The sequence below is a fragment of the uncultured Thioclava sp. genome, assembly GCF_913064665.1.
GTDB lineage: Bacteria > Pseudomonadota > Alphaproteobacteria > Rhodobacterales > Rhodobacteraceae > Thioclava > Thioclava arctica.
On sequence record NZ_CAJYBT010000005.1, the window covers coordinates 1 to 57671 of the forward strand.

The 57671-nt window shown below is 62.2% G+C and carries 46 protein-coding genes and 1 tRNA gene (1 of these 47 running past the window's edge); 24 read left to right on the plus strand and 23 right to left on the minus strand.

Annotated elements, in window-relative coordinates:
- Positions 1-625: nitrilase-related carbon-nitrogen hydrolase (locus QZ571_RS02970; RefSeq protein ID WP_295531525.1), on the minus strand; the 625-nt coding region annotated here is incomplete at its 3' end.
- Between the two features lie 224 nt (positions 626-849).
- On the opposite strand from QZ571_RS02970, the gene QZ571_RS02975 reads away from it, so the two are divergent.
- Entirely contained in the window at positions 850-2331 is a 1482-nt protein-coding gene (locus QZ571_RS02975; protein ID WP_295531832.1) for a 2-isopropylmalate synthase, read from the plus strand.
- Positions 2332-2417: 86 nt separating this feature from the next.
- On the opposite strand, the gene QZ571_RS02980 is transcribed toward QZ571_RS02975, so the two are convergent.
- The 3 genes from QZ571_RS02980 to QZ571_RS02990 are packed head-to-tail and all read right to left on the minus strand — an operon-like array spanning position 2418 to position 5297.
- Complete coding sequence (locus QZ571_RS02980; protein WP_295531529.1) at positions 2418-3944, minus strand: cryptochrome/photolyase family protein; 1527 nt, start codon at positions 3942-3944, stop codon at positions 2418-2420.
- Complete coding sequence (locus QZ571_RS02985) at positions 3937-4653, minus strand: SDR family oxidoreductase (protein ID WP_295531531.1); 717 nt, start codon at positions 4651-4653, stop codon at positions 3937-3939. Before QZ571_RS02985 ends, QZ571_RS02980 begins: the two co-directional genes overlap by 8 nt.
- Complete coding sequence (locus QZ571_RS02990; protein WP_295531534.1) at positions 4647-5297, minus strand: SDR family NAD(P)-dependent oxidoreductase; 651 nt, start codon at positions 5295-5297, stop codon at positions 4647-4649. The genes QZ571_RS02985 and QZ571_RS02990 overlap by 7 nt, the downstream gene beginning before the upstream one ends.
- Before the next feature lie 339 nt (positions 5298-5636).
- On the opposite strand from QZ571_RS02990, the gene QZ571_RS02995 reads away from it, so the two are divergent.
- The 7 genes from QZ571_RS02995 to QZ571_RS03025 all read left to right on the plus strand — a co-directional run bounded on the left by QZ571_RS02995 (position 5637) and on the right by QZ571_RS03025 (position 14149).
- Positions 5637-7196 (plus strand): 2-isopropylmalate synthase, encoded by a 1560-nt coding sequence (locus QZ571_RS02995; protein WP_295531835.1) that lies wholly within the window; start codon positions 5637-5639, stop codon positions 7194-7196.
- Between the two features lie 324 nt (positions 7197-7520).
- Positions 7521-8552 carry a rod shape-determining protein gene (locus QZ571_RS03000; protein ID WP_295531542.1) on the plus strand — a complete coding sequence of 344 codons (1032 nt, stop codon included), beginning with the start codon at positions 7521-7523 and terminating at the stop codon, positions 8550-8552.
- A 41-nt stretch (positions 8553-8593) separates the two neighbouring features.
- Entirely contained in the window at positions 8594-9568 is a 975-nt protein-coding gene (gene mreC, locus QZ571_RS03005) for a rod shape-determining protein MreC (protein WP_295531546.1), read from the plus strand.
- Positions 9565-10104: a rod shape-determining protein MreD gene (locus QZ571_RS03010; RefSeq protein ID WP_295531549.1), complete on the plus strand. Its 540-nt coding sequence runs from the start codon at positions 9565-9567 to the stop codon at positions 10102-10104. Before mreC ends, QZ571_RS03010 begins: the two co-directional genes overlap by 4 nt.
- A 15-nt stretch (positions 10105-10119) precedes the next feature.
- Positions 10120-12069 (plus strand): penicillin-binding protein 2, encoded by a 1950-nt coding sequence (gene mrdA / locus QZ571_RS03015; protein ID WP_295531552.1) that lies wholly within the window; start codon positions 10120-10122, stop codon positions 12067-12069.
- A complete protein-coding gene (gene rodA, locus QZ571_RS03020; RefSeq protein WP_295531555.1) occupies positions 12066-13211 on the plus strand; it encodes a rod shape-determining protein RodA in 1146 nt (381 codons plus the stop codon). Before mrdA ends, rodA begins: the two co-directional genes overlap by 4 nt.
- Positions 13208-14149 carry a glyoxylate/hydroxypyruvate reductase A gene (locus QZ571_RS03025; protein ID WP_295531557.1) on the plus strand — a complete coding sequence of 314 codons (942 nt, stop codon included), beginning with the start codon at positions 13208-13210 and terminating at the stop codon, positions 14147-14149. Before rodA ends, QZ571_RS03025 begins: the two co-directional genes overlap by 4 nt.
- Positions 14150-14206: 57 nt before the next feature.
- Here QZ571_RS03025 and hisG read toward each other — a convergent pair whose 3' ends face one another.
- From hisG to hisS, 3 genes are read right to left on the minus strand one after another with little or no spacing between them, the layout of a single operon-like run.
- Entirely contained in the window at positions 14207-14908 is a 702-nt protein-coding gene (hisG, locus tag QZ571_RS03030; RefSeq protein WP_295531560.1) for an ATP phosphoribosyltransferase, read from the minus strand.
- A complete protein-coding gene (locus tag QZ571_RS03035) occupies positions 14905-15975 on the minus strand; it encodes an ATP phosphoribosyltransferase regulatory subunit (protein WP_295531562.1) in 1071 nt (356 codons plus the stop codon). Before QZ571_RS03035 ends, hisG begins: the two co-directional genes overlap by 4 nt.
- 3 nt (positions 15976-15978) lie before the next feature.
- Positions 15979-17478 carry a histidine--tRNA ligase gene (gene hisS / locus QZ571_RS03040; RefSeq protein WP_295531565.1) on the minus strand — a complete coding sequence of 500 codons (1500 nt, stop codon included), beginning with the start codon at positions 17476-17478 and terminating at the stop codon, positions 15979-15981.
- A gap of 75 nt (positions 17479-17553) precedes the next feature.
- Between hisS and QZ571_RS03045 the strand changes: the two genes are divergently transcribed.
- Together QZ571_RS03045 and QZ571_RS03050 are read left to right on the plus strand one after the other, a co-directional pair.
- The gene (locus QZ571_RS03045) at positions 17554-17760 is read left to right on the plus strand and encodes a SlyX family protein (protein ID WP_295531568.1); all 207 of its coding nucleotides are present in this window, start codon (positions 17554-17556) and stop codon (positions 17758-17760) included.
- Positions 17754-18185 (plus strand): hypothetical protein, encoded by a 432-nt coding sequence (locus QZ571_RS03050; RefSeq protein ID WP_295531571.1) that lies wholly within the window; start codon positions 17754-17756, stop codon positions 18183-18185. The genes QZ571_RS03045 and QZ571_RS03050 overlap by 7 nt, the downstream gene beginning before the upstream one ends.
- Here the strand turns inward: QZ571_RS03050 and dnaE are convergent.
- Positions 18182-21685: a DNA polymerase III subunit alpha gene (gene dnaE, locus QZ571_RS03055; protein ID WP_295531574.1), complete on the minus strand. Its 3504-nt coding sequence runs from the start codon at positions 21683-21685 to the stop codon at positions 18182-18184. The two genes, QZ571_RS03050 and dnaE, sit on opposite strands and share 4 nt — an antisense overlap.
- A gap of 234 nt (positions 21686-21919) precedes the next feature.
- On the opposite strand from dnaE, the gene xdhA reads away from it, so the two are divergent.
- From xdhA to QZ571_RS03100, 9 genes are all read left to right on the plus strand, one after another.
- Entirely contained in the window at positions 21920-23299 is a 1380-nt protein-coding gene (gene xdhA / locus QZ571_RS03060; RefSeq protein ID WP_295531577.1) for a xanthine dehydrogenase small subunit, read from the plus strand.
- Positions 23296-25623: a xanthine dehydrogenase molybdopterin binding subunit gene (gene xdhB / locus QZ571_RS03065; RefSeq protein WP_295531580.1), complete on the plus strand. Its 2328-nt coding sequence runs from the start codon at positions 23296-23298 to the stop codon at positions 25621-25623. The genes xdhA and xdhB overlap by 4 nt, the downstream gene beginning before the upstream one ends.
- Positions 25620-26384: a xanthine dehydrogenase accessory protein XdhC gene (gene xdhC / locus QZ571_RS03070; protein WP_295531583.1), complete on the plus strand. Its 765-nt coding sequence runs from the start codon at positions 25620-25622 to the stop codon at positions 26382-26384. Before xdhB ends, xdhC begins: the two co-directional genes overlap by 4 nt.
- Positions 26381-27895: an ABC transporter ATP-binding protein gene (locus QZ571_RS03075; protein ID WP_295531586.1), complete on the plus strand. Its 1515-nt coding sequence runs from the start codon at positions 26381-26383 to the stop codon at positions 27893-27895. Before xdhC ends, QZ571_RS03075 begins: the two co-directional genes overlap by 4 nt.
- Positions 27892-28974 carry an ABC transporter permease gene (locus QZ571_RS03080; RefSeq protein WP_295531589.1) on the plus strand — a complete coding sequence of 361 codons (1083 nt, stop codon included), beginning with the start codon at positions 27892-27894 and terminating at the stop codon, positions 28972-28974. Before QZ571_RS03075 ends, QZ571_RS03080 begins: the two co-directional genes overlap by 4 nt.
- On the plus strand, positions 28971-29303 hold the full coding sequence (locus QZ571_RS03085; RefSeq protein ID WP_295531594.1) for a hypothetical protein: 333 nt from the start codon (positions 28971-28973) through the stop codon (positions 29301-29303). Before QZ571_RS03080 ends, QZ571_RS03085 begins: the two co-directional genes overlap by 4 nt.
- The gene (locus QZ571_RS03090; RefSeq protein WP_295531597.1) at positions 29300-30232 is read left to right on the plus strand and encodes an ABC transporter permease; all 933 of its coding nucleotides are present in this window, start codon (positions 29300-29302) and stop codon (positions 30230-30232) included. Before QZ571_RS03085 ends, QZ571_RS03090 begins: the two co-directional genes overlap by 4 nt.
- A gap of 53 nt (positions 30233-30285) precedes the next feature.
- Entirely contained in the window at positions 30286-31371 is a 1086-nt protein-coding gene (locus tag QZ571_RS03095; protein ID WP_295531600.1) for a BMP family ABC transporter substrate-binding protein, read from the plus strand.
- 219 nt (positions 31372-31590) lie between these two features.
- Positions 31591-32880: an FAD/NAD(P)-binding oxidoreductase gene (locus QZ571_RS03100; protein WP_295531604.1), complete on the plus strand. Its 1290-nt coding sequence runs from the start codon at positions 31591-31593 to the stop codon at positions 32878-32880.
- Positions 32881-33010: 130 nt separating this feature from the next.
- Here the strand turns inward: QZ571_RS03100 and QZ571_RS03105 are convergent.
- Positions 33011-33087, minus strand: a tRNA-Met gene (locus QZ571_RS03105).
- 136 nt (positions 33088-33223) lie between these two features.
- On the opposite strand from QZ571_RS03105, the gene selD reads away from it, so the two are divergent.
- On the plus strand, positions 33224-35389 hold the full coding sequence (gene selD, locus QZ571_RS03110; protein ID WP_295531607.1) for a selenide, water dikinase SelD: 2166 nt from the start codon (positions 33224-33226) through the stop codon (positions 35387-35389).
- On the opposite strand, the gene mnmH is transcribed toward selD, so the two are convergent.
- From mnmH to QZ571_RS03125, 3 genes are all read right to left on the minus strand, one after another.
- Positions 35382-36419, minus strand: a complete 1038-nt coding sequence (gene mnmH, locus QZ571_RS03115) for a tRNA 2-selenouridine(34) synthase MnmH (RefSeq protein ID WP_295531610.1) — start codon at positions 36417-36419, stop codon at positions 35382-35384. The two genes, selD and mnmH, sit on opposite strands and share 8 nt — an antisense overlap.
- On the minus strand, positions 36419-36997 hold the full coding sequence (locus QZ571_RS03120; RefSeq protein WP_295531613.1) for a L,D-transpeptidase: 579 nt from the start codon (positions 36995-36997) through the stop codon (positions 36419-36421). Before QZ571_RS03120 ends, mnmH begins: the two co-directional genes overlap by 1 nt.
- Positions 36998-37133: 136 nt before the next feature.
- Positions 37134-37340 (minus strand): DUF2892 domain-containing protein, encoded by a 207-nt coding sequence (locus QZ571_RS03125; protein ID WP_295531616.1) that lies wholly within the window; start codon positions 37338-37340, stop codon positions 37134-37136.
- A 137-nt stretch (positions 37341-37477) separates the two neighbouring features.
- On the opposite strand from QZ571_RS03125, the gene QZ571_RS03130 reads away from it, so the two are divergent.
- Complete coding sequence (locus QZ571_RS03130) at positions 37478-39910, plus strand: heavy metal translocating P-type ATPase (RefSeq protein ID WP_295531619.1); 2433 nt, start codon at positions 37478-37480, stop codon at positions 39908-39910.
- Between the two features lie 90 nt (positions 39911-40000).
- Complete coding sequence (locus tag QZ571_RS03135) at positions 40001-40462, plus strand: lytic transglycosylase domain-containing protein (protein ID WP_295531622.1); 462 nt, start codon at positions 40001-40003, stop codon at positions 40460-40462.
- Between the two features lie 139 nt (positions 40463-40601).
- On the opposite strand, the gene QZ571_RS03140 is transcribed toward QZ571_RS03135, so the two are convergent.
- Together QZ571_RS03140 and QZ571_RS03145 are read right to left on the minus strand one after the other, a co-directional pair.
- The gene (locus QZ571_RS03140) at positions 40602-43109 is read right to left on the minus strand and encodes an FtsX-like permease family protein (RefSeq protein ID WP_295531625.1); all 2508 of its coding nucleotides are present in this window, start codon (positions 43107-43109) and stop codon (positions 40602-40604) included.
- On the minus strand, positions 43106-43789 hold the full coding sequence (locus QZ571_RS03145) for an ABC transporter ATP-binding protein (RefSeq protein WP_295531629.1): 684 nt from the start codon (positions 43787-43789) through the stop codon (positions 43106-43108). Before QZ571_RS03145 ends, QZ571_RS03140 begins: the two co-directional genes overlap by 4 nt.
- Here QZ571_RS03145 and QZ571_RS03150 point away from each other — a divergent pair.
- Positions 43788-44489 (plus strand): arylesterase, encoded by a 702-nt coding sequence (locus QZ571_RS03150; RefSeq protein WP_295531632.1) that lies wholly within the window; start codon positions 43788-43790, stop codon positions 44487-44489. The genes QZ571_RS03145 and QZ571_RS03150 overlap by 2 nt on opposite strands.
- Before the next feature lie 61 nt (positions 44490-44550).
- On the opposite strand, the gene QZ571_RS03155 is transcribed toward QZ571_RS03150, so the two are convergent.
- Together QZ571_RS03155 and hemC are read right to left on the minus strand one after the other, a co-directional pair.
- Positions 44551-45756, minus strand: a complete 1206-nt coding sequence (locus QZ571_RS03155) for a hypothetical protein (protein WP_295531635.1) — start codon at positions 45754-45756, stop codon at positions 44551-44553.
- Positions 45757-45798: 42 nt separating this feature from the next.
- Positions 45799-46752 carry a hydroxymethylbilane synthase gene (gene hemC / locus QZ571_RS03160; protein ID WP_295531638.1) on the minus strand — a complete coding sequence of 318 codons (954 nt, stop codon included), beginning with the start codon at positions 46750-46752 and terminating at the stop codon, positions 45799-45801.
- Positions 46753-46848: 96 nt separating this feature from the next.
- Between hemC and hemE the strand changes: the two genes are divergently transcribed.
- Positions 46849-47880, plus strand: a complete 1032-nt coding sequence (gene hemE / locus QZ571_RS03165; RefSeq protein WP_295531641.1) for a uroporphyrinogen decarboxylase — start codon at positions 46849-46851, stop codon at positions 47878-47880.
- A 6-nt stretch (positions 47881-47886) separates the two neighbouring features.
- Here hemE and QZ571_RS03170 read toward each other — a convergent pair whose 3' ends face one another.
- The 7 genes from QZ571_RS03170 to QZ571_RS03200 form a co-directional block, all read right to left on the minus strand.
- Positions 47887-48465: a LysE family translocator gene (locus QZ571_RS03170; RefSeq protein WP_295531644.1), complete on the minus strand. Its 579-nt coding sequence runs from the start codon at positions 48463-48465 to the stop codon at positions 47887-47889.
- Between the two features lie 334 nt (positions 48466-48799).
- Positions 48800-49861, minus strand: a complete 1062-nt coding sequence (locus QZ571_RS03175; protein WP_295531647.1) for an ABC transporter ATP-binding protein — start codon at positions 49859-49861, stop codon at positions 48800-48802.
- Positions 49862-49864: 3 nt separating this feature from the next.
- Positions 49865-50653 carry an ABC transporter permease gene (locus QZ571_RS03180; RefSeq protein WP_295531649.1) on the minus strand — a complete coding sequence of 263 codons (789 nt, stop codon included), beginning with the start codon at positions 50651-50653 and terminating at the stop codon, positions 49865-49867.
- A complete protein-coding gene (locus QZ571_RS03185) occupies positions 50650-51519 on the minus strand; it encodes an ABC transporter permease subunit (RefSeq protein ID WP_295531652.1) in 870 nt (289 codons plus the stop codon). Before QZ571_RS03185 ends, QZ571_RS03180 begins: the two co-directional genes overlap by 4 nt.
- A 74-nt stretch (positions 51520-51593) precedes the next feature.
- Entirely contained in the window at positions 51594-52700 is a 1107-nt protein-coding gene (locus QZ571_RS03190) for an ABC transporter substrate-binding protein (protein ID WP_295531655.1), read from the minus strand.
- A gap of 384 nt (positions 52701-53084) precedes the next feature.
- On the minus strand, positions 53085-54719 hold the full coding sequence (locus QZ571_RS03195) for a ShlB/FhaC/HecB family hemolysin secretion/activation protein (protein ID WP_295531658.1): 1635 nt from the start codon (positions 54717-54719) through the stop codon (positions 53085-53087).
- Between the two features lie 67 nt (positions 54720-54786).
- Positions 54787-57671, minus strand: the final stretch of a protein-coding gene (locus QZ571_RS03200; RefSeq protein ID WP_295531662.1) for a leukotoxin LktA family filamentous adhesin. The gene runs 17710 nt beyond the window's last position; 2885 of the gene's 20595 nt are visible here — the last part of the coding sequence; its start codon lies beyond the right edge, outside the window — the gene reads right to left on this strand; the stop codon is at positions 54787-54789.

Sequence of the window (57671 nt, forward strand, 5' to 3'; positions counted from 1 at the left end):
GCCCGCCCACGGCATTGAGATACACCAGCGGCAACCCGGTCTCGGTCACGCGCGCAACCATGTGGTTCATCCGCGTGTCCAGCTTGCCCCGGTAATAAGGCGAGCCATTGGGCACGATCAAAATCTCGGCGCCTGTTTCAGCCAGCGTCTCGGCCACGTCGGGATGCCACGCATCTTCGCAGATCGGAGAGCCGATGCGCACCCCGTTGATCGCATAGGGGCCCGAAATCGGGCCGACATCGAACAGCCGGTATTCGTCGAAAATGCCCTTATGGGGCAGCTCATGCTTGAGCATCCGCGCCAGCAGCTTTCCGTCCTTCCAGACCCAATAGGCGTTGTAATGACCGCTATCGTCCCAGAACGGCGCGCCAATGCCCAGCGCGGGACCATCGGTGATACGCGCGCCCAAGGCCTCCATCGCGGCAGTGGCATCGCGCACGAAGGCGCGCTTGGCGATCAGGTCCTGCGTTTGATAGCCCGTCAGAAACATTTCGGGCAGCGCGACCATATCAGCCCCCGCAGCGCGGCCCGCAGACCACGCCTCATAGGCTTTCTCGGCATTGGCTTGCAGCGCGCCCACGGTTGGGTTGAGCTGGGCAAGGGTCAGGCGGAAACGGTCGGCCATGGGCATCCTCGGGCTATCAGACTGACCTTCATTTAACAGAAAGCGCCCGGCAGAAAAGGGCGCGCGCACATTCGCAAGGCCGCCACACCGCCGCTTGGGCACATCTGCTTGTCACACCTTGCCCCGCCGCTTACTCTAATCGTTAACAGTGACGGGGCGAATCCCGTCTGACATCGACCCAAATCATAGCGAGGGCAGGCATGGCAGGGGCGCGGCTTCGCATCATGACATCGGCGGCATTGATTGCCGCAGTGCTGGGCGCGCAAGGCGCGCGCGCACAAGAGGTCATCACCAAGCAATATGACGATGGCGGGCTCTATGAGGGCACGTTCACCGATGGCAAGCAGGACGGATACGGCACCTATAAGCTCCCCTCGGGCTATGAATATGAGGGCCAATGGGTGATGGGCGAGATCCGCGGCCAGGGTCGCGCGCGCTTTCCCAACGGCTCGGTCTATGAGGGGCAGTTCGCGCGCGGCAAGCCCGACGGCAAGGGCAAGATCACTTTCGCCGATGGCGGCACCTATGAGGGCGATTGGGTCGCAGGCGAGATCACCGGCACGGGAGTTGCGCATTACGCCAATGGCTCGATCTACAAAGGCCAGTTTCGCAACGCGATGCATGACGGCAAGGGCACGCTTGAAGCCGCCAATGGCTATCGCTACGAGGGCGATTGGGTTGCGGGCATCAAAGAAGGCACGGGGCTGATCACCTATCCCGATGGCTCGACCTATGAGGGTCAGGTGAAAAACGGCCAACGCGCCGGGGACGGGACGCTGAAGATGGCCGACGGGCTGATCTTTGAGGGGCAGTGGAAAGACGGCCAGATGAACGGGATGGGCAAGCTGACCCAGCCCAACGGCGATGTCTATGAGGGCCAGATGGTCAACGGCAAGCGCCACGGTCGCGGCCGCGTCACCTATGCCAATGGCGATACCTATGGGGGCGAGTTCCTGCTCGACAAGCGCGATGGCACGGGCACCTTCAAGGGCACTGATGGCTATCTTTATGAGGGCGATTGGAGCGACGGCCGGATCGAGGGAACGGGCAAGGTCTCATATCCCGATGGCTCGGTCTATGAGGGACATTTCAAGGCCGACCTGCCCGATGGGCAGGGCAAGATCACCTACCCCGATGGCTCCAGCTATGAGGGCGGTTGGGTTGCAGGTGTGATCGAGGGATCTGGCATTGCGCGCTATGCCAACGGTCTTGTCTATGAAGGCCAGTTCAAGGATGCGCGCAATCACGGCACCGGCAAGATGACCTATCCCGATGGCTATTCCTACGAGGGCGAGTGGGCCGATGGTCAACGTCAGGGCACAGGCATTGCGCGCTATGCCGACGGCACCGTCTATGAGGGCAATTTCGACGCCGGACAGCGCGATGGCATGGGCAAGCTCAGCATGCCCGACGGGTTTTCCTACGAGGGCCAGTGGCACAATGGCGCGATCGACGGCGAAGGCCGTGCAAGCTATGCCAATGGCGATGTGTATGAGGGCCATTTCAACAATGGCAAGCGCGAGGGGCAAGGCACGATGACCTATGCCTCGGGCAAGGTTGCGCAAGGCAAATGGACGCAAGGCGCGCTGCGCGAGACGCCCCTGCCCGACTCGACATCGCAACAGGGCGCAGCCCCTCAAACGCCTCCTGCCGCGGCCACGCCCGAGCCCGTTTTGCCCAATGCCGAGGGCACGGGCGGCAACTGAGCCGCGCGATGGGACTATCAGGCGTTTGCATTATTTGAACACGCAGATGCCTCCGGCGGGAGTATTTTTCGCTAGATGAAAGGGCCTCAGACCCTCTCGCCTGCGTCGAGCTTTGCCAGAATGGTTGCGGCGCTGTCGAGCTTGTCTTGGCGGGCCTGCGCGTCTTGTTTGTCCCAGTTGCGATAGACCAGCGCCATGCGGGGATTGCCCCCAAACCGTGCGCGGTGGCGGTCGATGAAATGCCAATACAGGCTGTTGAACGGGCAAGCGCCCTGCCCCGATTTCGCACCCACATCATAGGCGCAGCCTGCGCAATAGTCCGACATCTTGTCGATATAAGCGCCCGAAGACATATAGGGTTTCGAGGCCACGACACCGCCATCGGCGAACTGGCTCATGCCTGCCGTGTTGGGCGCTTCGACCCATTCGAACGCGTCGATATAGACCGCGAGGAACCAGTCTTGCACCTGCGCGGGATCAACGCCTGCGAGCAGCGCGAAATTGCCCGCCACCATCAGGCGTTGGATGTGATGGGCATAGGCAAGGTCGCGGGTTTGGGCGACGGTGGCGGCCAGACAAGCCATATCCGTTTCGCCCGACCAATAGGCGCAAGGCAGATCTCGCTGGTGATCAAGCGCGTTGCGCGCGGTGTAATCGGGCCCCTCGTGGAAATAGATTCCGCGCATATATTCGCGCCAACCCAAGACTTGGCGAACAAAGCCCTCGGCCGATTGGATGGGCACATTTCCCGCGTGGTAGGCAGACTCTGCCGCCGCGCAAACCTCGTGCGGAGAGAGCAGCCCGATATTGAGCGGAGCAGACAACAGCGCATGATAAAGTAGCGGATCATCGCCCAGCATCGCGTCTTGATAAGGGCCGAAATCGCGCAGGTTGTGGGTGATGAAATGATCAAGCGCGCGCAGCGCCTGCGCCCGACTGACGGGCCAGTTGAAGCCCTCGAGCGTGCCGAAATTATCGGGAAACTCGGCTTCGACCATCTCGAGCACCTCTTGCACCAGCGCGTCTTTGCGAAAGGTCGGCGCAGGGGTGCGAAACAGATCAGGTTGCGCGGGCTTGCGGTTGTCCTTGTCGAAATTCCACTGCCCGCCCGCAGGTTTGTCGCCCTCCATCAACAGGCCCGTTTCGCGGCGCATCTCGCGATAGAACCACTCCATCCGTAGCTCTTTGTGCCCCTTGGCCCAGTCGGCAAAGCGACCTTCCGAGCAGAAAAACCGATCATCGGGCAGTTGTCGGATCTGGATCGGACAGGCCTCGAATGCCGCACGCAAGCGCCATTCGCCCGGCGCGATCACCAGCGCCTCATCGGCCCCGAGTTCCTTGGCTCGGCGCGCGATTTCGCCGGGCAACGATCCGGCATTGTCCGGGTCGGTCAGCTTGGTGTAGCGGAGCTGCCAGCCCGCCTGTGTCAGCTCATGGCCAAAGCGGCGCATCGCGGCGAAAACCAGCGCGAGCTTCTGCTTGTGATGGGCGGCATAGCTGGCTTCGGCGCGCACCTCGGCCATCATCACTACATCGCGCGCCTTATCGGCTGCACGCAGCGCCGCACCGTCATGGCTAAGCTGGTCGCCCAGTACCACGATCAGCCTAGTCATAGATCATTTTCCGCGTCATGCCGCCATCGACCACCAGCATCTGCCCCGTGACAAAGCCTGCATCGACCAGATAGCGCACGGCCCCCACAATATCGCGGGGTTCCCCAACGCGGCCCACGGGATGCTGGGCGTAATCGGCCTCGCTGAGGGGGGCAGCGCGGCTGTTGATCCATCCCGGAGCGATGGCATTCACGCGCACGTCTGGACCAAGGCCCACCGCAAGCGCATGGGTCAGCGCCTCCACCCCGCCTTTGGCGGCGGCATAGGCATAGGTGTTGGGTTCCGATTGCAGCGCGCGGGTTGAGGCGATGTTGATCACACAGCCCTGAGCCGCGCGCAGCGAAGGCAGGCATTCGCGCGTCATCAAGAACGTGCCCGTCAGATGTGGGCCAATCCAGCGGTTCCAGTCTTGCAGGCTCATCCCCTCAAGCGGGCCGCATACGGGGTCGGCGGGTCCGCCGTTATTGACCAACAGATCAAGCCGCTTGATCCCGGCCTCGGCGACCGCCGCCTTGATGTCGCGCTCGCGCGAAAGATCGCAGGGGATCGGGTGCAGCCCGCGCTGACCCTGCATCGCCTCGAGCGCCTCGGCATCAAGATCGAGCACAGCGACATGCCAACCTGCCGCAGCCAGATCAAGCGCAATCGCCTTGCCAATACCATGCGCGCCCCCGGTGACAAGCGCTCTGCGGGGTGTCGAATTCACCATGGGATTTCCTTTCCAGCGTAGTCGTAAAATCCGCCCGTTTGCGTCGGGCTCAAGCCTTCCAGCACATCCAGCAGACGGCGCGCCGCCTCGGCCGGGGTCAGCTTGCCGCGCGGGTAATTGGCGGTAAAGGGCGTGTCCACCGTTCCCGGATGCAGGCAGGCCAGAACAAGCTGCGGATGGCTGCGGGCCAGTTCAACCGATGCGCCGTGGATCAGTTGATTGAGCGCGGATTTGGCGGCGCGGTAGCTATACCAGCCGCCCAAGCGATTATCGCCAATCGAGCCGACCCGCGCCGACAGTGCAGCGAACCGCGCAGGCCGGTCGCGCGGCAATAATCGGCGCGCATGTTTAAGAACCAGTGCAAGCCCCATCGCATTCACCGCAAATTGCGCCGCCATTTCCTGCGCGCCAAGCTGCGAGAGCGTCTTTTCAGGCGTGCCAAGCTGACCGCTGGCAACGAAGACCAGATCGAAAGGTCCGCTCAGCGCGCCCAGCGCCGAGGCGATACTGTCTTCATCGCTCACATCAAACCCGTCGCGCGATCGTGACAGCCCCGTCACGACCGCCCCGCGCGTCTCTAGTTCAGACCGGATCGCAGCGCCGATCCCGCCTGTATCGCCGATCACAAGCGCCTGATCTGTCATGGCTCTCTCTCCTCGGATACCACTTCGGTCGGGTATGAATTCTACGCGGGGCCGACCGCGCTGGTTCCTTTTTACTTTTCATTCCCGCACGTTTGCCTATAGTCGCCCACATGACACGGGATCAACATATCCAAATTACCGCAGCCGGGGCGCAAGCCCGTGGCGCGCTGACCCGTGGTCTCCTTCTTCTTAGCAGCCTCTGAGCGTGCCCCACCCGGGCGCGACCGCTCAGGGGTAGACAGCGCCCGGACCGATCCCGACCGCCACTGCGCAACGCTGGCCTTCGGGACGAACTGACGCTAAGACCCGCTAGGAAAGAGACAACAAATGGCACCGACCATGACCGACAAATCCAAAGTCCTGATTTTTGACACCACGCTGCGCGATGGCGAGCAATCGCCGGGCGCCACGATGACGCATGACGAAAAGCTCGAGATTGCCGAGCTGCTCGACGAGATGGGCGTGGACATCATCGAGGCCGGGTTCCCCATCGCCTCGATCGGTGATTTCGAAGCCGTCAGCGAGATCGCGAAACGCTCAAAGAACGCAGTGATTTGCGGGCTGGCGCGCGCCAAGATGCCCGATATCGACCGCGCCTGGGAGGCCGTGCAGCACGCAGCCAAGCCGCGCATCCACACCTTCATCGGCACCTCGCCGCTGCATCGCGCCATTCCCAACCTCAGCATGGACGAGATGGCGCAGGTGATCCACGACACCGTCACCCATGCGCGCAACCTGTGTGACAATGTGCAATGGTCGCCGATGGATGCCACCCGCACCGAGCATGATTATCTGTGCCGGGTGATCGAGATCGCGATCAAGGCTGGCGCCACCACGATCAACATCCCCGACACCGTGGGCTACACCGCGCCGCGCGAAAGTGCCGATCTGATCAAGATGCTGATCGAGCGGGTGCCGGGCGCGGATGAGATCGTCTTTGCCACGCATTGCCATAACGATCTGGGCATGGCGACGGCGAACTCGCTGGCGGCAGTTGAGGCCGGGGCGCGTCAGATCGAATGCACGATCAACGGTCTGGGCGAACGTGCGGGCAATACCGCGCTTGAAGAGGTCGTGATGGCGATGAAAGTGCGCCATGACATCATGCCCTACGACACCGGGATCGACACCACCAAAATTATGAACCTGTCGCGCCGTGTGGCGCAGGTTTCGGGCTTTGCGGTGCAGTTCAACAAGGCGATCGTCGGCAAGAACGCGTTTCTGCATGAAAGCGGCATCCATCAGGATGGCGTGCTGAAAAACGTCGAGACCTTCGAGATCATGAAACCCGCCGATATCGGGCTCAATGAGGCCAATATCGCGATGGGCAAGCATTCGGGGCGCGCGGCGCTGCGCGCCAAGCTCAACGATCTGGGCTATGAACTGGGCGACAACCAGCTCAAGGATGTGTTCGTGCGCTTCAAGGCGCTGGCCGATCGCAAGAAGGAAATCTACGACGACGACCTGATCGCACTGATGTCCGATAGCGCCGCCAATACCGACAGCGATTATCTGCAGGTGAAATGGCTTCGGGTCGTTTGCGGCAGCGATGGGCAGCAAGCCGAGCTGAAGATGCTGGTGAATGGCGAGGAGAAATCCTCGACCTGTGGCGGCGATGGCCCGGTCGATGCGGTCTTCAACTGCGTCAAGGCGATCTATCCGACGCAGGCCAAGCTCAAGCTCTATCAGGTGCATGCGGTGACCGAGGGAACCGACGCGCAGGCCACGGTTTCGGTTCGCATGGAGGAAGACGGGCGCATCGTCACCGGGTCTGCCTCGGATACCGACACCATTCTGGCCAGCGTGAAGGCCTATGTCGGCGCGCTCAACCGGCTGCGGGTGCGCAGCCAGAAAACCGCGCCAGATGCGGACATGAAATCGGTCAGTTTCAAGCTGTAGACCGGGACGGCACTTCATCGCAAAGGGCAGCCAGCGGGCTGCCCTTTTTGCGTATTGCGCAAAGTCGCAAAAACTAACGAAAATAGCACGATTTCGTGACGTATCGCATAATGTAAACTTTGAGCCCGGTTAACGGGGGGCCAGACAGGCTAAAAGTTGAAAAAGGTCAAGTGCTTGGAATCCCTTGGGCGGATTGCCGCGAGCGGTGCTTGGGCTGAACGCAAATCCGCTTCCACGTCTTGCGTGCTTTGACTATACCGAGCGCGAGCCACCGCTGTGACGAGTCGGAGGCAATTTAGAATTTGACGACGGGACAGGCGAAAAATGGTAGGCGGGCTCTTTTCCTCGGATATGGCAATTGACCTCGGCACGGCGAATACGCTGGTCTACGTCAAAGGCAAAGGGATCGTGCTGAACGAACCCTCGGTGGTGGCTTATCACGTCAAGGACGGCAAGAAACAGGTGCTCGCCGTTGGCGAAGACGCCAAGTTGATGCTAGGGCGCACGCCCGGCTCGATCGAGGCGATCCGCCCGATGCGCGACGGTGTCATCGCCGATTTTGACTCCGCCGAAGAGATGATCAAACACTTCATCCGCAAGGTCCATAAACGCTCGACCTTCTCGAAACCGAAAATCATCGTCTGCGTGCCCCACGGCGCGACCCCGGTGGAAAAACGCGCGATCCGTCAGTCGGTTCTCAGCGCAGGCGCGCGCCGCGCTGGCCTGATCGCGGAACCCATCGCAGCCGCCATTGGTGCGGGCATGCCGATCACCGATCCCACCGGCTCGATGGTGGTCGATATCGGCGGTGGCACGACCGAAGTGGCCGTCCTCAGCCTTGGCGATATCGTCTACGCGCGCTCGGTGCGGGTGGGCGGCGACCGCATGGATGAGGCAATCATCAGCTATCTGCGGCGCAACCAGAACCTGTTGGTGGGCGAATCCACCGCCGAGCGGATCAAGACCACGATCGGCACCGCGCGGATGCCCGATGACGGGCGCGGGATGAGCCTGCATGTGCGCGGGCGCGACCTGCTCAACGGTGTGCCCAAAGAAATCGAAATCACGCAGGCGCAAGTCGCCGAGGCGCTCAGCGAACCCGTGCAGCAGATTTGCGACGCGGTGATGCAGGCGCTGGAAACCACGCCCCCCGATCTGGCCGCAGATATCGTGGATCGCGGCGTGATGTTGACCGGCGGCGGCGCGCTGCTGGGCGAGTTGGATCTGGCGCTGCGCGAGCAGACGGGTCTGTCGATCTCGATTGCGGATCAGTCGCTTAACTGTGTTGCATTGGGCACCGGCAAGGCGCTTGAATATGAAAAGCAGCTTCGCCACGTGATTGATTACGATAGCTGATCCGGGTTTGCCCCGGTCAGCCGCGCTAACCGGAGACGGATTTGGCCAAAAACCGCGATAACGAGGATTATCTTGGCCCGCTGCGCCGCGTGGGCGTGGCGCTTTTGGCGCTGTTTTTGCTGATCCTATTTCTGATCTGGCGCATCGACAGCCCCCGGATGGAGCGCGTGCGCTCGGCCCTTGTGGACCGCTTTGTGCCCAGTTTTGACTGGGTCATGGCGCCCGTCGGGAAGCTGACGGATATGGTCGAGGGGTTCCAGTCCTACGCCCGCATCTACGAGCAGAACCAGGAATTGCGCCGCGAATTGCAGCAGATGAAAAGCTGGAAAGAGGCGGCCGTTCAGCTTGAACAGCAAAACGCCAAGCTGCTGGCGCAAAACAAGGTGCGGCTTGACCCGAAACTCACCAGCGTGTCGGGGCGCGTGCTGGCCGATAGCGGCTCGCCATTTCGCAAATCGGTGCTTCTGAATGTCGGGCAGCGCGACGGGATCGTTGATGGCTGGGCGACGATGGACGGGCTGGGGCTCGTCGGGCGGATCTCGGGCGTGGGCAAATCCACCAGCCGGGTGTTGCTGCTCACCGATGCCTCCAGCCGGATCCCGATCAGCATTCCCGCCTCGGGACAGAACGCAATTTTGGCAGGCGATAACTCGCCCTACCCGGTGATCGACTTCCTTGAACATCCCGAGCGCGTACGCCCCGGTGACCGGGTGATTTCCTCGGGGGATGGCGGAGTATTTCCTGCCGGGCTGCTGGTGGGGCAGATCTTTCAGGGGCGCGACAAGCGGATGCGGGTGCGCCTTGCCGCCGATTACGAGCGGCTTGATTTCTTGCGCGTGCTGCGCTCGCACCCCGCCGAAAAGATTGACTCCGTTGGCAGTCTGATCGCGCCAGATCCCGCGCTGATTGAACGCGAAGCCGCGCAAAAGGCGCGCGCCGAGGCCAGCGAGGGCGCGCTGCAACCCGAAGATGGCACCGATAATGGAGGCGATGGGAGCGGGGCGGCCAGCCAATGATTGATCCGCTCACCAGCCGCCGTCTGCGCTATCGCGCGCTTTATGTCGCGATAGCGCTGGTGCTGATTTTCGTGCGCTTGCTGCCGGTCGATCATGCGCCCGGCGGTTTGCCCGGCCCCGATTTGACGCTGGCGATCACGCTGGCTTGGTTGCTGCGTCGGCCCGAATATGTGCCCGCTCTCCTGATCGTGGCGGTCTTTTTACTCGAGGATATGTTATTCTGGCGTCCAATCGGGCTTTGGGCGCTTATCGTTCTGGGCGCGACCGAATTTTTACGCGCCCGCGAGGAATCCTTGCGCGATTTGCCCTTTGCGCTGGAATGGGCGCTGCTTGCGGCGATCTTGATCGCGATGATGGTGGTCAAGCGGGTGGTGCTGGTGATGGTGCTGCTGGATCAGCCCTCGCTCGGGTTGGAGCTGTTCCAGATGTTGATGACACTGGCGGCCTACCCGTTCGTGGTGCTGGTGTCGCGCGTCGGATTTGGGTTGCGCCGCGCGGCTCCGGGTGAAGTCGATGCCTTTGGGCATAGGTTGTAGAGAAAGGGGTCAGCAATGAGACGATCCCCGAAAGAAACGCAAGAAAGCACCCGCCGCATCACGCGCCGCGGGCTGATGCTGGGTGGCGCGCAATTGGCTGTGGTCGCGGTACTGGCCGCGCGGATGCGCAAGATGCAGCTTGAGGATGCCAATCAGTATCGGCTGCTCGCCGAGGGGAACTCGGTCAAGATCCGGCTGATCCCGCCTGCGCGTGGGCTCATTTATGATCGCAACGGCGTGTTGCTGGCAGGCAATGAGCAGAATTACCGCGTCACGATCACACGCGAGGATAGCGATGATGTCGAAGCCACGCTCAGCGAACTGCGCCGCCTCGTGCCGATTACCGATAGCGATGCGGCGGACATTCTGCACGATATTCGCCGCCGCCCCCCGACCACTCCGGTGACAGTTGCCGATCGTCTGAGTTGGGATGAATTCTCGCGCGTGGCAGTCAACAGCCCCTCTTTGCCCGGCGTGAACCCCGATGTCGGCCTGTCGCGAAACTACCCGCGCCGCGACGATTTCGCCCATGTCGCGGGCTATGTCGGCCCGGTCTCTGACTATGACCTGAGCAAGATGGATGACCCCGACCCGCTGTTGCTGATCCCGAAATTCCAGCTTGGCAAAACCGGGATCGAGGCCAAGGAAGAAAGCGTGCTGCGCGGTCAGGCCGGGCAGCGCCGGATCGAGGTGAACTCGGCAGGGCGCGAGATGCGCGAGCTGTCGCGCGAGCCTGGCAAGCCGGGTGAGAACCTGCAACTGACCCTCGATTACCGGCTGCAGAACTACGCGCTCAAGCGGTTGGAAAATGAATCCGCCGCCACCGTGTTGATCGACGTGACCAATGGGGATGTGCTGGCCTGTGCTTCGGCACCGTCGTTTGATCCCAATATGTTCGTGCGCGGCATCTCGGTGGCCGAATACCAGACGCTCACGCAGGATGACCACCGCCCCTTGGCCGATAAATCGGTGCAGGGTCTCTATCCGCCGGGGTCCACCTATAAAATGGTGACCGCGCTGGCCGCGCTTGAGGCCGGGCTTGTGACGCCCAATGAAACCGTCTGGTGTCCGGGTTATGTCGAGATTGCGGGACGGCGGTTTCACTGCTGGAAACGCGCCGGACACGGCCATGTCGATATGACCAAAAGCATGGAGCAAAGCTGCGACGTCTATTACTATGAGATGTCGCAACGCATCGGTATCGACAAGATGAGCGACATGGCCAAACGGCTGGGCATCGGCGTGCGCCCCGACCTTCCGATGTCGGCCGTCAAAGAGGGCGTGGCCCCCAACAAAGAGTGGAAAAAAGAGCGCTACGGCAAAGAGTGGCTGATCGGGGACACCGCCAATGCCGCGATCGGTCAGGGCTATGTGCTGGCATCACCGATGCATCTTGCGATCATGACGGCGCGCATCGCAAGTGGCAAAAAGGTCGAGCCGCGCCTGATCCGCACCCGCGACGGGATCGAGCAGCCGGTGCGCGTCAGCGACGATCTCGACATCCCCAAGGCCTATCTCGATGATGTCCGCAAGGGCATGACGGCAGTGGTGAACTCATCGCGCGGGACGGGACGCGGCTCACGCATCGCGATGGCGGAATGGAAGATGGCAGGCAAATCGGGCACCAGCCAAGTGCGCAACATCTCCAAGGCCGAGCGGGCGCGCGGTGTGATCCGCAACGACCAGTTGCCCTGGGATCAGCGCGACCACGCGCTGTTCGTCGCCTTCGCCCCGATCGACAATCCGCGTTACGCGGTCTCGGTGGTGGTCGAACATGGCTCGGGCGGGTCGGTGGCCGCAGCGCCGATCGCGCGCGATGTCTTGCTGTTCGCGCTCGCCGGTGGCCTTCCCCCGGATGAGGCTTACCCCTCTAGCGCGCGCGCCAAGGCCCAGGCGTTGAATGCCTCGCTGGATCTAGTCGACCCGGAAACCGTGCAAAAACCACAGGCGAAGTCGCGCGCATGAGCTATCTCGAATCCAACCTCAAGACCGTGCCAACGGGCTGGCGCAAACTGTTTTACATGAACTGGCCGCTGGTGGTTTTGCTGACCGCCGTCGCCTCGGCCGGGTTCTTGATGCTGTATTCGGTGGCGGGCGGCAACATTCACACTTGGGCCGAACCGCAGATGAAGCGCTTTGCCTTGGGCATGGTTGCGATGTTCGTCGTCGCCTTCGTACCGATCTGGTTTTGGCGTAACGTCTCGGCGGTCGCCTATATCATCGCGCTCTTGCTGCTGGTCGCGGTGGAACTGTTCGGCGCAATCGGCATGGGCGCGCAGCGCTGGCTGGAAATCGGGCCGATCCGCATTCAACCCTCAGAGCTGATGAAAATCACCCTCGTGATGCTACTGGCGGCCTATTATGATTGGCTGCCGGTCGAGAAAGTCTCGCGCCCGCAATGGGTTTTGGTGCCTGCACTGATCATCCTTGTTCCGACCTTCCTCGTGCTCGCCCAGCCCGATCTGGGTACGGCGGTGATGTTGGTATTGGGCGGGGCCTTCGTGATGTTCGCAGCCGGGGTTTCCTTGTGGTATTTCGGCACGGTGGTGGCACTGGTGGTGGCACTGGTCTTTGGCGTAATGGAAAGCCGGGGCACCGATTGGCAGTTGCTGCATGACTATCAATACAAGCGCGTCGACACCTTCCTTGACCCCGGCAGCGACCCGCTGGGTGCGGGCTATAACATCATGCAAGCGCAGATCGCGCTGGGGTCTGGGGGCTGGTCGGGGCGTGGCTTTATGCAAGGCACGCAATCGCGGCTGAACTTCCTGCCCGAGAAACACACCGATTTCATCTTTACCACCTTGGCCGAGGAGTTCGGCTTTGTCGGCGCGTTTTCTTTGCTGGTGCTCTATGCCGGGATCATCGGTTTCGCGCTTTATACCGCGATGGCGACCAAGGACCGCTTTGCCTCATTGCTGAGTTTTGGGGTCGCGGGGACGTTCTTTTTCTTCTTCGCGATCAATATGGCGATGGTGATGGGGTTGATGCCCGTGGTGGGCGTTCCGCTGCCCTTGGTCAGTTACGGAGGCACTGCGATGATGATCTTGCTGGCGGCCTTTGGGCTGGTGCAAAGCGCGCATATTCACAGACCGAGGCAGGGATGATCCGGGTTCTTTTTGCCGATCGGGCCGAGAATTGGCCGCGCTATGAGGCTCCGTTGGCGCATGCCCTCGCGCAGGCCGGAGTGAGGGCGGAAATCGTGCTGCCCGATGCGGCCGCGCCCGACAGCATCGACTATATCGTCTATTCCCCGATGGGCCCGGTGCAGGATTTCACGCCCTTCACTCGCGCCAAAGCGGTGCTCAACCTTTGGGCCGGGGTCGAGCGCGTGGTGGGCAATAAAACCCTGACCCAGCCGCTGTGCCGGATGGTCGATGACGGGCTGGAACGCGGCATGGTCGAATATGTGACCGGGCATGTGCTGCGCTATCATCTGGGGTTGGATGCGACGCTGGCGCAACAAGACGGGATCTGGCGCCACGATGACGGCGTGCCGCCACTGGCGCGCAATCGCCGCGTCGTGATGCTGGGGCTAGGGGCGCTTGGCGCGGCCTGCGCGCAGACTTTGTCGGGTCTTGGTTTTGACGTGACGGGGTGGAGCCGTAGCCCGAAGCAGATCGCAGGCATCGCCTGTCTGGACGGAGCCGCGGGTTTGCGACAGGCGCTATCGCACGCCGAGATCCTTGTCTCCCTTCTGCCCGACACGCCCGAAACGTCCAATCTGCTGAACGCGCAGACGCTGGCGTTGCTGCCCAAAGGGGCGGCGATCATTAACCCCGGTCGCGGCACGCTGATCGACGATGCGGCGCTGCTGGCTGCGCTTGATGCGGGGCAGATCGGCCATGCGACGCTGGATGTATTTCGTGTCGAACCTCTGCCTCCCGCGCACCCCTATTGGGCCCATCCGCGCGTCACCGTCACACCTCATATTGCAGCGGAAAGCCGGGCAGAAACCGCTGCACAGGTCGTGGCCGAAAACATTCGGCGCAGTGAGACGGGCGAGGCGTTGTTATATTTGATCGATCGCGCGCGCGGGTATTGAGCGGCTGGGGGTTTCACACCCCCAGACCCCCGTGGAGTATTTCGCGCTAGATGAAATTCAAAGCTTAGCTGCGTCGAGCCCAAGTTGATGGACAAGTACGGCAAAATCGCCTTGCTGGCCCGTCCAATCGGCGGCGCGCGCGGCAAACAGCGTGGCCTGACTTTGATGGATCAACCCATCCGACAGGATTTTGAGGTGATTGGCGCGCAGAGTTTCGCCCGAGGAGGTGATATCGGCAATCGCCTCGGCCGTGAGATTGGCGATCGTGCCTTCGGTCGCGCCCTGGCTGTCAACCAGCTGCCAGTCAGCCACGCCTTGCCGCGTCAGGAAATCGCGCACGAGGCGGTGGTATTTCGTCGCAATCCGCAGCCGGAACCCATGGGTTGCACGAAAGCGATGCGCCACCGCGTCTAGGTCTTCGAGGCAATCGACATCGGCCCAGCAATCGGGCACCGCGATGATCAGATCGGCATAGCCAAAGCCCATCGGCGCAAGGCTTGTCACCTGACTGTCCCAATCAGCGAGCTTTTCGCGCACGAGATCCGAACCGGTCACCCCCAGATGGATGCGCCCGGCCGCCAGTTCACGCGGGATTTCGCCCGCTGACAGCAGCACAAGGCTGACGCCTTCAGCGCCCTCGACCGCACCGGCATATTCGCGCTCGGACCCGCTGCGTTTGAGCGTGATGCCGCGATTGCCAAACCACTCAAACGTTTTTTCCATGAGCCGCCCCTTGGAGGGCACGCCGAGTTTGATCATAGCACCCCCTCCAGATCGGCCAAAAGCCCGGCGCGGATCATGCCGCCCACTGCCGGGATTTCGCGCCCCTGCCCCAATTGGCGGGTCAGCGCGTCATAGCGCCCGCCAATCGCCACCGGCGGTAGGACCGGGTCGGGGGCCGCGAAGGAAAAGACGAAGCCGTCGTAATATTCCATCGTGGAGCGGCCATGGCTGGCGTCAAAATGCAGATTATCCAGCGCGATCCCGTTGGCGGCAAGCGCGCTCAGGCGGCGCTGCAGCCGCGCGATCGCGGGTTCAAGCGCAGGTATCTTGAGCGCGCGCAGATGGTCAGGCGCGCTGTCAGCGCGGCAGCGCAGGGCTGCGAGCGCGTTGAGGGCGTTGACCGAGGCGGCGGGCAGCGCAGGCGCGGCGGCATCGGCTTGCAGGGCGGCAATACGGGCCTCCATTTCGCCCTGTTGGCGCAGGCCGATCCAAGGGCGATCCGAGCGCGCACCCGCAAGCAATTCGGCGCGCGCCTTTGGCACCGCAATTTGACCGCTATAGCGCGCAAGCAGGTGCTGAAACCGCTTGGGCCGCCAGATGTGACGCGCAAGTGCCGCCTTGCGTTCGGGCAAGGTATCAAGCCCGTCCACGGCCGCGCGCAACAGGCCCATATCCCCGATCGTGGCCGACAGGGTGAGACGGGAAAGGATGTTGGAGAACAACGCGAACACTTCGGCATCGGCGGCTTCGGGATCGGCGCGGTCGAAAATCTCGAAACCGGCCTGAAAATATTCATTGCTGCGCGCGGCCCCGCGATGGTCCTGACGGCGGAAAACTTCGCCCGCATAGGCGTAACGCGCGGGTTCCGCACCATCGGCCATATGCGCCTGCACGACGGGCACGGTGAAATCCGGGCGTAGCATCATCTCGCCGCGCAAAGGGTCGGCGGTGACATAGGCGCGCGCGCGGATATCTTCGCCGTAGAGGTCCAGAAGCGCCTCGGCGGGTTGCAGGATGTCGGGGGTGACTTCGACAGCGCCAGCCCTGAGGAACGCGTCAAGCAGGCGGGCGGCCATCGCCCTTGATTGCGCCTTGTCGGCCATGGATCAGCCCTCGTAGCGCGCAAGGATCTCTTGCACTTTTTCAACCATTTCGCTGGTCGGAACCTCGAACTGCGCGGGTTGGGATTTCCATTCTTCAACTGTTGCGTCTTGGGCGATCTTTGCGCCAAGGATCAGATCCTTGACCTGCACCACGCCGCGCTCGGCCTCATCACCACCTTGGATGATCGCCACAGGGCTTTGGCGTTTATCGGCATATTTGAGCTGGTTGCCGAAGTTTTTCGGATTGCCCAGATAGACCTCGGCGCGGATGCCAGCCCCGCGCAGTTGCGCAGCCATTGCCATGTAATCGCCCATCCGGTCGCGATCCATCACGGTCACCACGACCGGGCCTTGCTCGGTTCCGCCCAAGCGGCCCTTGGCGCGCAGCGCGGCCAGCAGACGATCCACCCCGATAGAGACGCCAGTGGCGGGCACGGCCTGACCGGTGAAGCGCTTGACCAGATCGTCATAGCGCCCGCCCCCCGCGACAGAGCCGAAGCTGCGCTTGCGGCCCTTCTCGTCGAGGATTTCGAAGGTCAGCTCGGCCTCGAAGACCGGGCCGGTGTAATAGCCAAGGCCGCGCACGACCGAGGGGTCGATCACGATGCGGTCGGGGCCGTAGCCTTGCGCGTCAAGCAATTGGGCGATCTGTTCGAGTTCGGCCACGCCTTCGGCGCCCAAATCCGACCCGACGACGAGATCACGCAGCCGCGCGCAGGTCGCAGCGTTATCGGCGCGCTTGGCTTCCATGAAGCCCATCACCGTGTCGGCCTGCGCGTCAGATAGCCCCGCGCCCTTGGTGAAATCGCCCGATTCATCCATCCGGCCCGGGCCGATCAGCGCACGCACGCCCTCCTCGCCGAACTTGTCGAATTTGTCGATGGCGCGCAGGACGGTGCCGCGCTCGGCCTCAAATTTCGACGGATCGGAGGGGTCAAGAACGCCCGCGACCTCCATCACGCCATTCAGGACCTTGCGGTTGTTCACCCGCACCACGTAATCGCCGCGCTCGATGCCCACGGCTTCCAGCGCATCTGCCAGCATGGCGCAAATCTCGGCATCCGCAGCCACCGAGGGCGCGCCCACCGTATCCGCATCACATTGATAAAACTGGCGAAAACGGCCCGGTCCGGGTTTCTCATTGCGCCAGACCGGGCCCATCGTGTAGCGCCGATAGGGGCTGGGCAGGTCATTGCGATATTGCGCGGCCACGCGCGCGAGCGGCGCGGTCATGTCATAGCGCAGCGCCAGCCATTTGCCGTCGTCATCCTCTTGCCAAGCGAACACGCCCCCATTTGGGCGGTCCACATCGGGGAGGAATTTTCCCAGCGCCTCGACCGTCTCGATGGCCGAAGTTTCCAGCGCCTCAAACCCATGCGCGCGATAGACCCGCGCGATCGCGTCGAGCATCTCGGCCCGCTCGGTCACCTCGGCGCCGAAATAGTCGCGAAAGCCTTTCGGGGCTTCTGCGCGCGGGCGGGGCTGTTTTTTCTCTTTGGCCATTGGCTTGCACCTGATCTGATCTCGCGCGAGGGTGTAGCCCAAGGGGCAGGCCCCGGCAAGCGATAGGGACAACAGATGCAGGATCGAGTGGAACGGGCAGAAGAACAGATCGCCCATCTCAGCAAGATGGTGGAGGATCTTTCGGATGTGGCGGTCGAGCAATCGCGCCGGATCGAGCGATTGGAACGCCAGTTGGGCCTGATGATGGAGCGCGAGGCAGAACGTGAATTTGACAGCGGCGGCTCGGTTCCGCTGGCCGATCAGAAGCCGCCCCATTGGTAAAGATGCGCGCGCTTTGGGCCTTTGGGGCGACCTTGATCAGCTTGCAAATGCTGGTCTATTTCGGCCTGCTGATATGGCCCGGCGAGACTGACTTGCACGGCGCGATGGTGCGGTTCTCGGCATGGCAGGCGACGGGGGCGCTGGTGGTGCAGATCTTTGCGCTGCTGCCCCTTTTGATCGTGCTGATCTGGCAATTTCGCCACCACACGCAGGCGCGGCTATTGCTGGGTGGGGCGCTGATTTTAAGCGCCGCTTTGGTGGTCTGCGCGTGGATTGAGCTGTGGTTGATCGAGGCGGCGCTGGCCGATTTGGTCAATATGGCGGATCGCGCACGGCAACTTGTTATCTTGCGCTGGGCTGAGGCCGCGCTTGCGTTTTGCGCGGCGATCACCTTGCGGCTGGGCTATGTCTCGGGCGCGCTTTAGACCTCTTCGACTTGTCCCACACCGCGCAAAGATCGGATCGCCCCTTTGACCTGCGGATTGACCGGGAATTCGCGCCCGGTGGCGATTTTGTAACGGCAGTTGCGTTCCGAATCATAAACCAAGAAGGCGACGGGGCCGCGCGTGCGCACCTTGCCCTCTTCCTCAAGCCGCTCCAGCAGCGAGGCGATCGAGGGCAGCGCCATCGCGTCATCGACATGGATCAACAGCCCCGAGGCCCCCGCATCCGCCGTCGCTTTGTCCATCGGTTGGGCCGACGAGGCCACCATGCGCACAGATTCCCCATCGACCTCGACCTTGACGGTCAGCACCAGCAGATTGCCGGTTTCCAACACATCGCGGCAGGCCTCCAGCGCCTCGGACCAAAAGGCGACCTCGTAAGGGCCGCTCGCATCCGACAGCGCGACAAAAGCGAACCGATTGCCCTTGGCCGATTTCTTTTCGCGCACCGAGGCGACTTCGCCCGCAATTCTGGTGACGAATGATCCATCAACCGCCTTACGCTGCACCTCTTCCCAGCTCATCACGTTCTTGCGTTTAAGCGCGGGCAGGAAATCTTCGATCGGGTGGCCCGACAGGTAAAACCCGATGGCTTTGTGTTCTTCGGACAGGCGTTCGCCTGGCAGCCAGTCATCGGTATCGGCCAGACGCGGCGGGGGCAGATCGTCGCCCGCCTCGCCAAACAGTGAGACCTGCGCGCTCTCGCGCGCCTCGATCACGGCACCCGACCACGCCATCAGCGATTCGAGGCTTTCAAACACCCGCTTGCGGTTGGGATCGAGCAGATCAAACGCCCCGGCGCGTGCGAGCATTTCCAACGGGCGCTTGCCCAGCCGCTTCATATCTACGCGGCGCGCGAAATCGAACAGATCGGTGAAATCGCCCCCCGCCTCGCGCGCATCCACGATCATCTGCATCGCATCCGAGCCGACGTTTTTCAGCGCGCCCAGCGCGTAGACCAGCTTTTGATCGACCACGTCGAAGCTTGCGAGCGAGCGGTTGACGCAAGGCGGAATGATCTCGATCCCAAGCTTTTTCTGCACCTCATCGGCATAGACGGCCAGCTTGTCGGTGAGGTGAATATCGCAATTCATCACCCCGCCCATGAATTCGACGGCGTGGTTGGCCTTGAGCCAGCCGGTGTAATAGCTGACCACCGCATAGGCGGCGGCGTGGGATTTGTTGAAGCCGTAATTGGCGAATTTTTCGAGCAGGTCGAAAACTTCCGAGGCCTTTTTCTTGTCGACCCCGTTCTGTGCCGCTCCCGCCTCGAATTTCGGGCGCTCGGCGTCCATCGCCTCTTTGATCTTTTTCCCCATCGCGCGGCGCAACAGGTCAGCGCCGCCAAGCGAGTAGCCCGCCATCACCTGAGCGATCTGCATAACCTGTTCCTGATAGACGATAATCCCCTGAGTTTCCTCAAGAATATGGTCAATCGTTGGATGCACCGAGGTGATCGGCTTCAGCCCGTTCTTCACCTCGCAATAGGTCGGGATGTTCTCCATGGGCCCCGGACGATAAAGCGCCACAAGCGCCACGATATCCTCGATACAGGTGGGTTTCATCTGGCGCAGGGCCGATTTCATCCCCTCTGATTCCACCTGAAACACCGCGACCGTTTTCGCGGCGGCATAGAGTTCATAGGTCTTGGGGTCATCCAATGGGATCGCGTTGATCTGGTTCTCGGCGCCCTCGGCGGGTTCATACAACTGGTTCCCAGCCGCATCGACATGCAGCGGACGGCCCGATTTGAAGATCAGGTTCATCGCCGATTGCACGACGGTCAGGGTTTTCAGACCCAAAAAGTCGAACTTCACCAGCCCGGCCTGTTCGACCCATTTCATGTTGAACTGCGTGGCCGGCATGTCCGAGCGCGGATCTTGATAAAGCGGAACCAGCTCATCAATCGGACGATCGCCGATCACCACCCCGGCGGCGTGGGTCGAGGCATTGCGCAACAGCCCCTCAATCGCCTTGGCGTAATCAAGCAGCCGCGCGACGACCTCTTCACTGCGCGCGGCTTCGCGCAGACGCGGCTCATCGGCCAGCGCCTTTTCGATGGAAACCGGTTTGACCCCCTCGACCGGGATCATCTTGGACAGCTTGTCGACCTGCCCGTAAGACATCTGCAACACGCGGCCCACATCGCGCACCGCCGCCTTGGACAAAAGCGCGCCGAAGGTGATGATCTGGCCCACCTTGTCGCGCCCGTATTTCTCTTGCACGTAGCGGATCACCTCTTCGCGGCGATCCATGCAAAAGTCGATATCGAAGTCGGGCATCGAGACCCGCTCGGGGTTCAAGAAGCGTTCGAACAGTAGGCTATAACGCAGCGGATCAAGGTCGGTGATGGTCAGTGCATAGGCGACAAGGCTGCCCGCCCCCGAGCCCCGCCCCGGCCCCACCGGAATATCGTGATCCTTGGCCCATTTGATGAAATCGGCCACGATCAGGAAATAGCCGGGAAAGCCCATCTGCTCGATGATGCCCAACTCGAATGTCAGGCGCGCCTCGTAATCTTCGACGGGCACGGCATGCGGGATCACCGCCAGACGCGCGCGCAAGCCTTCCCACGCCTGACGGCGCAATTCCTCGATCTCGTCATCGGCGAATTTCGGCAAGATCGGATCGCGGCGATAGGTGGCAAAGGCGCAGCGTTTGGCGATCTCGACGGTATTTTCCACCGCCTCGGGCAGATCGGCAAACAGCGCCACCATCTCGCTTTCGGATTTGAAATAATGCTGCGGCGTAAGGCGTCGACGGGGTTGCGCCTGATCGACATAAGCCCCGTCGGCGATGCAGATCATCGCGTCATGCGCCTCGTAAAGGCTTGATTTCGGGAAATAAACATCATTGGTCGCCACCAGCGGCAGGCCCATTTCATAGGCCCATTCGACAAAGGGGCGCTCGGTTGCGGCCTCGGCCTCGGTCACGGCACTGACCTCGCCGGGATGGCGCTGCAACTCGACATAAAGGCGCGTCGGATAGATCGCGGCCAGACGCTCCAGCAGCGCGCGCGCCTTGCCGTGCTGACCTGCCCGAACAAGCCGCCCGATGGGCCCGTCAGAGCCGCCGCTCAGACAGATCAAGCCCTCGGAGTGGGCCTCCAACTCGTCGACCGTGACCTGAATCTGTGCCCCGTGCTTATCCAAATAAAGACACGAATTCAGCTTCATCAGGTTTTCATAGCCACGCTCGGATTGCGCCAGCAGCACGATGGGCGCAGGCGGACGCGGGCGTTCGCCGGGCTGGGCGGGATCATATTCAACCGAGACCTGACAGCCCACGATCGGCTGCACCCCTGCCCCCAACGCGGTCACAGAAAATTCCAATGCCGCGAACATGTTATTGGTGTCGGTGACCGCGACGGCAGGCATTTTCGCCGCCTCGCACAGCTTCACCAGCTTCTTGGCGGGCACAGCGCCCTCAAGCAGCGAATACTCGGTATGGACGCGCAGGTGAATGAATCGGGGGCTGGTCATCGCGCCACGATAAGGTGCGCGCGCGCAGACGAAAAGTGCCAAAACCACCGATCCCGAATTCGCGTTCAATCGCCTTAATTTTGATCGTCAGATCAGTTTTCAGGCATCGCGCAGGCGCGAATCCCTTGCCAAGCCCTCCCCTGATCGGCTTTGCTAGAAGAAAGCCGCCTTCTCTACGCCGCATCGAGCGGGCGCGCTGTGACCGGGGCACCAGTAACGCGGCGGATTAATTGCATGGACATCACGTTTCTTCTCAATGGAGAAACCCGGCGCGTTCAGGTCACTGAGCCTACGCAATCGGTGCTGGACTGGCTGCGCAGCGAGGGGCTGACCGGCACCAAGGAAGGCTGCAACGAGGGCGATTGCGGGGCCTGTTCGGTGATCGTGACAGACGAATCCGGCGCGCGTCCGCTCAATGCCTGCCTGATGATGATGCCCCATCTGCACGGCCGCGCCCTGCGCACCGTCGAAGGGCTGGCGGGCCCCGATGGCACGCTGCACCCGGTGCAACAGGCGATGATCGACCATCACGGTTCGCAATGCGGGTTTTGCACACCGGGCTTCGTGGTTTCGATGGCGAGCGCGCATCTGAATGGGCAAACCGATCACGACGATCTGCTGGCGGGCAACCTGTGCCGCTGCACCGGCTACGCCCCAATCATCCGCGCCGCCAAGGCCGCGCAAGATGACCCCGTTCCTGACTGGATGCTCGATCACCCGGTGGATCTGACCGCGGCCGTGTTGGGCGATGAGGGCAGCCCCACCGCCTTTATGCCGCGCCATTCCGATGAGCTTGCCACATGGTATCTGGACCATCCCGATGCCACGCTGATTGCGGGCGCCACCGATGTCGGGCTTTGGGTGACCAAACAGTTGCGCCGCTTGGATCAGGTCGCGTTTCTTGGCCATTGTCATGATCTGCAAACCATCGAAGAAACCGCCGACAGTTTCGTCATCGGCGCGGGCGTGAGCATTGCCGCACTGCGCAAGGCCATGGCGCAGGCCCATCCCAGCTTCGCCGAACTGTTGCGCCGCTTTGCGAGCGAACAGGTGCGTCAGGCCGCCACGATCGGGGGCAATATCGCCAATGGCTCGCCGATTGGCGACAGCGCGCCTGCGTTGATTGCGCTGGGGGCCACCATGACCCTGCGCCGGGGCGATCTGCGCCGCACGATCGCGCTAGAGGATTTCTTCCTTGAGTATGGCAAGCAAGACCGCGCCCCCGGCGAGTTCGTGCAAAACATCACCGTGCCGAAATCCGCCCCCGGTCTGGCCTGCTACAAACTGTCAAAAAGGTTCGATCAAGACATTTCTGCCGTGTGCGGATGCCTGAATTTGACCGAAGAAAGTGGAAAAATTGCAAGTGCGCGCATCGCCTTTGGCGGCATGGCAGGCATTCCGAAACGCGCCAGCGCGCTGGAAGCGGCGCTGATCGGGCAGCCTTTCAGCGAGGCCGCACTCAACGCGGCCCTGCCCGCTTTGGAAGATGATTTCACGCCAATGTCGGACATGCGCGCCTCCAGCGCCTACCGGATGCAGGCCGCCAAGGCGATGGTGCTGCGCTACGGCCGCGAAGACAGTGGCCAAGTCTCGATCCTTGAGGTGCTGCCATGAGCATCGGCACCACCCAACCCCATGATTCTGCGCACCTTCACGTCACCGGCGCGGCGCGCTATGTCGATGATATCCCGGTGCCCGCAGGCACCTTGCATCTGGCGTTTGGGCTGTCCGAACAGCCCCATGCCGAGATCATCGCGCTTGATCTTACGGCGGTGCGCGCGGCACCCGGCGTGGTCGCGGTCATGACCGCCGCCGACATGCCTTTTGCCAATAACGCCTCGCCCGCGCCAGACCCGGAACCGGTGCTGGCCGAAGGCGAGGTGCTTTATGTCGGCCAGCCGATTTTTCTGGTCGCTGCCACCAGCCACCTTGCAGCGCGCAAGGCCGCGCGCTTGGCCAAGATAACCTATGCGCCGCGCCCGGCAATTCTGACGATTGAACAGGCGCTCGCCGCCAACAGCCATTTCGAGGGCGGCCCGGTTACTTGGGCACGCGGCGATGTCACTGCGGGCTTTGCGCAAGCCGCGCATATCGTCGAGGGCAGTCTGGATATTGGCGGGCAAGAGCATTTCTACCTTGAAGGCCAAGCCGCCCTCGCCCTGCCCGACGACCAGGGCATGGTGATCCGCTGCTCGTCACAACACCCGACCGAGATCCAACATAAGGTCGCGGATGCCTTGGGCTGCGCGATGCATGATGTCCGCGTCGAGATGCGCCGGATGGGCGGTGGCTTTGGCGGCAAGGAAAGCCAAGGCACCCCCCTTGCGATCGCTTGCGCAGTGATGGCGCGCGCCACGGGGCGGGCGTGCAAGATGCGCTATGACCGCGACGACGACATGATGATCACCGGCAAACGTCATGATTTCACAGTGAAATACCGAATTGGCGCGGATCAGGATGGCAAAATTGTCGCCGCCGAGTTCACCCATCTCGCGCGCTGCGGTTGGTCGCCAGATCTCAGCTTGCCGGTTTGCGACCGCGCGATGCTGCATGCGGACAGTTCGTATTTCCTACCCAATATCAGCATCGAAAGTCACCGTTTGCGCACCAATACGCAATCCGCGACAGCGTTTCGTGGCTTTGGCGGGCCGCAAGGGATGCTGGCCACCGAGGCCGCGATAGATCACCTCGCCCATGTCATGGGGCTGGACCCGACTGAGCTGCGCCAGCGCAATTATTATGCGGCAGCGCTGGGGGCTGCCTGCCCCCAGACCCCCGGGGATATTTCGATCAAGAGGAAGGTGCAGACCACCCATTACGGCCAGCCGGTGGAGGATTTCATCCTGCATGAGCTGACCGACAAGTTGCAGAAATCCGCAGATTTTGTGGCGCGTAAGGCCGCTGTGACGGCCTGGAATAGCACAAACACGACATTGAAGAAGGGTATCGCGCTGAGCCCGGTGAAGTTCGGAATTTCGTTCACGCTGACCCATCTCAATCAGGCGGGAGCGCTGGTGCATGTCTATGCAGACGGCTCAATTCAGCTCAGCCATGGCGGGACCGAGATGGGTCAGGGTCTGCATCGCAAAGTCTGTCAGGTGGCCGCGCAGGTCTTTGGGGTCGATGATGGATCGGTTCGCATCACCGCCACCGCAACCGATAAAGTGCCTAACACCTCGGCCACTGCGGCCTCGTCTGGGGCGGATCTGAACGGCATGGCGGTGAAGGCGGCCTGCGAGACGATCAGGGGCCGGATTGCTGCGTTCATGGCCGCGCAAGAGGGCTGCCCTGTCGATTCGGTGCGCTTCGAGGGCGGTCAGGTGATTGCGGGCGACAGCACACGCCCGTTCGCGGCAGTGGTCAAACAGGCCTATGAAGCGCGCGTTTCGCTTTCCTCCACCGGGTTTTACGCAACCCCCGAAATCAGCTGGGACCGGATCAAGGGCCAAGGCCGTCCGTTCTTTTACTTCGCCTATGGCGCGGCTGTGAGCGAGGTGGTGATCGACACGCAGACAGGGGAAAATCGCATTTTGCGCACCGATATATTGCATGATGCCGGGGCCTCGATGAATCCCGGCCTTGATATCGGACAAATCGAGGGTGGCTATGTGCAAGGCGCGGGCTGGCTGACGACCGAAGAGCTTGTTTGGGATGACGCGGGGCGCTTGCGCACTCACGCGCCCTCGACCTACAAAATCCCGGCCTGTTCGGATCGGCCCCAGATTTTCAATGTCGCGCTTTGGGATGAGCCCAACCGCGTCGAGACGATTTATCGGTCTAAGGCGACGGGGGAGCCGCCTTTTATGCTGGCGATTTCGGCCTATCTGGCATTGTCAGACGCCTGTCAGGCCTGCGGTCCGCACTGGCCCGATCTGCAAACGCCCGCAACCGCAGAGGCGGTTCTGGCTGCCGTGAACCGAGCGCGAGGCACGCCATGAGCGGCTGGATCAGCGTTACGATTTGCAGGACCAAAGGCTCGACTCCGCGCGAGGCGGGCGCGCATATGCGGGTCTGGCCCGACCGAATTGAGGGCACGATCGGCGGTGGCGCGCTGGAATGGGAGGCGATCTTGCACGCCCGCCAGATGCTAGTAACGGGACATGCGCAAACGCGGCGCAGCTTTGCGCTGGGGCCCGAATTGGGGCAATGCTGCGGGGGGGCTGTGAGCGTTGATTTCATCGCCGATGCGCCCGTCCCTGCGCCCAGCGACGGGCAGCTATGGATCTGGGGGGGCGGCCATGTGGGGCGCGCGATTGCCGCCGTAATGGCCCCGTTTGAGCAGCACCAGATCACGTTGATCGACATCAGCGCCGAAAAGCTGCCCGATCCAATGCCTGCGCGCGTGTCCCCGTTGGTCGCTGCAGACCCGGTGCGCGTCGTGGCCCATGCGCCAAGCGATGCCGAGCACATCGTCGCCACCCATTCCCACGATCTGGATTTGCGCCTGTGCGATGCGCTGTTGCATCACGGGTTTCGCTCGCTTGGATTGATCGGATCGGCCACCAAAGCCGCCCGGTTCCGCAGCCGACTTGGCGCGCTGAACCACTCAAATGCACAAATTTCGCGCATTGCCTGCCCAATAGGCGATCCAAGTCTTGGCAAGCACCCTCAAGCCATTGCTTTGGGCGTCGCCAGCGCGCTAGTGAGGGACCTGAGCGTGGAGCATGCCGCGCCAAGGGAAAGGGTGCGCGCCGGGTGAGCGAGCTGCTAGAAATCGAGGGCCTGACCAAGGCCTATCCTGGGGTCGTGGCCAATGATGGCGTGGCTTTGCGGGTCCGTCCGGGTGAGGTCCATGCGCTGCTGGGCGAAAACGGCGCGGGCAAATCCACCTTGGTCAAGATGATCTACGGGCTGGTTAAACCCGATAGCGGCACGATGCAGTTTCAAGGCGCGCCCTATGCCCCCGTCGATCCGCGCGCGGCGCGCAGCGCAGGCGTGGCGATGGTGTTCCAGCATTTTTCCTTATTCGAGGCGCTGAGCGTGGCCGAAAACGTCGCGCTTGGCATGGAAACCCCGCCGCCGATGCGCCAATTGGCGGCGAAAATCCGCGAGATTTCGACCGAATATGGGCTGCCGCTGGACCCCGCGCGTCTGGTAGGCGATCTGTCTGCGGGCGAACGCCAGCGCGTCGAGATCGTGCGCTGTTTGCTGCAAGATCCAAAGCTGCTGATTATGGACGAACCCACCAGCGTTTTGACCCCGCAAGAGGTTGATATCCTGTTCAAAACCTTGCGCAAACTCTCGGCTGAGGGCACCGCGATTCTGTATATCTCGCACAAGCTCGAAGAGATCCGCGCGCTGTGCGAGGCGGCTACGATCTTGCGCGGCGGCAAGGTCGTGGATCACTGCAATCCACGCGAAAAGAGCGCCCGCGAGCTGGCCGAGCTGATGGTCGGCGCGGAGTTGAAAGTAACCGACCGCTCCACGCGCAAACCCGGCGATGTCGTGTTGAAAGTCACCAATCTTTCCCTTCCCCCGATGTCACAATTCGGCCCCGCACTGAAAGAAATCGGCTTTGAATTGCGCGCGGGCGAAGTGCTGGGCATCGGTGGTGTGGCAGGCAATGGGCAAGAAGAATTGCTGGCCACGCTGTCGGGTGAACGCCCCTCGAAACATGGTACAGTGCAGCTGCTGGGCGCAGACATTTCGGCGCTCGGGCCCAACGCGCGCCGTGGCATGGGGCTGCTCGCGGCGCCCGAAGAACGGCTTGGCCATGCCGCCGTGCCCGCGATGAGCCTGACCGAAAACGCGATTCTGACGGGCACGACGCGCAAGAAACTGACGCAGAATGGATTTGTCGATCAGGGGGCGGCGCGCGCTTTTGCGCAAGATGTGATCACCGCCTTTGATGTGCGCACACCGGGCCCGCATGTGGCTGCGCGCGCGCTGTCGGGGGGCAATTTGCAGAAATTTGTGATCGGCCGCGAGGTCTTGCAAGCGCCCGAGGTTTTGGTAGTCAATCAGCCCACATGGGGCGTCGATGCGGCAGCCGCGGCGGCGATCCGCCAGGCCTTGCTGGATCTGGCGGCGCAAGGGGCGGCGGTGATTGCGATCAGCCAAGACCTTGATGAATTGATGGAAATCGCTGATCGTTTTGCCGCGCTCAACGAAGGGCGGCTCAGCGCGCCGCGCCCAACCAAAGGGCTGAGTATCGAAGAGATCGGGCTGATGCTGGGCGGCGCGCATGGCATGCAGGAGGCGCAGATATGATCACCCTGATCCGCCGCCCGAACCCCGCAAAGTTCTGGACCTATGCCACGCCGATCGTCGCCGTTATCGCAACAATGATTGCGGGCGGATTGCTGTTTGCACTTCTGGGAAAGCCACCGATTGAGGCGATCCGCGTGATCTTTTGGGATCCGCTTTTCGGCGCGAATGCGGGCTATTTCCGCGGCCAGCTTTTGGTCAAGGCCGGCCCCCTGATCCTGATCGCAAGCGGCTTGGCCGTGGGCTTTCGTGCCGGCATCTGGAATATCGGCGCTGAGGGACAATACATCATGGGGGCGCTGGCCTCGGCTTGGTTGGCGCTGCATGTCTATCCCGCTGAAAGTCATTGGCTTTTCCCTGCCATGATCGTGCTCGGCGCGCTTGGCGGTTTGCTTTGGGCGATGATCCCGGCACTGCTGAAAGTGTGGTTCGGCACCTCGGAAATTCTGGTGTCGCTCATGCTGGTTTATGTGGCGGAAAACCTGCTGGCTTACATGGCCTTCGGACCACTCAAGAACCCCGAGGGCTATGGCTTTCCCGGCTCGCGCAACCTGCAAAGCTACCCTTCGGCCCATAACACCGATCTGATCGCAGGCACGGGGCTGCATTGGGGGGTGGTCACGGCCTTTATTGCCGTTATCGCAACCTATATCCTGATGCACCGCCACATCATGGGCTTTCGCATACGCGTTGCAGGCGAAGCGCCGCGCGCCGCCCGGTTTGCCGGTGTCATCCCGGCGCGTCTGGTGGTGTTTTGCCTTGGGCTGGCAGGCGCTTTCGCTGGGCTTGCCGGGATGTTTGAGGTCTCGGGCCCCTCGGGGCAAATCACCGACAGTTTCAATGTGGGCTACGGCTTTACCGCGATTATCGTCGCGTTTCTGGGCCGCCTGCACCCGATCGGCATCTTGCTGGCAGGCTTGCTGATGGCGCTGACCTATATCGGGGGTGACATGGCGCAGCTGACACTGGGGCTGCCCTCGGCGGCAATCCAGGTGTTTCAGGGGATGTTGCTGTTTTTCTTGCTGGGGTTTGACGTGCTCACCAACTTCCGCATCCGTCTGGGCCGGAAGGCGGTGGCATGAAGAAACTCCCCTCTTTGCATATTCCCGTTCTCGCGCTGGCAGGTCTGCTGGCGGGGTTGGGACTGTGGTATGCCTTGGCGCTGATGAATGCGCTTTGGGTGCTGGTCGTGGTCGGGATCGTGCTGATCCTCGTTCTCGAAGCCATGGCGCGGGTGACGCAGGCGCTGATGGCGCGCGTCGGAGCACGTGGTGAGGGGCCAAGCCCGCACATGCCCCATCTGCGGGGCCGCGAGCGCTATGTCGCAGTCGCGGGGCTGGTCGTGGGGCTTGTCTGCGGCTACGCCTTCTGGGGACCGGTGCTGATCTGGGGACAAGGGGGCGGCGCATGACGATCGGCGGGATTGATATCATTGGCCTGACGGCGATGCTGATGGGGGCCTCGACGCCGGTCTTGCTGGCCGCGACGGGCGAGTTGGTGGCCGAGAAGTCGGGCGTTCTCAACCTTGGGGTCGAGGGCATGATGATTATGGGCGCGGTCGCAGGCTTTGCGGCGGCTGTGGCCACGGGCAACCCGGTTCTGGGCTTTGTCGCGGGCGCGCTGGCCGGGGCGTTGATGGCTCTGCTGTTCGCGTTCCTCACGCAGATTTTCTTGTCAAATCAGGTTGCTACGGGGTTGGCGCTGACCTTGTTCGGGCTGGGCCTCAGTGCGCTGATTGGCAAGGGCTATGAGGGCGTGCGCCCGCCCCCCACCGCCAAGCTGGATTTCGGACCACTCGCGGATATTCCGGTGATCGGGCCGATTTTGTTTTCCCATGACTGGATCGTGTATCTTTCGCTGCTGCTTGTCGCGGTGGTCTGGTTCGTGCTGCGCTACACCCGCGCCGGGTTGATCCTGCGCGCGGTCGGCGAAAGCCATGACGCGGCCCATGCGCTGGGCTATCGCGTGGTCGCCGTGCGCTTTGCCGCGCTGGGGTTTGGTGGGGCGCTGGCCGGTCTGGGGGGCGCGTATCTCAGCCTCGTGCGGGTGCCACAATGGACCGAGGGCATGACCGCAGGTGCGGGTTGGATCGCGCTGGCAATCGTCGTGTTTGCCAGCTGGCGCCCGTGGCGGGTGCTGCTGGGGGCCTATATGTTTGGCGGCATCACCGCGTTGCAATTGCAACTGCAAGCGGCGGGCTATGCCATTCCCGTTCATATCCTGTCGATGGCGCCTTATGTGATCACCATCATCGTTTTGGTGATCTTGTCCGCCCTTCACCGCCATGGCGTGCAGGCCGCCCCTGCCAGCCTTGGCAAATCCTTCCACGCCTCAAGCTGAGGCATTTATCCACAGGGCTCATGAGAGGCCCGCAACCAACCTGGAGTAGCTTGATGAACCGCAGATCATTCCTGAAAACCACTGCCGCGACCACCCTGGTCGCCGGTGTCGGCCTGCCCGCATTCGCCGCCGACGAACCGCTGAAAATCGGCTTTATCTATGTCGGCCCGGTGGGCGATATGGGTTGGTCCTATCAGCACGATCAAGGCCGCAAGGCGATTGAGGAAAAATACGGCGACAAGGTGAAAACCTCGTTCATCGAGAACGTCCCCGAAGGCCCCGATGCCGAGCGCGCTCTGACCCAACTGGCGCTGGCGGGCAACAAGCTGATCTTTGCGACCTCGTTTGGCTTCATGGATGCCACCGTCAACGTCGCCAAGAAATTCCCCGATGTGAAATTTGAACACGCCACCGGTTATAAGCGTGCCGATAACCTCGCGACCTATGACGCGAAATTCTATCAGGGCCGCGCGATTCAGGGCACCATCGGCGGGCGCATGACCAAGACCAACAAGATCGGCTATATCGGTTCCTTCCCGATCCCCGAGGTCTATCAGGGCATCAACGCCGCCTATCTCGCCGCGAAAAAGGTCAACCCCGATGTCGAGATGAAAGTCGTCTGGGCTTACACTTGGTTCGACCCCGCAAAAGAGGCCGATGCCGCCGCCGCCCTGATCGCCGATGGCGTGGACGTGCTGCTGCAACACACCGATTCCACCGCACCCCAAGCCAAGGCGCAAGAGGCGGGCAACGTGATCACCTTCGGTCAGGCCTCGGATATGTCGAGCTTCGCCCCCAAGCCGCGCGTCTCTTCGACGATCGACAACTGGGCCCCCTATTACATCAAGCGCGCAGGCGAGATGATGGATGGCAGCTGGAAATCCGAAGCCACCTGGGGCGGGATCGACACCGGCATGGTCGAGATCGGCGAAATTTCCGACGCGGTTCCCGCCGAGGTGAAGGCCGAAGCGCTCAAGCTGAAAGACGATATCGCCTCGGGCGCGGTGCATCCCTTTGCAGGCCCGTTGAACAAGCAAGACGGCAGCGTCTTCTTGGCTGATGGCGAAATGGCCACCGACGAGCAACTGCAATCCATGACCTTCTACGTCGAAGGCATCACCGCAGAAGCTCCCAAGTAAGGCAAACTTACTCACACAATTACGAAAGGCCGGCCTATGCGCCGGCCTTTTTCCGTCAATTCCCCGTAGGAAGCGCGATCACATTCTCGTCAGACTTGTCGCTAAGCCAGTTTGCGCGCAATGATGGGTTGACCGGCGCGCCTGACACATTCAAGAATATGAATTCAACGGATGGTCAAGCACGAAACTGACATTCGGGTAACGGGAGGGACTAACAGTATGGCACATATCGTGGTACTTGGCGCTGGCCTTGGCGGCGCTATCATGGCTTACGAGCTGCGCGATCAAGTTCGCAAAGAAGACGAAATCACCGTCATCACCAAAGAGGCGAAATACCACTTTGTGCCATCCAACCCTTGGGTTGCTGTTGGCTGGCGTGACCGCAAGGACATTACGGTCGATCTTGCGCCGACGATGAAGCGCAAGAATATCAACTTCATCCCGGTTGGCGCCAAGCGCGTGCATCCCGATGACAACAAGGTCGAGCTCGATGACGGGCGCGAGATCAGCTACGATTATATCGTGCTGGCGACCGGCCCCGAGCTGGCCTTTGACGAGATCGAGGGCCTTGGCCCCGAGGGCTTTACCCATTCAGTTTGCCATATCGATCACGCCGAAGCGGCGAAGCTCGACTTTGATAAATTCTGCAAAAACCCCGGCCCGATCATCGTGGGCGCGGTGCAGGGTGCCTCGTGCTTTGGCCCGGCCTATGAGTTCTGCTTCATTCTGGATACCGCGCTGCGCCGCGCCAAGATCCGCGATCAGGTGCCGATCACCTTCGTAACCTCGGAACCCTATGTCGGCCACCTTGGCCTTGATGGCGTGGGCGACACCAAGGGTCTGCTGGAATCCGAGATGCGCAACAAGCACATCAAATGGATGACCTCGAGCCGCGTGAAAAAGGTCGAAGATGGCACGATGCATGTCGAAGAGATCGCCGATGACGGGTCGATCAAGGCAACCCATGAGATGCCGTTCAAATACTCGATGATGTTGCCGCCCTTCCGTGGCATTCCCGCGGTCATGGGCCTTGAGGGCCTTGTGAACCCGCGCGGCTTCGTCATCGTGGACAAGCATCAGCGCAACCCGAAATACCAAAACGTGTTCGGAATCGGCGTGGGCATCGCGATTCCGCCGATGGGCCCGACCCCGGTGCCCTGTGGCGTGCCAAAGACCGGTTTCATGATCGAATCGATGGTCACCGCGACAGCCCATAACCTGGGCAATATCGTACGCGGCAAGGAACCGGACGAAACCGGCACCTGGAACGCAATCTGTCTTGCTGACTTTGGCGATAGCGGGATCGCCTTTGTTGCCCAGCCGCAATTGCCGCCGCGCAATGTGAACTGGTCGAGCCAGGGCAAATGGGTTCACCTCGCCAAGATCGGCTTTGAGAAATACTTCATGCGCAAACTGCGCAAAGGCACGTCCGAGCCGTTCTATGAAAAATTCGGGATGAAGATTTTGGGCATCGACAAGCTCAAGGCCGTCAAAAAGACCGACGCCTAAGCGCGCCACATCCAATCAACGAAAGGCGGGCCTCGGTCCGCCTTTTTTCATGCGCGGCCCACAAAGATCGCCACGAATGCAGAAAAACGACGCAAGCGCCGTTTTGTCTGATCCGCAAAGAGGGGATAAGTGGTGGCGAGGGGGGGACTTGAACCCCCGACCCCACGATTATGAGTCGTGTGCTCTAACCAGCTGAGCTACCTAGCCACTGCGTGCGCTAACTAGGCAAACCCGCCCCCCCCGTCAAGGGCGTTTTGCACGAAAACGACCTCCCCCGCTGCGTCAGATTGGCGATTGGCGAATGCGCGGCCAGCCGCTAGGCATAAGGAGACAAGGAGATATCATGCACCCCACCGCCCCGCTGCCCCTGACCCGTGACCTCGTTCTGATCGGGGGTGGGCATGCCCATGCGCTGGTCTTGCGGATGTGGGGGATGAACCCGCTGCCCGGTGTGCGCCTGACCGTGATCAACCCGATGCCCTCTGCGGCCTATTCGGGCATGTTGCCGGGCCATATCGCGGGCCACTATGCGCGCGATGAATTGCAACTCGATCTGGTCAAGCTGGCGCGTCATGCGGGGGCGCGGCTGGTGCTGGGGTTCGCCAGCGCGATTGATCGCGACACGCAGCTGATCACCGTGCCGGGGCGCGCGCCGATTGCCTATGACGTGGCCTCAATCGATATCGGGATCACCGCCGAGATGCCAAATCTCCCCGGTTTTTCTCAGCACGTCACCCCGGCCAAGCCGCTGGACGCCTTCGCCGATGCCTGGGCCGCGTTCCTCGCGACGGCCCCCGCATCCCCGCGCATTGCGGTGGTGGGTGGCGGCGTGGCCGGGGTGGAACTTGCGATGGCCTGCGCGCATCGCCTGTCCGCCGCTAAGGTCCGCGTCTATGAGGCTGGCCCTGCGCCCCTGCGCGCGCTGGGGTCTGGGGCACGGGCGCGCATGCTGGCCCATTGTGCGCGCCTTGGCGTAAGCATCGAAACCGATGCCGCGCTAGAAGGTGCGCGCGCGGGCGAGGTCTTGCTGGCAAACGGGCGCAGCGCCAAGGCCGATTTCATCATCGGCACGGGGGCGACGAAACCCGCCGATTGGCTATCTACGACCGGGCTTGATCTGCAAGACGGGTTCATCACCGTCACCCCGACGCTGCAAAGCTCGGACCCTTTGATCTTCGCCACCGGAGATATCGCCCATCTGGCCTATGCGCCGCGCCCCAAGGCAGGCGTCTACGCCGTGCGTCAGGCCAAGCCGCTGTTTCACAACCTGCGCGCCGCGCTGTCGGGCGGGACGATGCGCGACTATCACCCGCAGCGCGATTACCTCAAGCTGATCTCGACCGGCGGCAAAGGGGCCGTGGCCGACAAATGGGGCCTGCCGCTGGATGGCAAATGGCTTTGGCGCTGGAAGGATCGCATTGATCGCAAATTCATGGACAAAGTTCACGACTTGCCCGCTATGCCCCCGCCTGCGCTGCCCACCGCGCGAGCGCTTGGAATTGAGGAGGTGCTGGGCGACAAGCCGCTTTGTGGTGGCTGCGGCGCGAAGCTGGGCGGGGCCGCACTGCGCTTGGCGCTGGCGGGGCTGCCAGCGCCCTCGCGCGCAGATGTGCTATCTGGACCGGGCGATGATGCCGCCCTTCTGGCGCATAGCGCAGGGGCGCAGGTCTTTACCACCGATCACGTGCGCGCCTTTACCGAAGACCCGTGGCTGCTGGGCCGCATCGTCGCGCTGCACGCGATGAGCGACGCTTGGGCGATGGGGGCCGCGCCGCAAGCCGCGCTCGCGCAAGTCACCCTGCCCCGCCAATCCGAGGACATGGGCGCGCGCGCCTTGGCAGAAATGCTGGGTGCCGCCGCGCAGGCCTTTGCCGAGGCGGGCGCCGATCTCGTGGGCGGGCACACTTCGATGGGGGCAGAATTGACGCTGGGCTTTTCCGTGACCGGGCTCTGCGCACAGCCCATCGGGCAGGATCGCGCGCAAGTGGGCGATCGTCTGATCCTGACAAAACCCATCGGCACTGGCGTCATTCTGGCCGCTGAAATGGCCAAGGCGGCTCCGGGCGAAGTCGTTGCGCGCGCGCTGCAGTCAATGGCGACCAGCTCCGCCAAGGCCAGCGCGATCCTTGCCCCGGTGACCCGCGCGATGACCGATGTGACCGGGTTTGGCCTCGCGGGCCATCTGCTGGGCCTGTGCAAAGCCTCCAATCTGTCCGCCGCAATCAATCTGGACGCGGTACCACTGCTGAAGGGGGCCTTGGCACTGTCCGAGGACGGCCAGCACTCCACCCTTCTGGCGCATAACATCGCCAATTGCGCAGGCCATATCACCGCCCCACCGGGGCCGAAAACCGAACTGCTGTATGATCCGCAAACCTCGGGCGGGCTGCTGGCCGCCGTGCCTGCCGATCAGGCCGGGGCGGTGCTGGAGGCACTGCAAGCCGCCGGATACGCCGCCGCCGATATTGGCGAGATCACCCCCGGCCCGGCCATGCTGCGCGTCAGCTAAGCGCGGCTGCGATGACCTGCGCCGCCAGCGCCGGGATCGCTTCCGCCGCCAAGCTGGGCGCGTGCACGACCTGCTCGTCAAAGCTCTGCCGCGCGCGGTGTTTTTCATAGCGCGGATCGTAATGATCGGCCATCAACGCGCCCGCGAGCGCGGCAAATTCCCCCGCTGCTGCCTGCGCCTGCCAGCGTTCAATCCGCTCGGCGGGTTGAAACGGGCGCAGCTTGTCGATCACGGCGCTCAGGCGCGCGGTATCGGCGATGATGTCGCCATAGGCACGAGCCAGATACCCAGCGCGCTCGGCCAGCGGAGCGGTAATGCGGATACGCGGCGCGCTGCAAATCGCCGCCCATATCCCCTTGGGCAGCTGCAGATCGCCAATCTTGGAACTTTCGGCCTCGAGCAGCACCACCCGTCCCGGATCAAGGGCCCCAATCGCGCGTGCCAGACGCGATTCGAAATCCTTTTGGCTGCTTTGCCCACCCTCGCGCGCGCCAAACAACGAGCCGCGATGATTGGCCAACCCCTCAAGGTCGATCATCTGCGCCCCCTGCGCCGCCGCCGATTTCAGAATATCGGTCTTGGCCGAGCCGGTATTGCCATCAAGCACCACGACCGGGCACGGCATCGGCGCGGCGCAAGCCTCGACCACCAGCCGCCGCCACGTCTTGTAACCACCCTCAACCAACTCGGCGCGCCAGCCCACCTGCCGCAAAATCGTTGTGAACGAGCCCGAACGCTGCCCACCCCGCCAGCAATAGACCAGCGGTCGCCAGCCACCGTCCTTATCCGCTAAGGCGTCGCGCAAATGACGCGCAGCATTTTCCGCCACCAGCGCCGCGCCAATCTTGCGCGCATCAAAGGACGAGACCTGCTTGTAGATCGTGCCCACACGGGCGCGCTGATCATCGTCCAGCACTGGCAGGTTGATCGCGCCGGGGATGTGATCCTCGGCGAATTCTGACGGGCTGCGCACGTCGATGATCGTGTCAAAATCCAGATCACCGACCTGCGCGACAGAGGTGAGTTGCATCAGTAAACGGTCACCGGCGTACCAACTGGAACGGTATCGAACAGCGCGATCACGTGATCATTCACCATCCGGATGCAGCCATTGGACACTGCATGCCCGATCGAGCTGGGCGACGTGGTGCCATGGATGCGGATCGCCGTGTCATGGCCGTTCTGATAGAGATACATCGCGCGCGCGCCCAACGGGTTTTGCGGTCCGCCCGGCATCCCATCGGCATATCTCGCGTAATTCTCGGGGCTGCGCTCAAGCATTTCAGGGGTGGGCTTCCAGCTTGGCCATTCGACCTTGCGCGCCACCACGGCCTGCCCGCGAAACTTCAGCTCGGCCTTGCCTACGGCCACGCCATAGCGCATCGCCACGCCCGGCGCGATGATGTGATACAGGAAGAACTTGTCCGATACGATGATGATCGAACCGACCGCCAGATCGGGCTTCACCCGCACTTGAGTGGGGTAATATTGCGAGCCAATCGGCCATGTCTTTACCGTCTCGGCCTCGACTTTGGGGGCCTGCGCAAAGGCAGGCAGGCCAGCAATAGACATCGCGGCAAGCGAAAGAACAAAGGCGCGGCGATCCATTGGCAACTCCTGAAACTCCGTAAACGCATATCGTTTACGGCAAAAACCTTAAGGCGAGGCTAGCAAAGCCGCCCCGCCCTCTCAAGTTCTTGCAAGCATTCCGGGCAGATAAGGGCCGCAGCGTGGCCAATCCGCCTTACTTTTGGAACGCGCAGCCCGATTTCACGCCGAACTTGCCAAAAATAAAAGCCGCCGGACAAAATCCGGTAAAGGCCGATTGCAACAGGTTCGCGCCGATAAAGGCGGTGAACCACAGCCAATAGATCGACACAAACGCGCTCAGCAGAACGGAAATCAGGATCATGACGCCAGCAAAGGCGAAGATGGTACGGTCGAGGTTCATCGGAAGGCTCCACATAGGGGGAATACTGTTAGGGAGAAGATAGCACCTCTTCACAACAAATTCAATAGTTCGAATGTATAACGCGGCGCTTGACCGCACCCTAGGCCCGCATCACATGAGGCGCAGGAGCGAACACCATGACCAAGACCAGTTTTACCATCGACGCGATGCATTGCGGGGCCTGCACGGGGCGGGTCGAGCGCGTGCTGATGGGCGTGCCCGGCGTACAGCAAGCCAGCGCCAATCTGATGGCGCGCACCGCCAGCGTCGAGTTCGACGCCCCCGCGACACCCGCCAATCTGGTCGCAGCACTTGATGCGGCGGGCTATCCGGCAACGATGGGAACCGCCCGGCTCGACATCGAGGGGATGACCTGCGCCAGTTGCACCGGGCGGGTGGAACGCGCCCTGAATGCGCTGCCCGGTGTCACGACGGCCACGGTCAATCTCGCCACCCAAAGCGCACAGGTCGACTATGTCGAGGGCACGCTTGCCCCCCGCGATCTGGCCGAGGCGGTCACTGCCGCGGGCTACCCTGCACGCGTGAAAGACCAAGGCGACACCCCGGCCCCGGTCGCACAACGTCAAGCCGCCGAGGCAAGCCACCTCAAACGCCAATTCCTGATCGCGCTGGCGCTCAGCCTGCCGGTCTTTGCACTGGCGATGGGCGCGCATCTGATCCCCGGCCTCCATCACCTGATCGCCGCCACAATCGGCGAGCGCACAAGCTGGTGGATCCAGATGGGGCTGACGACGCTTGTACTGGCCTTTCCGGGACGCATGTTCCTGCGCATCGGCATCCCCGCGCTGGTGCGTGGCGCGCCCGAAATGAACTCGCTCGTAGCGCTGGGCTCGCTCGCGGCGTTTGTCTTTTCCGCGCTGGTCACAATTGCGCCGGAGTTGATCCCTGCCTCGGCGCGCGGCGTCTATTTTGAGGCGGCCGCCACCATCGTCACCCTGATCTTGCTGGGCCGCTGGCTGGAGGCCCGCGCCAAGGGTCGCGCAGGCGAGGCGATCTCGCGTCTCATCGGATTGCAGCCCAAAACCGCCCGCGTGCAAACGCCAAACGGTGTCGAAGAGCGCCCGATCAGCGCCCTCACCACGGGCGATATCTTGTTGCTTGCACCGGGCGAACGTGTCGCACTGGACGGGGTGATCACCGAAGGCGCGGGTCATATCAATGAGAGCATGCTGACCGGAGAACCCATTCCGCTTAGCAAATCCGAGGGCGACAAGATCACCGGTGGCACGATCAATGGCGAGGCCGCTCTTAGCTATCGCGTGACCGCCACCGGGGGCGATACCGTGCTTGCGCGCATCATCGCGATGGTCGAACAGGCACAGGGCGCGAAGCTGCCTGTGCAGGCGCTGGTGGATCGCGTGACGCGGGTGTTCGTGCCCGCCGTGATGGTGCTGTCGCTCTCCACTTTCGCGATCTGGTTATTGGCGGGAATGGGCTTTACCCATGCCTTTGTCGCCGCGATTTCGGTGATGATTATCGCCTGCCCCTGCGCAATGGGGCTGGCCACGCCGGTTTCGATTTTGGTGGGCACGGGACGGGGCGCGGAACTGGGCCTGCTGTTTCGGCGCGGCGATGCGCTGCAACGGTTGGCCGAGGTCACGATCATCGGCTTTGACAAAACCGGCACGCTGACCCAAGGCAAGCCCGCGCTCAGCGATTTGCTCCCGCTGGCGGATTTGTCCGAAACCCAGATCCTAGCGCTGGCCGCAGGGGCCGAGGCGCGCTCGGAGCATCCGCTTGCGCGCGCAATTCTGGACGCTGCCGCCGCGCGCGACATTCCCCATGCGCCAGTGAAACGCGTCAAGGCGCTGGCGGGTATGGGGCTGCGCGCGCAGGCCGAAGGCGCGATGTTGTGGCTGGGCAACACACAGGCGATGGCGCAGGCGGGCGCCGACATCGCCCCCTTTGCCGCCCAAGCCGAGGCACTGGCCGCCAAGGGCCGCACACCGGTCTGGATGGCGCTTGATGATAAACCCGTCGCGCTGATGGCGCTGTCCGACCCGATCAAACCCGAGGCTCGCGCCGCCATTGACGCGCTGCACCGCGCAGGCGTGCAGGTCGCGATGGTCACCGGCGATACCCGCGCCACCGCGCAGGCCGTGGCCGATACGCTGGGCATAGATCAGGTCGAGGCCGAGGTTCTCCCCGATGGCAAGCGCGCCGCAATCGACCGCTTGCGCGCCCATGGCCCCGTGGCATTCGTCGGCGACGGGATCAACGACGCCCCCGCGCTGGCAGCCGCCGATGTCGGCCTTGCCATCGGCACCGGCACTGATGTGGCCATCGAGGCGGCTCAGGTCGTGCTGATGGGGGGCGATCCCCAAGGCGTAGCGCGCGCATTGACCCTGTCGCGCGCCGTGATGGCCAATATCAAGCAAAACCTGTTCTGGGCCTTCGCCTATAACGTGGCGCTGATCCCGGTCGCAATGGGCGTGTTGGTGCCCTTTGGCGGACCCGGCCTGTCGCCGATGCTGGCAGCGGGGGCAATGGCCTTTTCGTCCGTCTTTGTAGTCTCCAACGCGCTTCGATTGCGCCGCGCGGCACGCTGATCGGCGATTGCGCGCCGATGCCCCGCAAGCCCCCTTTTCCTTGGCGCGCAGATCGGGTTTTTCTTGTCACCGAATTTGCCGGAGCGCCCGATGCTGTCACGCCGCCTCATCTTGCTGTCTCTGGCCAGCCTTGCTGCCTGCGGAGGCGGCCCACAAACCGCGAACAAAGCCCCAGGCAACCCGCCCCTGCATCACAATGAAACGCCGCAACTGCGCGCGCTGATCAATCGCTATTCCGACCACTACGGGGTGCCGCGCAGCCTGACGCATCGCGTGATCCAACGCGAAAGTCGCTACCGCCCCGAGGCGCGAAACGGCCCCTATTTCGGGCTGATGCAAATCTCGCCGCAAACCGCACGCGGAATGGGATTTCGCGGCACCCCCCATGATTTGCTCGATGCCGATACCAACCTGAAATATGGCGTGAAATACCTGCGCGGGGCTTGGATGGTCGCTGATGGCTCTGAAGAGCGCGCAGTAAAGTGGTATGCGCGGGGCTATTACTATGAGGCCAAGAAACGCGGACTGCTGAAGCAGACGGGATTGCGCTAGGGCAAAGCGCGGCAATTCTGGCACGGGTGGAACGCTCCGCGGGGAGTATTTGATGCTAGATGAAAGACGCAGCACGGCCATTTCATCTAGCATCAAATACTCCCGCCGGAGGCCTCCCGACGCCTGCCAAATCCCCTGCTTACTCGGAGGCGCGCAACACCCCCGCCGGGCGCGCCGCAAGCGGGCGCAGCGCAAAGACCAGCCCGGCCGCCAGTGTCGCCACCACCCCGCCAGCCACGATGATCAGCGCAGGGATTGGCGCGAACTGATAGCTTGCGCCCATCACCAGATCGACAACGGCCCAGCCCGCAAGCCCGCCAAAGGCGATCGCGACCACCCCCGCCGCTGCGCCCATCAGCGCCGAGCGCAGCGCAAAGCTAAACAAGATCGTGGCCCGCGTCGCCCCGAGGGTCTTGAGCATTGCCGCCTCCCAGGCGCGCGCCCGCTCGCCCGCCGCCGCCGCGCCGATCAGCACGACAAACCCCGTCAGCAGCGTCACCGAGGCCGCCAGCGACGTCGCGCGCGCAATCGAGGAAAGCGCATCGGTGACGCGCGCAATCGCGTCGCGCACCCGGATCGCGGTAATATTGGGAAACGCCTTGGCCAGATCGCGCATTACCTGCGCCTCGGCCTCGGGTGGGGCGTAGATCGTGGCCAGCCACGTATGGGGCGCGCCTTGCAGCGCCGCCGGATCTAACGTCAGCACAAAGCCAATCCCGCCCGTTGAAAAGTTCACATCGCGAAACGAGGTGACCTTGGCCGTGATATCGCGCCCCAAGATATTGACGGTGATATCATCGCCCAGTTTCAACCCGATCTCTGCCGCCTCTTTGGCCGAGAAGCTGGCCAGTGGCGGGCCGTTATAATCCTTGGGCCACCATGTGCCCGCTGTCAGCTTTTCACGCGGAGTCTCGGAATAGGTCACGCCGCGATCGCCGCGCAGAACCCAATGTTCGCCGCCAACTTTACGCGCGTTTTGGCCATTGATCTTGGTGATCACGCCGCGCAGCATCGGCACCGCTTCGACCTTACTCACCGCAGGCATCTTGGCCAGCAGCGCCTTGAACGGGTCGATCTGATCGGGCTGGATGTCGATCACGAAATAGGCTGGCGCGATTTTGGGCAGATCGTTGGAAATCGCTCCGCGCAGCCCCGCATCGACCTGCCCCACGGCGGCCAGAACCGACAGGCCAAGCCCCAGCGACAGGATGACCGAGCGCGCCTCGGAGCGCGGCCCACCAATCGCGGCGAGGGCCGCGCGCAAGGCAGGGCGGCCGCGCGCGAGATGTTGCGCGCCGCGTGCGCCAACGCGGATCGCCCAAGCCGCGACGCTTAGGATGGCCAGTGCCAGCGCGATGCCGCCAAGGCTGGCCAGCGTCAGCCCCCACAGCCCCGAAAACCACGCCGAGACGACGACCAACACCACCAGCAGAACGCCCGTCAATGTCATGGTCGGCCAAGGCGGCAGGCGGCGTCCGTTCATCGTGTCACGATAGAGCGTCGCCGCGCGCATTGCCGCCATCCGCGACAGGGGCCACAGCGCAAAGATCGCGGCAATCAGCGCGCCATAGAGCGCCGCCTCCCCCAGCGGGCCGGGTTGCAAGCGAATCTCGACCGGGATTGGCAGCGCATTTTCGATCAGCCCCGAGGCCGCGAAAACCAGCCCCGCCCCCAGCGCCAGCCCCGCGACAATGCCCACCACGCCCAGCGCCACAAGCTGAATCAAGAACGCCGCGCGAATCGTCGCCCCCGTCGCGCCAAGCGCGCGCAACGTCGCGATTGTGCCCGATTTGCGCTCGACCCAAGACGACACCGTCGCGGAAATGCCAACACCGCCCACTGCCAGCCCCGCCAGCCCGACCAGCACTAGAAACGAGCCGAGCCGATCCACAAAGCGCTGCGCGCCCGGTGCCGCGCGACGCCGATCCGACCAGCGCATCCCGGCATCCTTGAAATGGCTTTCGGCTTGGCGCTTGGCCACCGTCAGATCGGTGCCCGCAGGCAAGCTTACGCGGTATTGGGTTTCAAACAGCGACCCCGGTGCCAGCAGCGGCGTGTCCGCAATGGCGCTAAGCGCAACGATCGAATTTGGTCCCAGCGCAAAGCCGGTGCCCGTGCTGTCAGGTTCGCGCAAGAGCCGTGCCATCATCACGAAATCCTGTCCGCCCAAACGCACCGTATCACCGGGTTTTACCGCCAGACGGTCAGCCAAAATTGGGTCGAGGAAAATCCCGGGGAGACCGTTTTCGCCCTTGAGCGCGGCGCGCCCCACGGGCGGGTCTAGCTCCAGCTTCCCTTCAAGCGGATAGGCCCCATCCACCGCCTTGACCTGCGTGAGCGCGCGTTGCGTCGCATCGGTTCCCGTGCTGAGCATGGAGCGGAAATCAATCACCTCCGAGACCGCCGTGGCGTGATCGGTGATCCATTTCAACTCGTCGGGTTTGGCTCGGCGATAGCTGAATTCATATTGCGCATCGCCCCCCAACAGCACCGCGCCCTGATCGCTGAGCGCCGAGGTGATCGCGCTGCGCACCAGCCCGACAGCAGCAATTGCGGCCACCCCAAGCATCAGGCAGAGCAGCATGACCCAAAAGCCGCGCAGACCCGCGCGCAACTCGCGCCGAGCAATCGTGAAAGCCAGGGTCATGCGGGTTCACCCGTCACGACCCGGCCGTCGCGCAGCTCAATGATGCGACTGCACCGCGCCGCCAGATCCGGGGCATGGGTGACCAAGATCAGCGTGGCCCCATGGCGCTCTTGCAGGCCGAACAGCAATTCGATGATTGTGGCCCCCGTCGCTGTGTCGAGATTGCCGGTCGGCTCATCGGCCAGCAGGATCGCAGGGCGCGGGGCGACGGCACGCGCCAAGGCGACGCGCTGTTGCTCTCCGCCCGACATTTGCGAGGGATAGTGATGGCCGCGATGACCCAGCCCCACGGCCTCTAGTTCCGCCTCAGCGCGCGCGAACGCATCGGGCACGCCGGCGATTTCCAGCGGCATCGCGACATTTTCCAGTGCCGTCATTGTCGGGATAAGGTGGAAGCTTTGGAACACCACCCCCATATTACCCCGACGAAAGCGGGCCAGATCATCCTCGGACATCGCCGACAGATCATGACCCAATGCCATAACCGACCCCGAGCTGGCGCGTTCCAGCCCGCCCATCAACATCAGGAGCGATGATTTGCCCGACCCAGAAGGCCCCGTGAGCCCAACGCTTTCGCCCCGCTCGATGGCAAGATCAATCCCGCGCAGAATTTCGACCGGGCCAGCATTGCCCGCCAGCGCAAGTTTTGCGTCTTTGAGCGCGAGGATCGTGTCAGCCATGGCTACCTGTCTTTCTTTTGCTTCAAAGGGATATGGGCCAAATACGCGGCTGCACAAGCGTTTGGGCGCAGGAATTGTGCTTGCGACGCTGCTGGCCATGCCGGTCGCGGCACAGACCAAGATCCTCGCCTTGGGAGATTCGCTGACCCAAGGCTACGGGCTTGAGAATCCCAGCGACGGTTTGGTACCGCAATTGCAGGACTGGCTGAACGCGCATGGCGCGGAGGTGACTGTGGTGAATGGCGGGGTGTCTGGCGATACCACGGCGGGCGGGAAATCGCGGCTCGATTGGCTGCTGACGCCCGACACCAAGGCGGTGATCGTGGCGCTGGGAGGCAATGATCTGCTGCGCGGGCTGCCGCCCTCTGAGGCGCGCGGAAATCTCGATGCGATCTTGGCGGATTTGCAGGGCAAGCATATCCCTGCGCTTTTGGCGGGCCTGCCCGCACCGGGCAATTACGGGCCTGAGTATCAGCAAGAATTCGATGCGATCTATCCCGATCTGGCACAGAAATATGGCGCGGTTCTGGTGCCCAATCTGTTGGCCCCGATCATGGCCACACCGCTCGCAGAGCGCGCCAAGGAAGACTTGATGCAGGCCGATAATATTCATCCCACGCCCGCGGGCGTGAAAAAGGTGGTTGCGGCTTTGGGGCCCAAAGTGTTGGAGCTGTTGGCAAAGGTGACGCCGGGCAGTTGAGCGCGCGCCTGGCAGAGGGCAGGAGCCTCCGGCGGGAGTATTTTTAGCCAGATGAAAGGGCTTAGCTACGCGCGGCGCGCCGGTCCATCGCCCAAAGTGCGCCCGCGCCAATGACGCCCAGCAAGGCCCCCATCACGGCGGCGAGCTCGTAACCTGCAAGCGCCGTGCCAATTGCGAAAACAGCGGCGGAAAACGCATCGCCCGCCAGTTTCTGCAGCGCCATCAGCGAAGCCCCGGCGCCGGGACGATTGGACAGCAGGTCTTGCAGATAGGCCATCGGCTGGGTCAACACGACCGCGCCGCCGGCCGCGCCCGGAATTGTCAGCAACCAGACATAGGGCGTAGGTGCAAGAACCGGGATCAGCCCCAGATGCAGGGCATAAAGGGCCGCCCCCGCCCAGATCAGCGACGTACGCGAGACGCGCCCCACCAACACCGGCAAGGCCAGCATGAAGGGCACTTCGAGCCCCGCCAGAAGCCCCGCGTAAAGTGCCGTATCCGCCGCGCCGCGCCCCGGCGTGGCCTCAAACACCAGCCCCATCACCACCAGATACAACATCACGGCCCCGTTGATCGTACCCAGCGCCACCACCCGGCTGAGGATCGGCAGGTTCGCCATTTCGCGCAAAGATTCGCGAAAGCTGAGGCCTGATTTCGGGTCGGGCCAGCGGGTCGCGCCATCGCGGGGCCAGAACGCCAGTGTCAGCGCAAGGATCAAAACCCCCAGCGTCAGCGTGACCGGGTAGATCGCCGTCAGCGAAGCTCCCTGATCGAAGGCCACCGACCAGATCGGCAGCACGACCAGCCAAGGCAACGCAAACAGTGCACGCAGGGTCGACAGAATCGCGGCGCGGTCTTTTTCGGGATGGGTCGATGCGGCAAGGCGCGACAGCGCAAATAGCTGACCAAAGATCGAGGCTGACAGCGGCAAGATCAACGCATTGGCAATCACGAAAACCACTGCGTTATCGCCCGCCAAGACAAGCGCCGAAGCCAGAATCAACATCAACGAAGTACCCAACGCGATCGCACGTCGATTGGCCCGCTGATCGGCCAAAATCCCCAAGCCGACCGAGGCAGAGACCGACAGAACCGACGCCACCATCAAGACGAGCGCGAACGCGCCATCGGACAGGCCGAACACCTTGATCGCCAGCGCCGAAACATAGGGCCCCATCGTTGCCGCATGGGCCCCAAACAGCACCAGCAGCACCGCCGCCAGACGCAGCGCGGGATCTTTGACTATCGGGCGGAACGGAGCAAACATACGCCCCCATTGCCCCCGTTTGCGGCCAATTTCAAGAGGGGCTCAGCGCCAGTCGAAAAAGCCGGTCGGGGCTTGGGCCAGCAATCGCCGCGCCAGATCGTCACCCAGGGCCGCGCCCTCGGAAATCAACGCGCGCCCCTCGCCCGAGATCGCCTCAGAGCCATCAGGGCGCAGGATTTCCCCACGCAGCCACAGCTCGTCGCCCTCGATGATGGCAAGCCCGGCAATCGGGGTTTCGCAAGACCCGTCCAGCGTGGCAAGATAGGCGCGCTCAGCAGCCAGACGTTGCGCGGTGGGCAGATGGTGGATCGGGGCCAGCAGCGCCTCGCAGCGCGCATCAGCCACGCGCCGCTCAATGCCGATTGCACCTTGCGCCACGGCAGGCAGCATATCCTCGGGGTCAATCGCGGATTTCGCGACCTCGACCATACCCAGACGGGTCAACCCCGCCATCGCGAGAAACGTCGCTTCGGCCACGCCCTCTTGCAGCTTTTTCAACCGGGTCTGCACATTGCCGCGAAACTCAACCAGCTTCAGATCGGGGCGGCGATAGGCCAGCTGCGCGCGCCGCCGCAGGCTGGACGAGCCGACAACTGCACCCTCGGGCAGCGCCGCGATCCCGGCGTGGTTGAGACTGACGAACGCATCGCGCACATCTTCGCGCGGCAAATAGCAATTCAGGATCAACCCCTCGGGCTGCTCGGTGGGCATATCCTTCATCGAATGCACGGCGATATCGATGCGGCCATCGACCATCGCCTCTTCGATTTCCTTGGTGAACAGGCCCTTGCCGCCGATCTCTTTCAGCGGCTTATCCGCATCAATCAACGCGCGATCATCGCCCGTAGTCTTGATCACCACGACCTCAAAGGCGGCCTCGGGGAGATCATGAGCCGCCATCAGGCGCGCACGCGTTTCATAGGCCTGCGCGAGCGCCAAAGGCGAGCCGCGCGTGCCGATCTTGAGCGGGGATTTCGCATCGGGCATCTGCATCATTCCCCCGGCTTACCCGCGACAGATGGCCCGCGCAAGACGGCGCGCGCTTGACATGTCGCCACAGGTCGCGATGAAAGAGGCAAAGAGGAGATGCACATGGCTGAGAAAACGATCCTGCGGGCGCTGAATGGTGAAGTACTGCCGACCCCCCCGGTCTGGATGATGCGGCAAGCCGGGCGCTACCTGCCCGAATATCGCGCTACCCGCGCACAGGCCGGCGATTTCCTGTCGCTGTGTTATAATCCTGAACTCGCCGCCGAGGTCACCTTGCAGCCGATCCGGCGCTACGGCTTTGACGCGGCGATCCTGTTTGCCGATATCTTGTTGCTTCCTCAGGCACTTGGCGCAGATCTGTGGTTTGTCACCGGCGAGGGGCCGCGCCTAAGCACGACCACCACACCCGCCGATTTCGCCAAGCTGAAAACCAAAGACGACATTCACGACACGCTTGCCCCGATCTATGAAACCGTCGGCATTCTCAGCCGTGAATTGCCCAACGAGACCACGCTGATCGGCTTTGCGGGCGCGCCGTGGACGGTGGCGACCTACATGATCGCCGGACAGGGCACCAAGGATCAGGGCCCCGCTCATGCGCTGAAAACGCAAGATCGCGAAACTTTTTCAAAAATCATCGACCTGCTGACCGTTTCAACAATCGAATACCTGTCCAAACAGGTCGAGGCCGGGGCCGAGGTGGTCAAGCTGTTTGATTCATGGGCTGGCAGCCTCAAGGGCGACGATTTCCAGGATTTCGCGGTTGAACCAACGCGCAAGATCATCGCCGAGCTCAAGGCGCGCTTTCCGCAATTGCCCGTGATCGCCTTCCCGCGTGAGGCGGGTGAGGGCTACATCGGCTTTCACGAAAAGACCGGCGCCGATTGCGTGGCGCTCGATAATTCGATCACGCCGGAATGGGGCGCGGCCAATGTGCAAATCGCGGGCTGCGTGCAGGGCAATCTTGCGCCCCATCACATGGTCACGGGCGGTCAGGCGCTGGTAGATGAGACCCGCCATGTCGTCGAGGCGTTCAAGAACGGGCCGCATATCTTCAACCTTGGCCATGGTATCACGCCCGATGCCGATCCCGAAAACGTGGCGCTGATGGTCGAGACGATCCGCAACGGCTGAGGCGCGTCAGCGTTCCAGAAACACCAGCGCGATCGAGGCCACCAACAGCCCCGCCATCAGCCAATTGAACGCTCTCAGCCGCGGCCCCGTGCCAAGCCAGTGGCTGAGAGTTTGCCCCAACGCCGTCCAGATCGACACCGCGATCAGGTCGACAACCACGAACACCGCGCCCATCAGCAGCCCGCCCAAACTGCCGTAAATCGTGGCCGCGCCAAGCGACATCACCCAAGCCTTTGGGTTCACCCATTGAAACGCCGCCGCCTGTAAAAACGTGAACGGGCGCGTGTTCCCGCCCTGCCCCGGCGCGCCTGCATGCGCGATTTTCCACGCCAGCCATAGCATGTAAATCGCAGCCAACACCGTCAGCACATTATGCAGCGCAGGCATGCGGATAAACACCTCGCCAAGCCCCAGCGCGATCAGCACCACCATCAGCCCATGGCCAAGCGCGATCCCCAGCAAATGCGGCACCGTGCGGCGAAACCCAAAGGTCGCGCCCGAACTCATCACCATGATATTATTCGGCCCCGGCGTGCCTGCAGCGACACAGGCAAAACCGAGCAGCGATAAAAAGAGTTGTGACATGACATTTCCATCTCGCGGCGAAACTCAGCGATCATCAAGACGCTCTCGCGCCCCTTCGCCAGTGCCAAAATATCCCGGGGGAAGGCCCGTGGCCGAGGGCGGCGCCCCCGACCAGACTGTTGTTCATTGCGCGCCCCGCACAATCTCGATCCGACCTATCGACGGATCTGCGGGACAAAGCAGATCGCGGGGCTGAATGTGAGCATCGGGGGGCTCTTTCGCCCGCATTTCGCCAAAGCCTACAGCCGTTTGGCGCAAGACGATTGAGCGGTCACGCGGAAGTCAAGCGATGCCCTCCGCCGACGACTTGGGTGACAAAGCCCCCCTTAAAACCCTAATCCGTCAGCACCAGCAGGTCACGCTCGGCCAAGCTTAGCTCGACCGCCTCACCGATGTGCGGCGGCGGCGTGTCGGGGGTGTTGAACGTATCCAGCGAGATCAGCGTGCCGCCAACATCGACCCGCATGCGGATCGTCGAGCCAAGGAAATGAACCTCGGCAAGTCGCCCAGCAAGGATCGTGTCGCGCCCTTCTTTGCGGCCCAAAGAGACAACTTCGGGACGCAGCGCGAGGTTGATGGTCTCCCCCGTCGTGGCCCCAGCCAACGGACGGTTAAGCGCGATTGGCGTTTCGCCCACCGTCACCCGACCCGTCTTGGCATCAACGACGGTGGCCGAAAGCGTGTTCAACGTGCCAACGAATTGCGCCACAAACCGGGTCGTGGGGTGGTTGTAAATCTCGAACGGCGCGCCGGTCTGTTCGGCCACACCGCCATTCATCACCACCACGCGATCCGACATCGACAGCGCCTCTTCCTGATCGTGGGTGACGAAGATCGTGGTGATACCCAGCTCGCGCTGAATTTCGCGGATTTCGTCACGCAAGCTGACCCGGATCTTGGCGTCCAGCGCCGAGAGCGGTTCGTCCAGCAGCAGCACGCGTGGCTGCACGGCCAGCGCCCGGGCCAGCGCGACCCGCTGTTGCTGCCCGCCCGACAGCTGGAACGGATAGCGGTTGCCCAGCTTGGGCAGGCCGATCAGGCGCAGCATTTCATCCACGCGGGCCTTGATCTCGGATTTCGGGCGGCCCGCCACGCGCATGCCAAAGCCCACATTCTGCGCCACCGTCAGGTTGGGAAACAGCGCGTAGGACTGGAAGACCATGCCGATATTGCGCTGGTTCGGGCGCAGATGCGTGACATCCTGACCGTCAATGCTGATCGCCCCGGACGAGGTCGTCTCAAACCCCGCGACCATGCGCAGCACGGTCGTCTTGCCGCAGCCCGATGGGCCCAGAAGCGAGACGAACTCCCCCTGATCAATGGCCAGATTGAAATCCTTCACCACACGGTTGGTGCCAAAGAATTTTTCAAGATGCTCAATGTTGAGAAAGGCCATGAGTTACCGTTGTGCTTTCGTATGTTTCGAAAATCGTGTGACAAGCTGGATCAGCCCCATGCAGATCCATGTGATTGAGAAGGCAATCACCGCCAGCGCCGCAGGCTCATAGGCCTTGTTGGCACCGACAAGCTGCATATACGGCCCAAAGGCGGGCCGATTGAGCAGCGAAGCGAGAACAAATTCGCCGATGACGATGGCGAAGGTGATGAAGGCCCCCGACAGCACCGCGATCAAGACATTGGGCAGGATCAACCGCGCAAGGATCGTGATCCAGCCCGCGCCAAGACTTTGCGCGGCTTCGGTCAGCGTCGCCACATCCAGCGTGCGCAGCCCCGTATCCACCGCGCGATACATGTAGGGCAATGACAGCGTCGTATAGCCCAGCAGCAGCAGGATATTGGTGCCCGTCAGAGTTCCCGTCAGCGGCAGGAAGGAAGAGGTGTTGTAAAGCCGGATATAGCCAAAGACGATGACAATCGGCGGGATCACCAGCGGCAACAGGGTGATGAATTCAACCACCGGGCGCAGACGCGGCAGCTTGAGGCGCACCCAATAGGCCGTGGGCACCACGATCAGTGCGCCGACGAAGATGGTGAAGATTGCCATCACGATTGAATAGCTGAACGTCTCGCGGAATTGCGGATCGCTAAGCACCGAGCGGTAGGCATCCAGCGAATATTCACCCCGGCGCGCGCGTAGCGAAAATTCCAGCGTGCCGATCAGGGGCAGCGCGAAATAGGTGAAGCCGAAGATCAGCGCGATGATGGACCAGAACCGTTGCACTCTCATTTCACCCACCTCTCAGACCGAACCCGCAACCAGACATAGACGAAATTCGCGATCCCCGTGATAACGATCATCCCGAACGCCAAGGCATAACCAAGATGGGGGTCTTGCAACACGTCGCCGCGAATCTGCGCATACAGCATGATTGGCACGATCGACAGCGACGATCCCGTCAGCGCGTAAGCCGTGGCCACAGCCCCGAAACTATTGGCAAACAGCAACGCCAGCGTGCCCAGCAGCGAGGGCCACAAGATCGGCAGCGCGACGATGCGCCAATATTGAAAGCCGCTGGCGCCCAGAATCGAGGCGGCCTCTTTCCACTCGCGCTTAAGCCCGTCGAGTGCAGGCGTGATGATCAGGATCATCAGCGGGATCTGGAAGAACAAATAGGTGATCGTGAGCCCGAAAAAGCTAAGCAGATTGAAGCCATGGGCATAAATATTAAAGCCGAACCATTGCTTGAGAACCACCGTCACCAGCCCCAGCCGACCCAACGTCGCGAGGAACGCAAAGGCAAGCGGCACGCCAGCAAAGTTCGAGGCCACCCCCGAAAACGTCATGATCGGTCCGCGCAGCCAGTTCGGCATGCCCCCGAGGGTGACGGCGGCAGCCATGGCAAAGCCGATCAGGCAGCCAAAGAAGGCCGTCGCCAGACTGATCTTGATCGAAATCCAGTAGGAGGCGAGGATCGAGGGCTGAAACAGGTTCACAAGATTGGCGAAGGTAAACCCGCCATCAGACGATCTGAATGCGCCGATCACGATATACATCGTGGGCATGATCAAAAACAGGACGGCAAAGGCCGTGAACGGCACCATTCCGACCCATGTTAGCGGCAACCGGCGTCGCGAGGCGAGGGTGTCAGCCATATAGTGGTATCTTTCGAATCAAAGTGACCCGCCCCGCGCCGGATGGCACGGGGCGGGTTATTACGCTCAACGCCTTACTGGACGTTAGAGCCGACGACGCTGTCCCAACCAGAGGTCACGACTTCCTTGTTCGCGGCCTGCTCATCAAGCGTCGGGAAGATCGCTTTGGCATAGCCCTCAGCGGGGGGCATCGCGTCCAGCATCTCTTGGGGAACCTTGCCGTTTTTGGCCAGATCGTTGAAGCGGATCGGGTGGCAATAGCCTTTCAGCCAGCCCAGCTGTCCTGCGTCGGAATAAAGATATTCCATCCACAGTTTCGCAGCATTGGGATGGGGCGCATAGGCCGAGATCGCCTGCACATAGACGCCAGCGACCACACCCGTTTGCGGCACAACCACGTCGACCGGCGGGTTGCCCTTCAGCGTGTCACGCCCTGCCAGCGCGTTGTAATCCCACTCGATCACGATCGGCGTTGCGCCTTGGGCCAGCGTACCGGTTTTGCCGATGACGGGCACGAAATTGCCGTTCTTGTTCATCTCGGCAAAATATTTCAGACCGGCATCGCCCGAGGCTTTGCCCGGTGCGCCACCTGCAGACACACCTGCGGCCAGAACACCCAGGATCGCCTGGTTCGAAGCGCGCGGATCGCCTGCCAGTGCAACCGAATTAGCGTATTCGGGCTTGAGCAGATCGGCCCAGTCCTGCGGTACGTTGTCCACGAGGTCTTTGTTCACAGCGAAGGACAGCACGCCGTAGTAATCGCCATACCAGTAGCCGTCAGCATCCTTGGCGCTGTCGGGGATCGTGTCCCAGGTCGACACTTTATAGGGCTGGATCAGCCCCTCATCCTTGGCGGCAGGACCAAAGGACAGACCCACGTCGATCACGTCGGGCGCTTGCGGGCCTTTGTTATCTTTGTTGGCGCGGATCGCCTGAACTTCGTCGGCCGAGCCCGCATCGGGGTTCAGCTCGTTCACGGTGATGCCGGGATACTTGGCCTTGAAGCCATCGATCACGCCCGCGTAGTTGCACCAGGAATGGGGCAGCGCGATCGTCGTCAAGCTGCCTTCCTTTTTCGCCGCAGCGTAGAGCGCATCAAGACTATCAGCCGATGCGATGCTCGCGCTGGCGGCAAAAGCCACCACGCTTGCGCTCAGAGCAAGTCGGATTTTAGACGTCATGTCAGGTCTTCTCCCCAGTTGTTGATCGGGCCCCCGGTCAGCATCGCCGCCGGTGTCTCGCCCGAAGATATTGATCGCACGCGCAGCGATATTCGTTTTTACGTCAGGTTTCAGCCCAATCGCGACACGCGCGGATCACAAGCACATGAGCCACTAAGGGCGTCATGTGAAAGTCGTGTGACAGATGCTTCGCAATTCGCGCCGCCAAAGCAACACTTTTTTTTGACACTGCCAAATTTTGAACAGATCGCGACGGCAGTTTTCGCCAAATGGTTGAGTGACTTAGATTTTTCTCGGCCCCAAACGGGTCGATTCGGCGCATGAACCAACGGCACAGCGAAACTGAGGCGCTAAAGCTGCCTCAGTTTCGCTACGCGCGCGCCCTTAAAATGCGGCAACCGTTAGGCGGGTATAAACTGTCGCGGGAGATTGGTTCGCCACAACCTGACGGAGTGGGAAGCCAACCCCAACCTCGAGTTTGGCATTTGGGGTCAGAGGATAGGCAAGGCCTGCACCTGCCGAGGCGAAGAAGACGCTTTTGGGGAATGTCGAATACACAGACCCGGCATCCACAAATCCGTACACATCGAGCCCCTTTGCCAAACCCTTTATATCAAGTGACTTATGCAACTCGAACTGGGCGTAATAGCCGCTGTCGCCGGACGATGCGTCACTTGGAAAGCCGCGCACGGTCGTCGGTCCGCCGACCTGAAACAAGAGATCGCCCGGAACAAGCTTGGTATCGGTATATTGCCAAGCGCCGTTGGTGATCAGAACGATCCCGTTCTTGAACTGGTACGAACCGTTGAAAGAGCCGGTGAACAGAGAGATGTTACGCTTGAGCGGCGCGAGATGATCATTGGTCAAAGCGCGCGATACCTGAGGCGAAATCGAGAATGCCAGCCGGTCTTTATTGTAGCTGGCGTTGAGCGTCAGCGAGTATTCCTTGGTCGTGGAATCCACCAGCGGCGTCGCGTTCGAGAAGGATTTCGACGTTCCATACGAGGCCCCGCCAATCGCGAAAAGCGACCATGTCGGTGAAATATACAGCGGCTGGTTTAGCGTCGCGCCAAGCGAACCCGAACGCCCCGAGATGTTAAGCGGCTGAGTCGGCCCGCTGATCACGTTAATCGTTGAGCGACTGAACGTCAGGCCCAGACGCGTCCCAATGGGCGTGATCGGCGCATCATATGACAGCGTGCCAGAGTCACTGCCCTCGGCATGCGTGCCATAGGCAAGAAAATTATCGTCGGGCGTCAGCAAGCTGTAGCGGTGATAGAAAATCCCCAGCTCGGTCTTGCCCGTCGAAGGCACGCCCTGATTATCAACGAAGAACGACAGTTGGTTTTTCTGCGGCTCGATCAGCTGCAGCGCTACATCGGTGGTGCCAAAATCAGCCCCCGGCTGGAGCGACATGCGCAGCTGCGCATCATAAACCTTGTTGAAACGCGTGATGTCCTTGGCGGCAGCGGGCACATCCACGGTGTTTTCGCCCCGCGTCAGCCGCACCCGTTGCAAGATGAAATCTGCCGGCACCTGCTGGGCCCCGTTCACCGCGACCGTGGCAAGTTTGCCCTCGACGAGTTGCACCTTGAGCAAGCCGCGATCAAGCGTTTGCGGCGGCAGCACAGCGCTTGCCGTCACGATCCCCATGCGCGTGTAAAGGTCGTTAACGTCTTGAACAAGGTGCTGAATCTGCGAGAAATCGACCCGTTTGCCAACATATTTGACAAGGATCGGGTCCAGATCCGCCTGCGTCAGAAAGTCCGATCCGGGGGTGAATTCGACCTTGCTCAGCAAGACCGTCGGACCACCGGGCGGAACCATCTGACCCCGCGCTGCGGCTGGGCTGATGACCACAGGCCCCGACAAAGGCGTCGTCGCGCTGAGTGCTTGTACACGGCGCTCATTTTGTTGCTCGATCGTCGTCGCCGGGTTGATCGCTTGCGCCTCTACCGCAGCGACCGATTGCATCAGTGCCAGCGACCCAATCAAGCCCGCCGCACCGAAATCAACCAAACGAGATCTGCGGTGCCTGCCTGCCTTATGTTGTGCTCTCACCGCGCCGCTCCCCATTCTTGTTTGATCATTGCGCGCTGCCAAGTTGCACCGCGGGTCCCTGTCCGCCGACCAGCCCAATATCATGGGCCACACCGTCGATGTAGACTTTTTCTCCGTCCGTATAGACCGTGCTGGTGCGCGGCTGTTGCTTGTAGAACGCCCAGAACGGCGTGCCCGGCCCATATCCCCAATCCACGCCATTGCGCATCACCCGGATCGTATCGCGCACAAGGCCCGCGCCCGGGAAGTCCAGCAACTCAAGCTCGTTGGTGGCGTCGGGCGAGACATTATACTGAACCACATAGGCGTCCGAGGTACTTGCATAGCCTTTCAAATCAAGCGCAAAGGCGTAGGTCGGCTCGAAATACTGCACATTCGCATTGTAATGCGGGCGCGGCGTGCGGTTGTCAAACAGCAACGTTTGCAGCGGCGTGCGCACCCAAAGCGAGCCCGGCACGTAGGCGTTAGCAATGCTCACATCCTTTGCCGTGGTGTCGATCGTCGTGTCCACGAAGAACAGATCGCCGATATCAAGGCCTGCGGGCACATTGGCGGTGATCGTCGCCAAGGTTCCGACGCTGCCGCGACCGCCCGTCAGGGTCAGGCGCAGCGGGTTGGGGCCGTTGGGCACCTGCGTGATCCCTGCCGTGACCGTCCCCCCCCGCAAGACCAGCGAATCCTCCACCTGCAAGTCGGGCAGGTTCAAAACGCCCGTCGCATCGAAGGACATCGACTTGGCCTTGACCACGTTGATGCGGATGTCACCGGCATAGGTATCGCTGCCCGCAATCAAGTCAGCGACGTTGCCAACATCCAGCAGGTTTCCGATGATGTCCTTGCTTGAATTGATCGCCGCATCGACCCCGGCAATAACCGTATCAAAGCCGATCCCGTTGCCCGTCAACTTGACACTTCCAGCCGCGTCGATCGAGCCGCCGATGATCGCCCCGTCAGCCGAGGTCACATCCACATCTCCCGGATCGCCGGGCAATGCGCCCGTCGTCGTGATCTGCGTGAAGGTAGTGTCATTCTTTGCCAGCCAAGTCTGCGTGCCAGTGCTGGTCGCGGAGCCAACATCAAGCGCACCATCGGTTGTTTCAAGGTGGACAGTGCCCGGCCCCTTCGTGCCCGCAGCAAGGGTCACAACGTTCATGTCCCCGTGTGACACTAGATTGACGTTGGCTCCCGCCCCGAGATCATCCACGCCCAAGGCGCCCTGAGACACGATCTGGACATTAGCGCCCGCCATCGTCGACTGGGTATGGAAGTCGGCGCCCGCAGCAATATCGATGCTGCCGGTATCTGCGCTCAGTGTCGCCTGGGTAATCGCAAGCGGCGTGATCGCGTTGATATCACCAGCGGTGGCGCTTAGTGCGATCTTGGCGGTCTTGATGATCAGCGCATTGGCAATATTGCTGACCGGATCCGTCACGCTCGACCCGTCATAGGGCCAATCCAGCGGTGTCGTGTTGATCTTGGTCTGATCGCCAATCCCCGCACCCGACGTGATTTGCACCAATGCGCCCGCATCGGTGGTCTCGATGTCAAAGTCACGCGCCGGGTCGGTCCCGGCAAGGACATGGCCCGTGGCCGCGATGGTCACATCGCCCGACGCGCTCAGCGCCGTCACAAGTGCATCCCCACTATCCGTGGTGATATCGACGCTGCCATTGGACGCAATCAGACGCGCGCCGTTGAACATCTGCAGCGATCCGGCCGAGGTCAGGATGTTGCCCGCCGTCGTGGACACGGTGGCGTTGCCGGTGATCGACAGCTTGCCACCCACGGTCAATTGCAGTGGCCCGTTCGTGGTCACTGGCCCGTTGATCACCGCCGCCCCACCCGACGAAAGCGAGATTGCGTTGGGTGCGAGTGCCGAGGTGATCACGAAGCTGCTGCTTGCCGGGCCATACAGATAGATCGCCCCAAGCGGCGCTGCCGCTGTGATCCCGCCACCAAAGTTCGTGCCGACATTCAACGTCCGGCTGGACGCGCCAATATTGCCGCTTGTGGTGGTCAAAACGACATCGGTGCCAAGAATGTTGATCAGTTGATCATCATTGGCATTGGTGATGCCGCTATCGGCGGACACCGTAACATTGCCCGGCGAGTAGATCGTGTCGATGACCGCCGATCCCGTCACATCAAGGTCGATATCGCCCTGCGCGCGTGCCGTGATCGTGGCGCCGCTCAGCGGTGAAAGACGCATCGGGGCAAAACTCGGGCCCGTCGGATAAAGCGGGTTCAAGCCCGTGCCGATACCGCCCTGCGACGCCTCTAGCAGCAGATTGCCGGTCGCGACGATACCCGAGCCAACATTGGCAATCGGGCCAACAACCTGAATCCGGGTCTCTCCGGGAACTCTGATTGAGTCGAGCAGACCATTGCCACGCGAGGCCAGGTACGCCGTGCCATGATCCAATGTGCCGGGCGTGCCGGCCACATCAACATTGAGCGCGGTCTGCGCATCAAAGTTCAGGGGACGCTTGTTGAGGACCTGAATTGTCAAATCGGACTGCGCAACCAACTTGTTGGCCGCCGCGTGCAAGGCGGCACGTTGGATCTCCGTCATCGCGCTTTCATCCAAGCCCAGCGGCACAGTGACCTGCGTGTTCAGGATCCCTAGGCGAACGGCCTCGTTATAGGCGTCGATCTGGGCTTGGTTCGGCGATGCTGGCAAAGCACCGATCTTGTCGACGATGATCATCAGATCAGACCGTTCGGCCGAGGCAAGCGCGATCTTTTGCGCATCCGTCAGCGCGCTGGGGTCAAGATCCGCCGGGATCAGCACCCCGACAGTGCTGGTGCCCGCACCGATGGTTTCGCCAATACCAACGCCCGCATTCAACGTCACGGTGTGGCCTGAAACGTTGGGCGCTTTCAGCACCGGATTGGTCCCGGTGACGGTCT

What these genes read in the sequence shown, in the direction of transcription:
- dnaE (WP_295531574.1), bottom strand. Translation starts at nt 21,685, where the DNA reads ATGACCAGCCCCCGATTCATTCACCTGCGCGTCCATACCGAGTATTCG.
- QZ571_RS03145 (WP_295531629.1), bottom strand. Translation starts at nt 43,789, where the DNA reads ATGGCTGACACGATCCTCGCGCTCAAAGACGCAAAACTTGCGCTGGCG.
- hemE (WP_295531641.1), top strand. Translation starts at nt 46,849, where the DNA reads ATGGCTGAGAAAACGATCCTGCGGGCGCTGAATGGTGAAGTACTGCCG.
- xdhC (WP_295531583.1), top strand. Translation starts at nt 25,620, where the DNA reads ATGAGCGGCTGGATCAGCGTTACGATTTGCAGGACCAAAGGCTCGACT.
- QZ571_RS02995 (WP_295531835.1), top strand. Translation starts at nt 5,637, where the DNA reads ATGACCGACAAATCCAAAGTCCTGATTTTTGACACCACGCTGCGCGAT.
- QZ571_RS03125 (WP_295531616.1), bottom strand. Translation starts at nt 37,340, where the DNA reads ATGAACCTCGACCGTACCATCTTCGCCTTTGCTGGCGTCATGATCCTG.
- QZ571_RS03120 (WP_295531613.1), bottom strand. Translation starts at nt 36,997, where the DNA reads ATGGATCGCCGCGCCTTTGTTCTTTCGCTTGCCGCGATGTCTATTGCT.
- QZ571_RS03000 (WP_295531542.1), top strand. Translation starts at nt 7,521, where the DNA reads ATGGTAGGCGGGCTCTTTTCCTCGGATATGGCAATTGACCTCGGCACG.
- QZ571_RS03140 (WP_295531625.1), bottom strand. Translation starts at nt 43,109, where the DNA reads ATGACCCTGGCTTTCACGATTGCTCGGCGCGAGTTGCGCGCGGGTCTG.
- QZ571_RS02975 (WP_295531832.1), top strand. Translation starts at nt 850, where the DNA reads ATGACATCGGCGGCATTGATTGCCGCAGTGCTGGGCGCGCAAGGCGCG.
- QZ571_RS03100 (WP_295531604.1), top strand. Translation starts at nt 31,591, where the DNA reads ATGGCACATATCGTGGTACTTGGCGCTGGCCTTGGCGGCGCTATCATG.
- QZ571_RS03150 (WP_295531632.1), top strand. Translation starts at nt 43,788, where the DNA reads ATGGCTACCTGTCTTTCTTTTGCTTCAAAGGGATATGGGCCAAATACG.
- QZ571_RS03175 (WP_295531647.1), bottom strand. Translation starts at nt 49,861, where the DNA reads ATGGCCTTTCTCAACATTGAGCATCTTGAAAAATTCTTTGGCACCAAC.
- QZ571_RS03135 (WP_295531622.1), top strand. Translation starts at nt 40,001, where the DNA reads ATGCTGTCACGCCGCCTCATCTTGCTGTCTCTGGCCAGCCTTGCTGCC.
- hisG (WP_295531560.1), bottom strand. Translation starts at nt 14,908, where the DNA reads ATGATCAAACTCGGCGTGCCCTCCAAGGGGCGGCTCATGGAAAAAACG.
- QZ571_RS03180 (WP_295531649.1), bottom strand. Translation starts at nt 50,653, where the DNA reads ATGAGAGTGCAACGGTTCTGGTCCATCATCGCGCTGATCTTCGGCTTC.
- QZ571_RS03155 (WP_295531635.1), bottom strand. Translation starts at nt 45,756, where the DNA reads ATGTTTGCTCCGTTCCGCCCGATAGTCAAAGATCCCGCGCTGCGTCTG.
- QZ571_RS03010 (WP_295531549.1), top strand. Translation starts at nt 9,565, where the DNA reads ATGATTGATCCGCTCACCAGCCGCCGTCTGCGCTATCGCGCGCTTTAT.
- QZ571_RS03045 (WP_295531568.1), top strand. Translation starts at nt 17,554, where the DNA reads ATGCAGGATCGAGTGGAACGGGCAGAAGAACAGATCGCCCATCTCAGC.
- xdhA (WP_295531577.1), top strand. Translation starts at nt 21,920, where the DNA reads ATGGACATCACGTTTCTTCTCAATGGAGAAACCCGGCGCGTTCAGGTC.
- mnmH (WP_295531610.1), bottom strand. Translation starts at nt 36,419, where the DNA reads ATGCAACTCACCTCTGTCGCGCAGGTCGGTGATCTGGATTTTGACACG.
- QZ571_RS03090 (WP_295531597.1), top strand. Translation starts at nt 29,300, where the DNA reads ATGACGATCGGCGGGATTGATATCATTGGCCTGACGGCGATGCTGATG.
- hemC (WP_295531638.1), bottom strand. Translation starts at nt 46,752, where the DNA reads ATGATGCAGATGCCCGATGCGAAATCCCCGCTCAAGATCGGCACGCGC.
- QZ571_RS03080 (WP_295531589.1), top strand. Translation starts at nt 27,892, where the DNA reads ATGATCACCCTGATCCGCCGCCCGAACCCCGCAAAGTTCTGGACCTAT.
- QZ571_RS02985 (WP_295531531.1), bottom strand. Translation starts at nt 4,653, where the DNA reads ATGGTGAATTCGACACCCCGCAGAGCGCTTGTCACCGGGGGCGCGCAT.
- QZ571_RS03035 (WP_295531562.1), bottom strand. Translation starts at nt 15,975, where the DNA reads ATGGCCGACAAGGCGCAATCAAGGGCGATGGCCGCCCGCCTGCTTGAC.
- QZ571_RS03130 (WP_295531619.1), top strand. Translation starts at nt 37,478, where the DNA reads ATGACCAAGACCAGTTTTACCATCGACGCGATGCATTGCGGGGCCTGC.
- QZ571_RS03095 (WP_295531600.1), top strand. Translation starts at nt 30,286, where the DNA reads ATGAACCGCAGATCATTCCTGAAAACCACTGCCGCGACCACCCTGGTC.
- rodA (WP_295531555.1), top strand. Translation starts at nt 12,066, where the DNA reads ATGAGCTATCTCGAATCCAACCTCAAGACCGTGCCAACGGGCTGGCGC.
- hisS (WP_295531565.1), bottom strand. Translation starts at nt 17,478, where the DNA reads ATGGCCAAAGAGAAAAAACAGCCCCGCCCGCGCGCAGAAGCCCCGAAA.
- selD (WP_295531607.1), top strand. Translation starts at nt 33,224, where the DNA reads ATGCACCCCACCGCCCCGCTGCCCCTGACCCGTGACCTCGTTCTGATC.
- mrdA (WP_295531552.1), top strand. Translation starts at nt 10,120, where the DNA reads ATGAGACGATCCCCGAAAGAAACGCAAGAAAGCACCCGCCGCATCACG.
- QZ571_RS03185 (WP_295531652.1), bottom strand. Translation starts at nt 51,519, where the DNA reads ATGGCTGACACCCTCGCCTCGCGACGCCGGTTGCCGCTAACATGGGTC.
- xdhB (WP_295531580.1), top strand. Translation starts at nt 23,296, where the DNA reads ATGAGCATCGGCACCACCCAACCCCATGATTCTGCGCACCTTCACGTC.
- QZ571_RS03170 (WP_295531644.1), bottom strand. Translation starts at nt 48,465, where the DNA reads ATGTCACAACTCTTTTTATCGCTGCTCGGTTTTGCCTGTGTCGCTGCA.
- QZ571_RS03025 (WP_295531557.1), top strand. Translation starts at nt 13,208, where the DNA reads ATGATCCGGGTTCTTTTTGCCGATCGGGCCGAGAATTGGCCGCGCTAT.
- QZ571_RS03190 (WP_295531655.1), bottom strand. Translation starts at nt 52,700, where the DNA reads ATGACGTCTAAAATCCGACTTGCTCTGAGCGCAAGCGTGGTGGCTTTT.
- QZ571_RS02980 (WP_295531529.1), bottom strand. Translation starts at nt 3,944, where the DNA reads ATGACTAGGCTGATCGTGGTACTGGGCGACCAGCTTAGCCATGACGGT.
- QZ571_RS03085 (WP_295531594.1), top strand. Translation starts at nt 28,971, where the DNA reads ATGAAGAAACTCCCCTCTTTGCATATTCCCGTTCTCGCGCTGGCAGGT.
- QZ571_RS02990 (WP_295531534.1), bottom strand. Translation starts at nt 5,297, where the DNA reads ATGACAGATCAGGCGCTTGTGATCGGCGATACAGGCGGGATCGGCGCT.